This is a genomic window from Streptomyces phaeofaciens (assembly GCF_014648915.1).
GTDB classification, from domain to species: Bacteria; Actinomycetota; Actinomycetes; order Streptomycetales; family Streptomycetaceae; genus Streptomyces; species Streptomyces phaeofaciens.
In genome coordinates this window covers 115,343-172,872 of the sequence record NZ_BMSA01000020.1, presented here as the reverse complement: position 1 = coordinate 172,872, position 57,530 = coordinate 115,343, and the positions used below count along the sequence as shown (strand labels likewise).

At 71.8% G+C, this 57,530-nt stretch carries 48 protein-coding genes and 1 pseudogene (2 of these 49 running past the window's edge); 28 read left to right on the top strand and 21 right to left on the bottom strand.

The genetic code is table 11. The annotated features are described in order from the left end of the window. The 8 genes from IE275_RS29855 to IE275_RS29825 form a co-directional block, all read right to left on the bottom strand. Positions 1–281 carry the 5' portion of a rhodanese-like domain-containing protein gene (locus IE275_RS29855; protein ID WP_373299307.1) on the bottom strand. The gene continues 115 nt to the left of window position 1, outside the view, so the window shows 281 of its 396 coding nt (coding positions 1–281); its start codon is at positions 279–281; its stop codon lies off the left edge, out of view. Next, positions 278–805 carry a cupin domain-containing protein gene (locus tag IE275_RS29850; RefSeq protein WP_189714801.1) on the bottom strand — a complete coding sequence of 176 codons (528 nt, stop codon included), beginning with the start codon at positions 803–805 and terminating at the stop codon, positions 278–280. Before IE275_RS29850 ends, IE275_RS29855 begins: the two co-directional genes overlap by 4 nt. Before the next feature lie 91 nt (positions 806–896). After that, a complete protein-coding gene (locus IE275_RS47280) occupies positions 897–968 on the bottom strand; it encodes a putative leader peptide (protein ID WP_311710492.1) in 72 nt (23 codons plus the stop codon). 129 nt (positions 969–1,097) lie between these two features. Further along, positions 1,098–2,717: an FAD-dependent monooxygenase gene (locus tag IE275_RS29845; protein ID WP_189714849.1), complete on the bottom strand. Its 1,620-nt coding sequence runs from the start codon at positions 2,715–2,717 to the stop codon at positions 1,098–1,100. Positions 2,718–2,910: 193 nt separating this feature from the next. After that, entirely contained in the window at positions 2,911–3,813 is a 903-nt protein-coding gene (locus tag IE275_RS29840) for an amino acid ABC transporter permease (protein WP_189714799.1), read from the bottom strand. Further along, a complete protein-coding gene (locus tag IE275_RS29835) occupies positions 3,810–4,475 on the bottom strand; it encodes an amino acid ABC transporter permease (protein ID WP_189714797.1) in 666 nt (221 codons plus the stop codon). The genes IE275_RS29840 and IE275_RS29835 overlap by 4 nt, the downstream gene beginning before the upstream one ends. A gap of 111 nt (positions 4,476–4,586) precedes the next feature. Continuing rightward, positions 4,587–5,450 carry a glutamate ABC transporter substrate-binding protein gene (locus IE275_RS29830; protein WP_189714794.1) on the bottom strand — a complete coding sequence of 288 codons (864 nt, stop codon included), beginning with the start codon at positions 5,448–5,450 and terminating at the stop codon, positions 4,587–4,589. A 70-nt stretch (positions 5,451–5,520) separates the two neighbouring features. Further along, positions 5,521–6,297, bottom strand: coding sequence for an amino acid ABC transporter ATP-binding protein (locus IE275_RS29825; protein WP_189714793.1), 777 nt, complete (start codon positions 6,295–6,297; stop codon positions 5,521–5,523). A 289-nt stretch (positions 6,298–6,586) separates the two neighbouring features. On the opposite strand from IE275_RS29825, the gene IE275_RS29820 reads away from it, so the two are divergent. Continuing rightward, positions 6,587–7,273 (top strand): response regulator transcription factor, encoded by a 687-nt coding sequence (locus IE275_RS29820; protein WP_189714791.1) that lies wholly within the window; start codon positions 6,587–6,589, stop codon positions 7,271–7,273. Between the two features lie 9 nt (positions 7,274–7,282). Next, entirely contained in the window at positions 7,283–8,695 is a 1,413-nt protein-coding gene (locus IE275_RS29815; protein ID WP_189714789.1) for a sensor histidine kinase, read from the top strand. A 97-nt stretch (positions 8,696–8,792) separates the two neighbouring features. Here IE275_RS29815 and IE275_RS29810 read toward each other — a convergent pair whose 3' ends face one another. Continuing rightward, positions 8,793–9,791: a TAXI family TRAP transporter solute-binding subunit gene (locus IE275_RS29810; RefSeq protein ID WP_189714787.1), complete on the bottom strand. Its 999-nt coding sequence runs from the start codon at positions 9,789–9,791 to the stop codon at positions 8,793–8,795. A 201-nt stretch (positions 9,792–9,992) separates the two neighbouring features. On the opposite strand from IE275_RS29810, the gene IE275_RS29805 reads away from it, so the two are divergent. Then, entirely contained in the window at positions 9,993–10,400 is a 408-nt protein-coding gene (locus IE275_RS29805) for a pyrophosphohydrolase domain-containing protein (protein WP_189714785.1), read from the top strand. Between the two features lie 18 nt (positions 10,401–10,418). Here IE275_RS29805 and IE275_RS29800 read toward each other — a convergent pair whose 3' ends face one another. From IE275_RS29800 to IE275_RS29790, 3 genes are all read right to left on the bottom strand, one after another. Further along, entirely contained in the window at positions 10,419–11,828 is a 1,410-nt protein-coding gene (locus IE275_RS29800; RefSeq protein ID WP_189714783.1) for a hypothetical protein, read from the bottom strand. A 508-nt stretch (positions 11,829–12,336) separates the two neighbouring features. Next, complete coding sequence (locus tag IE275_RS29795; protein WP_229870694.1) at positions 12,337–13,650, bottom strand: cation:proton antiporter; 1,314 nt, start codon at positions 13,648–13,650, stop codon at positions 12,337–12,339. 7 nt (positions 13,651–13,657) lie between these two features. Continuing rightward, positions 13,658–14,143: a cation:proton antiporter regulatory subunit gene (locus IE275_RS29790; protein ID WP_189714781.1), complete on the bottom strand. Its 486-nt coding sequence runs from the start codon at positions 14,141–14,143 to the stop codon at positions 13,658–13,660. Positions 14,144–14,254: 111 nt separating this feature from the next. On the opposite strand from IE275_RS29790, the pseudogene IE275_RS29785 reads away from it, so the two are divergent. From IE275_RS29785 to IE275_RS29775, 3 genes and pseudogenes are all read left to right on the top strand, one after another. After that, positions 14,255–15,277 (top strand): annotated as a pseudogene (locus IE275_RS29785) (sensor histidine kinase); the annotation flags it as partial. A gap of 338 nt (positions 15,278–15,615) precedes the next feature. Continuing rightward, positions 15,616–16,302, top strand: coding sequence for a response regulator (locus IE275_RS29780; RefSeq protein WP_189714779.1), 687 nt, complete (start codon positions 15,616–15,618; stop codon positions 16,300–16,302). A gap of 136 nt (positions 16,303–16,438) precedes the next feature. Continuing rightward, positions 16,439–17,617, top strand: a complete 1,179-nt coding sequence (locus tag IE275_RS29775) for a pyridoxal phosphate-dependent aminotransferase (RefSeq protein WP_189714777.1) — start codon at positions 16,439–16,441, stop codon at positions 17,615–17,617. A gap of 17 nt (positions 17,618–17,634) precedes the next feature. Here IE275_RS29775 and IE275_RS29770 read toward each other — a convergent pair whose 3' ends face one another. Next, positions 17,635–18,231 (bottom strand): TetR/AcrR family transcriptional regulator, encoded by a 597-nt coding sequence (locus tag IE275_RS29770; RefSeq protein ID WP_189714775.1) that lies wholly within the window; start codon positions 18,229–18,231, stop codon positions 17,635–17,637. Between the two features lie 152 nt (positions 18,232–18,383). On the opposite strand from IE275_RS29770, the gene IE275_RS29765 reads away from it, so the two are divergent. Further along, positions 18,384–19,268: an NAD(P)-dependent oxidoreductase gene (locus IE275_RS29765; RefSeq protein WP_189714773.1), complete on the top strand. Its 885-nt coding sequence runs from the start codon at positions 18,384–18,386 to the stop codon at positions 19,266–19,268. A 95-nt stretch (positions 19,269–19,363) separates the two neighbouring features. Then, positions 19,364–20,113 carry a PP2C family protein-serine/threonine phosphatase gene (locus IE275_RS29760; RefSeq protein WP_189714771.1) on the top strand — a complete coding sequence of 250 codons (750 nt, stop codon included), beginning with the start codon at positions 19,364–19,366 and terminating at the stop codon, positions 20,111–20,113. Positions 20,114–20,240: 127 nt separating this feature from the next. Here IE275_RS29760 and IE275_RS29755 read toward each other — a convergent pair whose 3' ends face one another. Beyond that, positions 20,241–21,281: a DMT family transporter gene (locus IE275_RS29755; RefSeq protein ID WP_189714769.1), complete on the bottom strand. Its 1,041-nt coding sequence runs from the start codon at positions 21,279–21,281 to the stop codon at positions 20,241–20,243. Positions 21,282–21,425: 144 nt separating this feature from the next. On the opposite strand from IE275_RS29755, the gene miaB reads away from it, so the two are divergent. Further along, positions 21,426–22,955: a tRNA (N6-isopentenyl adenosine(37)-C2)-methylthiotransferase MiaB gene (gene miaB / locus IE275_RS29750; RefSeq protein ID WP_189714767.1), complete on the top strand. Its 1,530-nt coding sequence runs from the start codon at positions 21,426–21,428 to the stop codon at positions 22,953–22,955. A 121-nt stretch (positions 22,956–23,076) separates the two neighbouring features. Beyond that, entirely contained in the window at positions 23,077–23,817 is a 741-nt protein-coding gene (locus IE275_RS29745; RefSeq protein ID WP_189714765.1) for a class III extradiol dioxygenase subunit B-like domain-containing protein, read from the top strand. Positions 23,818–24,049: 232 nt separating this feature from the next. Here the strand turns inward: IE275_RS29745 and IE275_RS29740 are convergent, their stop codons facing one another. Further along, a complete protein-coding gene (locus tag IE275_RS29740) occupies positions 24,050–24,322 on the bottom strand; it encodes an antitoxin (RefSeq protein WP_189714763.1) in 273 nt (90 codons plus the stop codon). Positions 24,323–24,347: 25 nt separating this feature from the next. Beyond that, positions 24,348–24,647: a hypothetical protein gene (locus tag IE275_RS29735; RefSeq protein WP_189714760.1), complete on the bottom strand. Its 300-nt coding sequence runs from the start codon at positions 24,645–24,647 to the stop codon at positions 24,348–24,350. A gap of 182 nt (positions 24,648–24,829) precedes the next feature. On the opposite strand from IE275_RS29735, the gene miaA reads away from it, so the two are divergent. The 6 genes from miaA to hflX all read left to right on the top strand — a co-directional run bounded on the left by miaA (position 24,830) and on the right by hflX (position 33,252). Continuing rightward, on the top strand, positions 24,830–25,768 hold the full coding sequence (gene miaA, locus IE275_RS29730; RefSeq protein WP_189714758.1) for a tRNA (adenosine(37)-N6)-dimethylallyltransferase MiaA: 939 nt from the start codon (positions 24,830–24,832) through the stop codon (positions 25,766–25,768). Between the two features lie 108 nt (positions 25,769–25,876). Continuing rightward, a complete protein-coding gene (locus IE275_RS29725) occupies positions 25,877–26,398 on the top strand; it encodes a hypothetical protein (RefSeq protein WP_189714847.1) in 522 nt (173 codons plus the stop codon). Between the two features lie 108 nt (positions 26,399–26,506). Continuing rightward, complete coding sequence (dapF, locus tag IE275_RS29720; RefSeq protein WP_189714756.1) at positions 26,507–27,376, top strand: diaminopimelate epimerase; 870 nt, start codon at positions 26,507–26,509, stop codon at positions 27,374–27,376. Positions 27,377–27,673: 297 nt separating this feature from the next. Further along, entirely contained in the window at positions 27,674–29,887 is a 2,214-nt protein-coding gene (locus tag IE275_RS29715; RefSeq protein WP_189714754.1) for a RelA/SpoT family protein, read from the top strand. A gap of 143 nt (positions 29,888–30,030) precedes the next feature. Then, positions 30,031–31,569, top strand: a complete 1,539-nt coding sequence (locus IE275_RS29710; protein WP_189714752.1) for a M1 family metallopeptidase — start codon at positions 30,031–30,033, stop codon at positions 31,567–31,569. A 183-nt stretch (positions 31,570–31,752) separates the two neighbouring features. Further along, positions 31,753–33,252 carry a GTPase HflX gene (hflX, locus tag IE275_RS29705; protein ID WP_189714750.1) on the top strand — a complete coding sequence of 500 codons (1,500 nt, stop codon included), beginning with the start codon at positions 31,753–31,755 and terminating at the stop codon, positions 33,250–33,252. A gap of 185 nt (positions 33,253–33,437) precedes the next feature. On the opposite strand, the gene IE275_RS29700 is transcribed toward hflX, so the two are convergent. Next, positions 33,438–34,661 carry a trypsin-like serine peptidase gene (locus IE275_RS29700; RefSeq protein ID WP_189714748.1) on the bottom strand — a complete coding sequence of 408 codons (1,224 nt, stop codon included), beginning with the start codon at positions 34,659–34,661 and terminating at the stop codon, positions 33,438–33,440. Positions 34,662–35,284: 623 nt separating this feature from the next. Here IE275_RS29700 and IE275_RS29695 point away from each other — a divergent pair. The 4 genes from IE275_RS29695 to IE275_RS29680 all read left to right on the top strand — a co-directional run bounded on the left by IE275_RS29695 (position 35,285) and on the right by IE275_RS29680 (position 41,938). Further along, positions 35,285–36,898 carry a diaminobutyrate--2-oxoglutarate transaminase family protein gene (locus IE275_RS29695; RefSeq protein WP_189714746.1) on the top strand — a complete coding sequence of 538 codons (1,614 nt, stop codon included), beginning with the start codon at positions 35,285–35,287 and terminating at the stop codon, positions 36,896–36,898. Continuing rightward, positions 36,895–39,045 carry an IucA/IucC family protein gene (locus IE275_RS29690; RefSeq protein WP_189714744.1) on the top strand — a complete coding sequence of 717 codons (2,151 nt, stop codon included), beginning with the start codon at positions 36,895–36,897 and terminating at the stop codon, positions 39,043–39,045. The genes IE275_RS29695 and IE275_RS29690 overlap by 4 nt, the downstream gene beginning before the upstream one ends. A gap of 23 nt (positions 39,046–39,068) precedes the next feature. After that, positions 39,069–39,737, top strand: a complete 669-nt coding sequence (locus IE275_RS29685; RefSeq protein ID WP_189714742.1) for a GNAT family N-acetyltransferase — start codon at positions 39,069–39,071, stop codon at positions 39,735–39,737. A 224-nt stretch (positions 39,738–39,961) separates the two neighbouring features. Continuing rightward, positions 39,962–41,938, top strand: coding sequence for an ATP-dependent DNA helicase (locus tag IE275_RS29680; protein ID WP_189714740.1), 1,977 nt, complete (start codon positions 39,962–39,964; stop codon positions 41,936–41,938). A gap of 189 nt (positions 41,939–42,127) precedes the next feature. On the opposite strand, the gene lexA is transcribed toward IE275_RS29680, so the two are convergent. After that, positions 42,128–42,907, bottom strand: a complete 780-nt coding sequence (lexA, locus tag IE275_RS29675; RefSeq protein WP_189714738.1) for a transcriptional repressor LexA — start codon at positions 42,905–42,907, stop codon at positions 42,128–42,130. Positions 42,908–43,510: 603 nt separating this feature from the next. On the opposite strand from lexA, the gene nrdR reads away from it, so the two are divergent. Both nrdR and IE275_RS29665 read left to right on the top strand, forming a co-directional pair. Then, positions 43,511–44,089 (top strand): transcriptional regulator NrdR, encoded by a 579-nt coding sequence (gene nrdR / locus IE275_RS29670; RefSeq protein ID WP_189714736.1) that lies wholly within the window; start codon positions 43,511–43,513, stop codon positions 44,087–44,089. Between the two features lie 165 nt (positions 44,090–44,254). After that, positions 44,255–47,155, top strand: coding sequence for a vitamin B12-dependent ribonucleotide reductase (locus IE275_RS29665; RefSeq protein ID WP_189714734.1), 2,901 nt, complete (start codon positions 44,255–44,257; stop codon positions 47,153–47,155). A gap of 120 nt (positions 47,156–47,275) precedes the next feature. Here IE275_RS29665 and IE275_RS29660 read toward each other — a convergent pair whose 3' ends face one another. Next, entirely contained in the window at positions 47,276–47,806 is a 531-nt protein-coding gene (locus IE275_RS29660; RefSeq protein WP_189714732.1) for a TerD family protein, read from the bottom strand. 154 nt (positions 47,807–47,960) lie between these two features. Here IE275_RS29660 and IE275_RS29655 point away from each other — a divergent pair, with 154 nt between their 5' ends. The 5 genes from IE275_RS29655 (at position 47,961) to IE275_RS29635 (ending at position 52,089) form a co-directional block, all read left to right on the top strand. After that, positions 47,961–48,566 carry a YdbC family protein gene (locus IE275_RS29655; RefSeq protein ID WP_189714730.1) on the top strand — a complete coding sequence of 202 codons (606 nt, stop codon included), beginning with the start codon at positions 47,961–47,963 and terminating at the stop codon, positions 48,564–48,566. 132 nt (positions 48,567–48,698) lie between these two features. Continuing rightward, positions 48,699–49,358 carry a histidine phosphatase family protein gene (locus IE275_RS29650; RefSeq protein WP_189714728.1) on the top strand — a complete coding sequence of 220 codons (660 nt, stop codon included), beginning with the start codon at positions 48,699–48,701 and terminating at the stop codon, positions 49,356–49,358. 12 nt (positions 49,359–49,370) lie between these two features. Then, positions 49,371–50,276, top strand: a complete 906-nt coding sequence (locus tag IE275_RS29645; protein ID WP_189714726.1) for an ADP-ribosylglycohydrolase family protein — start codon at positions 49,371–49,373, stop codon at positions 50,274–50,276. 404 nt (positions 50,277–50,680) lie between these two features. Beyond that, positions 50,681–51,382 carry a ribonuclease HII gene (gene rnhB, locus IE275_RS29640; protein WP_189714724.1) on the top strand — a complete coding sequence of 234 codons (702 nt, stop codon included), beginning with the start codon at positions 50,681–50,683 and terminating at the stop codon, positions 51,380–51,382. A gap of 68 nt (positions 51,383–51,450) precedes the next feature. Further along, complete coding sequence (locus IE275_RS29635) at positions 51,451–52,089, top strand: hypothetical protein (protein WP_189714722.1); 639 nt, start codon at positions 51,451–51,453, stop codon at positions 52,087–52,089. A 382-nt stretch (positions 52,090–52,471) separates the two neighbouring features. Here the strand turns inward: IE275_RS29635 and IE275_RS29630 are convergent, their stop codons facing one another. Both IE275_RS29630 and IE275_RS29625 read right to left on the bottom strand, forming a co-directional pair. Next, positions 52,472–53,092 carry a hypothetical protein gene (locus IE275_RS29630; RefSeq protein WP_189714720.1) on the bottom strand — a complete coding sequence of 207 codons (621 nt, stop codon included), beginning with the start codon at positions 53,090–53,092 and terminating at the stop codon, positions 52,472–52,474. A gap of 312 nt (positions 53,093–53,404) precedes the next feature. Further along, complete coding sequence (locus IE275_RS29625) at positions 53,405–55,570, bottom strand: RecQ family ATP-dependent DNA helicase (RefSeq protein ID WP_189714718.1); 2,166 nt, start codon at positions 55,568–55,570, stop codon at positions 53,405–53,407. A gap of 418 nt (positions 55,571–55,988) precedes the next feature. On the opposite strand from IE275_RS29625, the gene IE275_RS29620 reads away from it, so the two are divergent. Next, on the top strand, positions 55,989–57,530 hold the 5' portion of the coding sequence (locus tag IE275_RS29620; protein WP_229870690.1) for a DUF4192 domain-containing protein. The gene runs 42 nt beyond the window's last position; the window shows 1,542 of its 1,584 coding nt (coding positions 1–1,542); it begins with the start codon at positions 55,989–55,991; the stop codon falls past the right edge of the window.

Here is a 57,530-nt window from a genome sequence, read left to right as displayed (position 1 = left end):
CCCTCGTTGCAGATGACGACGATCCGCAGGTCGTGGCCCGTGGCCTCGGGGACCCGGTGACTGCCCTGCGGGTCGAGCCGCCACTCCAGTTCGTTGCGCTCGACGACCAGCGCGCCGGGGATCAGGCCGTCCCGCTCGCGCAGGGCCGCGTACCGGATGTCGACCAGCAGCGCCTCGCCCGCGCGGGAGGCCTCGTACGCCTCGGGTGCCTCCACGCGCGTGTACCGCGCACGGACGCGTTCGAGCAACTCGTCTATGCCCACGGGCCGCTCGCCGCTCACTGCCAGTCCTCCGGCCGCTCGACCTGCTCCAGACGCAGCACCTGTCCCGACCGGCTGTAGCGGCGGATGCGCGGCAGCGGCGGGTAGTAGGCGTGGACGGAGACCGCGTGTTCTTCGGTGGACTCGTTGAGGACCTCGTGGACGTGGTGGCGTCCGAAGGAGCGGCCCCGGCCGGCGGACAGTGTGCGCTCCCGGTCCACGTCCTCGGTCAGCTCCAGGGTCTTCCAGCCGTCGGTGGGCAGCCGCGCGGCCAGCGAGTACTCCTTCAGGGTGCCGCGCGCGGTGAGGAAGGCGCCCACCGAGTCGGCGTGGTCGTGCCAGCCGGTGCCGCTGCCGGGCGGCCAGCCGATCAGCCAGGCCTCGCTGCCGCCGGGCCCCTCCAGGCGCACCCAGGTGCGGCCTTCCGGGTCGAGGGGGAGCGAGGCGATCAGCTCGGTGTCGGCGGCCGTGCGCCGGACGAAGTCGAGGAGGTCCGCCTGGGTCGGTGCGGCGACGGCGGCGGGGACAGCGGGAGAGACAGACACGGGTACCGTCCTGGGAACGTTCGCGGGGAGCGGCGGCGCACGAGAGCGACCGCGCCTCGGCGGCGCGCGCCGGTGGAAGAAGGGTGCGAGTTCAGCAGGAGGGACGACACACGCAGCCCGCGTAGCGGACGAGGTCCATATGGACCCTCCGCCACAGGTGCACATCGGTGTCGGTCACGATCCGGAGTAGACCATGCCGGTGTGGACCGGTCAACTCACTGTCACCATGCGGACGGCACGGCGACAGTGAGTGCGGTCATACGGTTGTCGTACCGGCCGGGTGGGGGTTGGGTCACTTCGCCGCCGAGCCGGCCGTGGCCTCCTCGGCCTTCTCGGCGTTCCGGGCCGCTCGGCCGCCCACCGCGGCCTCGGCCGCCGCGTACAGATCGGCGGGGCGCACGCCGTTGAGCGCGGTGACCAGATGGCCGTCGGGCCGGATCAGCAGGACGGTGTGGGCGGCCGCACCCGGGTAGCTCTCGGCCACCAGCAGCTCGGCCGGGCTCGGCAGCGCCGTCACCGCGGCGGCCAGCCGGGGCATGACCCCGGCCGACACCCAGTGCCTGCGCTCCCACACGCCCGTCCCCGGCGCGATCAGGACGACGAGCAGCGCGCCCCGGCCGAGCCGGTCCCGCAGCCGTACGGAGGAGCCGTCCTCCGCGGTCACCCGGACGTCCTCGACCGGGGCGCCCAGGGGCGTGTCCACCGGGACCTCCGCCTCCAGGTGCAGGGGCGCGAGCGGGGACCGGGCATAGGTGCCCGGTGCGCCGAGCGGGCCGCGCCCCAGATGGCCGTCCGAGAGCAGCACGTCGTGGCCCCGGGCCGCGCCGGGGACGTACGCCCTTATGCCGCCACTGCCGCGCAGCAGGGGCAGCACCTGGTCGGCCGCGCGCAGCCGGGCGGAGACGGCAGCGCGCCGCTCGGTCTGGTAGCTGTCCAGCAGCCCCTCGTGCGGGCCGTGGTGCCAGGCCAGGGCCAGCTTCCAGGCGAGGTTGTCGGCGTCCCTCAGCCCCTCGTCGAGCCCCTGGGAGCCGAACGCGCCGAGCAGGTGCGCGGCGTCCCCGGCGAGCAGGACCCGTCCGACGCGCCAGCGGCGGGCCAGCCGGTGGTGCACGGTGTGGACGCCGGTGTCCAGGAGTTCGTACGCCGGGGCCGGGCCGTCGCTCCAGCCGGCGAGGGTCTCGCGCACCCGGGCCACCAGCAGCTCGGGCGTGACGAGGTCCTTGCCGGGCGGGAGCAGCCAGTCCAGGCGCCAGACGCCGCCCGGCAGCGGACGTCCGGTGACTTCTCCGGCGGAGGGACCGGACGTCCGCCACGGCGGTGTCCGGTGGAGCAACGCCTCGCGGGCCCAGGGAAGTTCCGTCCGCAGTGCGGCCACGGCGTGACGTTCCACCGCCGTACGGCCGGGGAAGCGGATGTCGAGGAGTTTGCGGACCGTGGAGCGGGGGCCGTCGCAGCCGACCAGGTAGCTGCCGCGCCACCAGGTGCCCTTGGGGCCGCGGGTGTGGGCGGTGACACCGGAAGGTTCCTGCTCGACCGTGTCCAGCCGGCTGTCGACCGAGATCTTCACCAGCCGCTCGCCCGCCGCCGCGGCGCGCAGGGCGCCGGTCAGCACGTGCTGGGCGATGTGCAGCGGGGCGGGTTCGTCGTCGCCGAACGTGAACTCGCGTGTCACCTGCCTGCGCCGCATGGCCCGCCATCCGGACCAGCGCATGCCCGCCCCGTCCAGCGGCTCACCGGTGAGCCGCTCCAGCAGGGCGGCGGTGTCGGCGCGCAGCACGACGGTGCGCGCGAGGCGGGGTTCGTCCTTGCCGGGGCCCTCGTCGAGGACGACCGACGGCACTTCCTGACGCGCCAGCGCCAGGGCGAGCGTGAGCCCCACGGGCCCCGCTCCGACGATGATCACCGGGTCCACGGCGCGGCACTCCCTGCCTTCGACGGTGTCCTCGCGGGCGTGAGTGAACAACAGGGTGGAGCAGGGTGCACGATCACAGAACGTATGCAACCCACTGGCGTTGTTTGCGTCAAGCGACGGAGGCAGCGGCGCGCGGGCCACTGCCTCCGGCAGATCACATCACTGGGTCACATCGCTTGAGTGTGCGTCAGATCTAGTGGTCCGCGCCAGAGCCGAAGCTGCCGCCGACCTCGGCCGCGTTGAGGTCGTCCACCTTCTCCGCGCCGAGCACCGCGCCCGTGCTGCGCTTGCTGCGCCGCAGACGGCGCTCCAGCCAGCTCGCGAAGCTGGTCAGGATGAAGTTCAGCACGATGAACATGATCGCGACGACGATGAAGCTCGGGATCGGGTTGGCGTAGTTGGCCGCGAGCGTGCCGCGCGAGTTGAGCAGCTCGGTGAAGCCGATCATCACACCGCCGAGTGCGGTGTCCTTCACGATGACCACCAGCTGGCTGACGATCGCCGGCAGCATCGCGGTGACCGACTGCGGGAGCAGAATGCTGCTCATCGTCTGCCCCTTGCGCAGACCGATGGCGTACGCCGCCTCCGTCTGGCCCTTGGGCAGGGCCAGGACGCCCGCCTTGACGATCTCGGCGAGGACGGCGGCGTTGTAGAGCACCAGGCCGGTGACGACCGCGTAGAGCGGCCGGTCCTCGCTGCTGATGTCCGTGGAGCGGGCGTAGAACTCGTTGGCGAACAGCATCAGCAGCAGCACCGGGATCGCCCGGAAGAACTCCACCACCGTGCCGGACGCGCCGCGCACCCACCGGTGGTCGGACAGCCGGGAGATGCCGAAGACCGCGCCCAGCGGAAGCGCTATCACCATGGCGAGCGACGCGGCCTTCAGCGTGTCGGCGAGACCGGGCAGCAGGTACGTCGTCCAGGCCTGCGACTCGGTGAAGGGCTTCCACTGGGCGGAGGCGAACAGGTCCTTCTCGTCCATCTTCAGCCACACCCACCACAGGAGCAGCAGGATCAGGACGGCGAAGAGCACCGTGAAGATGACGTTGCGCCGCTTGGCGCGGGGGCCGGGAGTGTCGTACAGGACCGAGCTCATCGCTTCACCGCCAGTCGCTTGCTCAGCCAGCCCATGAAGAGGCCGGTGGGCAGGGTCAGTACCACGAACCCGAACGCGAAGACCGCGCCGATGAGCAGCGTCTGCGCCTCGTTCTCGATCATCGTCTTCATCAGGTAGGCGGCCTCGGCGACGCCGATGGCGGCCGCCACCGTGGTGTTCTTGGTCAGTGCGATCAGGACGTTGGCCAGCGGGCCGATGACCGAGCGGAACGCCTGCGGCAGCACGACGAGCCACAGGGTCTGGGTGAAGCTCAGGCCGATGGCCCGGGCCGCCTCCGCCTGACCGAGCGGCACCGTGTTCATACCGGACCGCAGGGCCTCGCAGACGAAGGCCGCGGTGTAGGCGACCAGGCCGAGCACGGCGAGCCGGAAGCCCTGCACCTTGAAGTCCTCGGCACCCATCGTCACGCCGAAGACGTCGGCGAGGCCGGCCGAACAGAACAGGATGATGACCGTCAGAGGGATGTTCCGGACGATGTTGACGTACGCGGTGCCGAACCCGCGCATCAGCGGGACCGGGCTGACCCGCATCGCGGCCAGCAGGGTGCCCCAGACCAGGGAGCCCACGGCGGAGAGGGCGGTGAGTTTCACCGTCATCCAGAACGCCCCTAGGACGTCGTAACCTTCAAGAAAGTCGAACACGATCTCCCGCGCTTCCGGCTGGGTGGCGTATGAGAAGGGTGCGGCGCGCCGCCGCCGTGATCGCGACGGACGGCGGCGCGCCGCAGGAAACCCCGCTGGGCTGGGCTGTGACTACGAGGCGTTCGGAACGATGACGCCGATCTTCGGGGCCGGCTCGTTCTTGTAGTCCGCCGGGCCGAAGTTGGCGGTGACCGCCTTGTCCCAGGAGCCGTCGCTGACCATCTGCTCCAGCGCCTTGTTGATCTTGTCGACGGTCGCGGTGTCGCCCTTCTTGACGCCGACGCCGTAGTTCTCGTTGCTCAGCTTCAGGCCCGCGAGCTTGAACTTGCCCTTGTACTGGTCCTGGGCGGCGAAGCCGGCGAGGATCGAGTCGTCGGTGGTCACCGCGTCCACGGTGCCGTTCTGCAGAGCGGCGATGCACTCCGAGTAGCTGCTGTACTCCTTCAGGTTCGCCTTCGGGGCGATCGACTTCTGGACGTTCTGCGCCGAGGTCGAACCGGTCACGGAGCACAGCTTCTTGCCGTTGAGGTCCGTGCCCTTGGAGATGTCCGAGTCCGACTTGATCAGCAGGTCCTGGTGGGCCAGCAGGTACGGGCCGGCGAAGTCCACCTTCTGCTTGCGCTCGTCGTTGATCGAGTAGGTGGCCGCGATGAACTTGACGTCCCCGCGCGCGAGGGCGTTCTCGCGGTCGGCGCTCTTGGTCTCGACGAACTCGATCTGGTCGGGCTCGTAGCCGAGCTGCTTGGCGACGTAGGTCGCCACGTCCACGTCGAAGCCGGCGAAGGATCCGTCGGGCTTCTTCAGGCCGAGACCGGGCTGGTCGTACTTGATGCCGACCTTGATCTTGCCGCCGCCGCCACTGCCGGTGGTGGAGCCGCTGCCCGCGTCGTCGTCGCTGTCGCCGCCGCACGCGGTGGCGGAGAGGGCGAGGGCGAGCACGGCGGCCGAGACGGCGGTGACCTTGCGAAGCTTCATGACTACTTCCTTAGGGATGAAGGACTGAGGGCGGTGCGGGTTCCGTCAGACATAACGGGCCGGGGCGCGGTCAGTGGTGAAGGATCTTCGACAGGAAGTCCTTCGCACGGTCGCTGCGCGGGTTGCTGAAGAACTGGTCGGGAGTGGCCTCCTCGACGATGCGGCCGTCGGCCATGAAGACCACCCGGTTCGCCGCGGATCGTGCGAAGCCCATCTCGTGGGTGACGACGATCATGGTCATGCCGTCCCGGGCGAGCTGCTGCATGACCTCGAGCACCTCGTTGATCATCTCGGGGTCGAGGGCCGAGGTCGGCTCGTCGAAGAGCATGACCTTCGGGTCCATCGCCAGCGCCCGTGCGATGGCGACACGCTGCTGCTGGCCGCCCGAGAGCTGTGCCGGGTACTTGTCGGCCTGCGTGGCCACGCCGACCCGGTCGAGGAGGGCTCGGGCCTTCTCCTCGGCCTGCTTCTTGTCCGTCTTGCGGACCTTGATCTGGCCCAGCATCACGTTCTCGAGCACGGTCTTGTGCGCGAACAGATTGAACGACTGGAAGACCATGCCGACGTCGGCCCGCAGCCGGGCCAGCGCCTTGCCCTCCTGGGGCAGCGGCTTCCCGTCGATGGCGATCGTGCCCGCGTCGATCGTCTCCAAACGGTTGATGGTGCGGCACAGGGTCGACTTCCCGGACCCGGAGGGCCCGATGACCACGACAACCTCACCGCGGGTGATCGTCAGATCGATGTCCTGGAGTACGTGCAGCGCACCGAAGTGCTTGTTGACACTCTTCAGGACGACGAGATCGTCGGTTGGGGCCGCATCTTCCTTGGCCACCGAAACATCGGTCATCGCTCTCAGGCTCCGTCCTCCTCGGTTTCGGAGGACAGTAATAACCGGGCGCGACCAGCGTCATTACATCTGAGGGGAATCTGAGCATCACGATCCGATAGCAATCGGACACGTGTCGTAGCACTTGCGACCTGCGAGCGTATCGGCCGGGTAACGGAAGTTCCCTGCAACCGGAACCCACTTGACGGCGTCGTCGTCCATCAGCGTGACTGCCATGATGCACACGCACCGGTGTCAGCTTTTTTGTACATAGCGAGACCAAACGGCCGATGAATCGGAGAGGGCCGGGATGAGACTGCTCCTCGTCGAGGACGACAACCATGTCGCCGCCGCACTGTCCGCGGTCCTCAGGCGGCACGGGTTCGACGTCACGCATGCCCGCAACGGCGAGGAGGCCCTTCAGGCGCTGGTCCCGGAGGGCCCCGGCTTCGGGGTCGTCCTGCTCGACCTCGGGCTGCCCGACCAGGACGGTTACGAGGTCTGCGGCAAGATCCGCAAGCGCACCGCCACCCCGGTGATCATGGTGACGGCCCGCTCCGACGTCCGCTCCCGCATCCACGGCCTCAACCTGGGCGCCGACGACTACGTGGTGAAGCCGTACGACACCGGAGAACTGCTCGCCCGGATCCATGCCGTCAGCCGGCGCACGGTGCCCGAGGACCCGGCCGCGGCGGGCGACGACGCGCTGCGCCTCGGCCCCGTGCAGATCGAGCTGCCCACCCGGCGGGTCACCGTGGACGGCTCGGTCGTCCAGCTGACCCGCAAGGAGTTCGATCTCCTCGCCCTGCTCGCCCAGCGACCCGGTGTGGTCTTCCGCCGCGAGCAGATCATCAGCGAGGTCTGGCGCACCAGCTGGGAGGGGACCGGACGGACCCTGGAGGTCCATGTCGCCTCCCTGCGCGCCAAGCTGCGCATGCCCGCTCTGATCGAGACCGTACGCGGCGTCGGGTACCGGCTCGTCGCCCCCGGCGCGTAGCGGGGACCGTTGCGCACACGTCTTCTGCCGCTGCTCATCGTGCTGATGGCGGCCGTCCTGCTCGCCCTCGGCATGCCGCTGGCCGCCAGCGTGGCGGGCGCCCAGCAGCAGAAAGTGGTCGTCGACCGGATCGACGACACCGCCCGTTTCGCGGCGCTCGCCCAGTTCGTCACCGTCCCGTCGGAGGCGGAGGCGCCGCTGGCCTCGTCCACGAACGAGCGACGCGAGACGCTCGAACGCGAGCTGGCCAGCTACTACGACGTCTACGACATTCGAGCCGGTGTCTTCTACCCCACCCGTACCGCTCTGGCCACTGCTCCAAAGGGGTGGAACCTCCCCCAGGAGGGTGAGGTGCGGGACGCGTTCCAGGAGGCGCTGCTCAGCCGGCGCAGCCACGACCCGCAGCAGGTGTGGCCGTGGCAGCGCCACCGTCTCGTCGTCGCGTCGCCGGTCATCCGGGACGGTGACGTCGTCGCGGTCGTCGTCACCGACTCACCCACCGGCCCGATGCGCTCGCGGATCCTGTACGGCTGGGTGCTGATCGGCGCCGGCGAGATCGCCGCGATGCTGCTGGCCATCGGCGCGGCGCTCCGGCTGACCGGCTGGGTGCTCAAGCCCGTCCGGGTCCTGGACTTCGTCACCCACGCGATCGCGAGCGGCCGGATGAAGTCCCGGGTCGCGGTGGCCGGCGGGCCGCCGGAGCTCAGACGGCTGGCCCGGTCGTTCAACGAGATGGCGGACACCGTCGAGGACGTGCTGGAACAGCAGCGCGCCTTCGTGGCCGACGCCTCGCACCAGCTGCGCAATCCGCTCGCGGCCCTGCTGCTGCGCATCGAACTGCTCGGCTACGAGCTCCCGGAGGGCAACGAGGAGATCGCCTCCGTCCAGAACGAGGGCCGGCGTCTGGCCCAGGTGCTGGACGACCTGCTCGACCTGGCCCTGGCCGAGCACACCGAGGCCGATCTGCGGGTCACCGACATCGGCGCGCTGGCCGCCGAGCGCGTCGCCGCCTGGGCGCCCACCGCCGAGGCCAAGGGCGTCCGGCTGGTGGGGGACTGTCCGGCCACCACGGCCTGGGCCGACCCGGTCACCCTGTCCAGCGCGCTGGACGCGGTGATCGACAACGCCGTGAAGTTCACGCCGGAGGGGGAGAGCGTGGAGGTGACGGTCGCGGCGGACGGCGAGACCTCCACCGTCGTCGTCACCGACAACGGCCCCGGCCTCACCGACGAGGAACTCGCGCGCGTGGGCGACCGCTTCTGGCGCAGCGGCCGCCATCAGAACATCAAGGGATCCGGCCTCGGCCTGTCCATCTCCCGGACCCTGCTCGCGGCGGGCGGCGGCTCCCTGTCCTACGACCGTCACGAGCCGACCGGGCTGCGGGTGACCGTGTCGGTGCCGAGGTCACGGCCCACGGTCTGACCCCGTGTCCGCGGCATGATCCGGACGGCGGGCGCCGAGGCCTGGACAGCGGGCCCTGGGGCCTGGACGGCGGGCCCTGAGGCCTGGACAGCGGACCCTAAGGCTTGACGGAGCGGTAGTAGCGACGGGCGCCGTCGTGCAGGCGGAGGGGGTCGGTGTAGATCGCCGTGCGCAGGTCGACCAGCTGCGCGGAGTGCACCTGCGAGCCGATGTCGTCCCGGCTCTTGAGCACGGTCCGGGTCAGCCACTCGGTGAGCCGGGGATCCACGTCCGTGCGGGTCATCAGCAGGTTGGCCACCGCGATCGTCGGCACGGTGTTGCCGTCCTGGATGGTCGGGTACGCCGACTCGGGCATGTTCGTCGCGCGGTAGTACCCGGTGGAGCTGTCCTGGTCGTGCATCTTCGCGACCAGGGAGGCGTCGATCGGCACGAACCGGAAGTCGAAGGTCTTCGCCAGGTCCCGCAGACCGCCCGTCGGTACCCCGCCGGACCAGAAGAACGCGTCGATCTTCCCCTGCCGCAGCTTCTCTGGGCCGGTGTCGATGCCCTCCGAAACAGCCGTGATGTCCTTCACCGGGTCCACGCCGGCCGCCTTGAGCACGCGTTCCGCTATCAGCCGCACCCCCGAGCGGGGCAGCCCGGTCGCCACCGTCCTGCCCTTCAGATCGGCGAGGGAGCGGATGTCCGAGTCGTGGTCCACGACCAGCTGCACATAGTCGTCGTAGAGCCGGGCCACGCCGCGCAGCCGGGCAGAGGCCCCCTGGTGCCGCGACTCGTAGGTCTGCACCGCGTCCGCCGCGGCGATGGTGAAGTCGGCATCGCCGTCCGCCACGCGCTGGACGTTCTCCTGCGAGCCGTTGCTGGTCGTCAGGGTCACCTTCAGGTTCGGCATGTCCTTCGCCAGCTCGTCGCGGAGCATGGTGGCGTACTCCTGGTAGACGCCGCTGGGCGTGCCCGTGCTGAAGGTGATCGAACCGCTCGGCGGGTCCTCGCCCAGCGGCAACAGCCACCACAGCAGCAGCCCGAGCGCGACGACACCGGCCGCCGCGCCTTGCAGCGTCCGGCGCCTGCCGATCCGGGGGAACATCTTGGACATGCGGCGATCCTGCCAGCCGCGACGCGCTGCTGACCAGGGCGGGGTTCACGGAGGACCTCGCGGAGGGGCCGCAGTGGATCTCGCGAAGGGGCCACGCAGGGGTCGCAACGGGGTTCGCGGAGGGGCCACAGGGGCCCGTGGTGGGGCTCGCGGCAGGGGCTGTCGGGGCGGGTTGTCAGTGGCGGTCGTTACAGTCTGTGCATGAGTTCTTCGCCCGTCGAACTGGTCCGAGAGTTCCATCGCGCCTTCGGGCTCGACGCCCGCAGTACGCCGACGGAGGTGTCGCCACGGCTCGCCGCGCACCGGGGGGAGCTGCTGGCCGAGGAGGCGGCGGAGGTCGCCGAGGTGGCGGTGGGCGGCCCGCTGGACCGGCTCGCGCACGAGCTGGCCGATGTCGTCTACGTCGCGTACGGCACGGCCCTGGTGCACGGCATCGACCTCGACGCGGTGCTCGCCGAGATCCACCGGTCCAACATGACGAAGCTCGGCCCCGACGGCCAGGTCGCCCGCCGCGAGGACGGCAAGGTCCTCAAGGGCGAGCACTACGAGGCACCGGACGTGTCGGCGGTGCTGCGCCGCCAGGGATGGATACCTGGCGGCGCGTCCTGAACCGCGGCCGGACCCGTCCTAGGAGGTCTTGCCGCCGGCCAGCTTCCACTCCCGGTGGAGCGCACCGAGCGGGATGTCCCGCTGGAGCACCGGCGTGCCGAAGACCGACAGCTGCAGGCGCAGGGTGCCGTTGAGGTCGACCCCGCCGTAGACGGCCCAGGAGCCGTCGGCCTCGAACACGTCGTCGGTACCGGTCACCGTTCCGGTTGCCTCGCCGCGGACGTACGGGGCCAGGTCCGCGATGACGCCGACGCTGCCGTACAGACCGACGGTGGCCTGGGCGCCCAGAGCCGCCTTCACGCTGCCGGCGGTGGTGACGGAGGTCCGGACGGGCGTGCTCGTCATGTCGGAGGAGTTGACCGGTGTCCAGCCCTGGGCGGCCGTGAAGGTGCCGCCCGCCGTGAAGTCGCCCTTGAGGTTCTGCTCCACGTCGACGGTGACCTTGCCGTCGCCGCTGATCTGGACGTAGCAGGTCAGGTCGAGGTTGACCACGACGGGCACCGGGCCGACCTGGAGCACCGGGTCGGCGTGCAGCGTGGCGAACGGAATCCGGACCGGGGCCGCCGAGGCGCCCGCGCGGCCCTTCAGCGCCCAGCCCGAGGTCCAGTCGCCGGACACGCCCAGGTACGCCGAGGCGGGCGCGGTGTCGGCGCCCGCACCGCCGTAGCGGAAGTCGACCTGCGGGGCGACCTGTACGAAGCCCTCGACCGACGCGGACGCCGAGGCGGCGGCGTCGCCCGCGGTCGGCAGGTCGGCGCGGACGTCGAGCCGCAGACTGCCGAGGGGAACGGTCGCGCCCTCGGGTCCGACGTGCACGTCATCCGTGCGCGACCAGGAGACGTCGACGTCGGGCAGCAGCTTGTCGACCGCGAAGTCGGCCGGGTCCACCGGCACGCTGCCCTTCGCGGTGTCGTCCCCGAGGAGGGCGTTGAGCTGGGCGGGCTCGGTCTGCACCTCCGTGCCCCGCTCGGTCTCGCCGATCACCTCGGTGACCTTCGCGAGCAGCCCCTGCGGGGCGCCGGGCGCGGGGGCGCTGGCGATGACATCGCCGACGGCGGTGCGATGGGGGGTCTCCGAGGCGCTCGGAGAGGGGGAGTCCGCGGCGGGTGAACTCGCACCGGCCGAAGGTGAGGAACCCGGCCCGTCCGGGTCGTCGTCGGAGACGATGACGGCCCGCCGGGTCTTCCGGTCGTAGGAGCTGACGCTCAGCTCCGTGCGGTGGGCCTCGCCGCCGGCGCTGCCCGGGCGGGCGGTGGCGGTCGCGGTGCCGGCGGGGGCGGCGGCCACCGCGAGCGAGCGGTCGGCGGAGGCGGGCGAGGCGTCCGCGTCGGCCGGCCGGGTGGCGGTGGAGGCGGGGGAGTCGGCCTGCGACGAGGGAGAGGAGCAGCCCGCGGCGAGGAGGAGGGCGGATGCGGCCAATGCGGGCATGAGGGCACGGCTGAAGGCACGGGAGTGCCTCGTGCGTCTGCGCAAGGTCAGTCCTGGGAGGTGGGGGGTGAGCAAGGGGGACCGGCCGGGCAGGCGTTGCTACTGGCCGGTAACAGGCCATGAGCATGCCATGGGTGTGCCTCGCGGCTTCGTAAATCAGCCATGTGGGTGGGTGTGACGTGGGACACGAGCGGGCCGGAGGGGGCGTCAGCCCCTCCCCGGCCCGTGGAGTCCCTGTCCGGCGGTTCGTGTGGTCGCGCGGTGGCGGGTCGGCGTCTTTGATCCGCCGGGGCGGTCGTCCGGTCGTCCGGTCGCCCGGGCGGCGATCCTTGCTGCCGTCGCCCGTCGCCCGTCGCCCGTCGCCCGTCGCCGGTCGCCGCTGTCGTCGCCCGTCGCCCGTCGCCGCTGTCGTCACCGGTCGCCCGTCGCCGTCCGTGGTGCGTCGGCCTCTCCGGCGGCGTGTTCGCTCGGGCGCCTGTCGGTGTCCCGAGACCCGTCGGCGCGTTTCTCAGTCGCTCACCGGCGTCTGCCGCCGCACGTCCGGCAGCTGCTCCGGCGCACCCGCGGTCGCGACCGTGCCCGTGCCCGCGACCGTGCCCGTTTCCGTGCCGGGGCCTGTGCCTGGGCCCGTACTCGTCCCCGCGCCGGTCCCCGTCCCCGGAGTGCGGCGGCGGGTCCACCAGGTCGCCACAGGTTCGGTGTAGCGGGCGGTGAGGGGGCCCAGGACGACGAGGAGGAGGACGTAGGCCGTGGCCAGGGGGCCGAGAGACGGCTCGATTCCGGCGGTGACCGCGAGCCCGGCGATGACGATCGAGAACTCGCCGCGCGCCACCAGCGCGCCGCCCGTACGCCAGCGGCCCTTGGCCGAGATACCGGCGCGCCGGGCCGCCCAGTAGCCGGTGGCGATCTTCGTCCCGGCGGTGACGACGGCCAGCGCGAGCGCGGGGAGAAGGACCGGAGGGATGCTCGCCGGGTCGGTGTGCAGTCCGAAGAAGACGAAGAAGACCGCCGCGAACAGGTCCCGCAGCGGGCTCAGCAGTGTGTGCGCGCCCTCGGCGACCTCCCCCGACAGCGCGATGCCCACCAGGAACGCGCCCACGGCCGCCGACACCTGGAGCTGCTGGGCCACACCGGCGACCAGGATGGTCAGGCCCAGGACGACGAGCAGCAGCTTCTCCGGGTCGTCGCTCGACACGAAACGCGAGATGACACGGCCGTAGCGCAACGCCGCGAACAGCACGAGTCCCGCGACGCCCAGCGCGACGGCCAGGGTGAGGCTGCCCGCAGCCAGCCCCGCCCCGGCCACCAGCGCCGTGACGATGGGCAGATAGACCGCCATCGCCAGGTCCTCCAGGACGAGCACGCTCAGGATCACCGGGGTCTCCCGGTTGCCGACCCGGCCCAGGTCGCCGAGGACCTTGGCGATCACCCCGGACGACGAGATCCAGGTGACGCCCGCCAGCACCACGGCGGCCACCGGACCCCAGCCGAGCAGCAGCGCGGCAGCCGCGCCCGGCAGCGCGTTCAGCGCGCCGTCGACGAGACCGGACGGGTAGTGGGCCTTGAGGTTGGAGACCAGATCGCTCGCCGAGTACTCCAGGCCGAGCATCAGCAGCAGCAGGATGACGCCGATCTCCGCGCCGGTCGCGACGAACTCCTCGCTCGCGCCGAGCGGCAGCAGTCCGCCCTCACCGAAGGCCAGACCGGCCAGCAGGTACAGCGGTATCGGTGAGAACTGGAAACGGGCGGCGAACCGGCCGAGCAGGCCGAGGCCCAGGATGATGGAACCGAACTCGATCAGCAGAACGGCGGAGGAGTGCACCCGTTCTTCACTCCCGCCCGAGTATCGCGGCGGCCGCGTCCACACCTTCACGGGTGCCGATGACGATCAGGGTGTCACCGCCCGCCAGCCGGAAGTCCGGCGCCGGGGACGGGATCGCCTCGGCCCGCCGCAGCACCGCCACGATCGAGGCGCCCGTCTCCGTCCGCATCCGGGTGTCGCCCAGCAGCCGGCCGTTCCAGCGCGAGGTCGCCGAGACCTCGATCCGCTCGGCGACCAGGCCCAGGTCCGTGGTGTACAGCAGGCTGGCGCTGTGGTGGGACGGCTTCAGCGCGTCGATCAGGGAGCCGGCCTCCGCGCCGGTCAGATGCAGGGAGTGGGCGCAGGAGTCCGGGTCGTCCGCCTGGTACACGCCGACCGTGCGGGTGCCGTCGCGGTGCGCCACCACCGACAGGTGGCGCTGCTCGCGGGTCACGAGGTCGTACTGGACGCCGATGCCTGGTAGCGGTGTCGTCCGGAGGCGTGGAGCAGACACGTTTCTTCCCCTTGCTGATCGTTCCTGCGATACGGCTGCCGACGGCGGGCCGCGAGGCCGACGCCGGGTGCGCGCAGCCGCCATGCTGCCATCCGGCCGTACGGTGGCGACATGGGTGTTGTGACGGATGGACAGGGCCGCGGTGCGGAAGAAAGGCTGGTCACGGCGGTGCCATGGGTACGTGGCGGGAGAAGGCGGAGCGGAGGCGGAGGAAACGTGTCGCTGTTCTGGCGGATCTTCGCCCTCAACGCGCTCGGCCTGATCGTGGCCACCGCGCTGCTGCTCGGACCGGTCACCGTCTCCACACCGGTCCTGCCGGGCGAGGCGCTCGTCGTGCTGGGCGGACTGGCCGTGCTCCTGGCCGTCAACGTCCTCGTGCTGCGGGTCGGACTCGCCCCGCTCGGACGCCTCGGCCGGGCGATGGCCGCCGCCGACCTGCTGCGGCCCGGCGCCCGCGCCGTGGTCTCCGGGCCGGTGGAGACCGCCGAGCTGATCACCACGTACAACGCCATGCTCGACCGGCTGGAGGCCGAGCGCGCCGCCAGCGCGGGGCGGGCGCTGTCCGCGCAGGAACGCGAGCGGCACCGGATCGCGCGCGAACTCCACGACGAGGTGGGCCAGACCCTGACCGCCGTCCTCCTCCAGCTCAAACGGGTCGCCGACCGGGCACCGGAGGAACTGCGCGACGAACTGGGCCAGGCCCAGGAGGCCACCCGCGCCGGGCTCGACGAGATACGTCGGATCGCCCGTCGGCTGCGCCCCGGCGTCCTGGAGGAACTCGGGCTGCTCAGCGCCCTGCGGTCGCTCGCGGCCGAGTTCACCACCCATGGGCTGACGGTCCGCCCCGACCTGCGCCCCGGCCTGCCCCCGCTGCCCCAGGAAACGGAACTCGTGCTCTACCGCGTCGCCCAGGAAGCCCTCACCAACACCGCCCGCCACTCCGGTGCCGACCATGCCGAACTCCGCCTGCGCCCCCTCGCCGGCGGCGTCGAACTCCTCGTACGCGACAACGGCCGCGGGCTCGGCGCGGCGACGGGAGAAGGGGCCGGTCTCCGGGGGATGCGGGAGCGGGCGCTGCTGATAGGGGCGAGGCTGGAGGTGACGTCGGGGCAGGGCCCGGGGCCGGGCCCGGGGCCGGCGTCGGGGGAGGGCGAGCGGAAGGCGGGCGGTGACGGGAGCGGCCGTGGTGCCGCCGACCGTATCGACCCCGGCCGCGCGGGTACGGACATCCGCCTGTGGGCATCGCCGAAGGCGATCCCGGCCGACCTGGCGACGGACACGGACCCGCCGGGTACGGACGAGCCGGGCACGGGCCAGCGGGGCACCGACGAGCCGGACTCCGACGAGCCAGGTACGGACGAGCCGGGCACGGGCCAGCGGGGCACCGACGAGCCGGACTCCGACGAGCCGGACTCCGACGAGCCAGGTACGGACGAGCCGGGCACGGACGCCGACGTAAGGGGAGCGGGCCGATGACCGCCGGTACCCCCGGCACCGGCGGTCCGCCGATCCGGGTCCTCCTCGCCGACGACCACACGCTGGTCCGCCGGGGCGTGCGGCTCATCCTGGACGGCGAACCCGATCTGGAGGTCGTGGCGGAGGCCGGGGACGGGGCCGAGGCGGTCGAGAAGGCCCGTGCCGGGGGCATCGACCTGGCCGTCCTCGATGTGGCGATGCCCCGGATGACCGGCCTCCAGGCGGCCCGCGAACTCTCCCGCCGACTGCCCGCCCTGCGGATCCTCATCCTGACCATGTACGACAACGAGCAGTACTTCTTCGAGGCCCTCAAGGCCGGGGCCGGCGGCTATGTCCTGAAGTCGGTCGCCGACCGGGACCTCGTCGAGGCGTGCCGGGCGGTGGTGCGCGACGAGCCGTTCATCTACCCGGGCGCGGAGCGGGCGCTGGTCCGCTCCTATCTGGACCGGCTGCACCGGGGCGACGGCGTCGAGGGGCTGCCCCAGCGGCCCATCACCGAGCGCGAGGAGGAGATCCTCAAGCTGGTCGCCGAGGGACACACCTCCCGGGAGATCGGCGCACTGCTCCACATCAGCGCCAAGACGGTCGAACGCCACCGCGCCAACCTCCTGCACAAACTCGGCATGCGCGACCGCCTGGAACTCACCCGCTACGCCATACGGGCCGGTCTCATCGACCCCTGAGCGCGCCCGGCGGGGACAGGGCCGGAAGGGGCGACGGGAGCGGCTTCGGGCTGAGGGCCCTGCGGGCTTACGGTGGGCCGGTCGGCCGACCGGGAGGTCCCGGCAACCGTCCGTCCTCGAAACCGGAGGCCGCAGTATGAGGATCTCGCAACGCGCCCAGGCCGTCGCGCCCTTCTACGCCATGGAGTTCGGCAAGCACGCCGCCGCGCTTCAGGCGCAGGGCCACCATGTCGTCAAGCTCAGCCTGGGCGAGCCGGACTTCGGCGCGCCCCCGGCCGTCGTGGGCGCGCTGCGCGAGGTCATGGACGCCCGTACGCCCATGTCGTACACGGCGGCGCTCGGGCTGCCCGCACTGCGGGGGGCCATCGCGGGGTTCTACCGGGAACGGCACGGCGTCGACGTGGACCCGGCCCGGGTCGTCGTCACCGCCGGGGCCTCGGCCGCGCTCGTCCTGGCCACCGCCGCGCTCGTCGATCCCGGCGACGAGGTGCTCATCGCCGACCCGTCCTACCCCTGCAACCGGCAGATCGTGGAGAGCTTCGGCGCCCGCGTCGGCCTCGTCCCCACCACCGCCGGGACCCGCTACCAGCTGGACGCGGCCACCGTACGGTCGCACTGGACGGACCGGACCCGCGGCGTCATGGTCGCCACCCCGTCGAACCCCACCGGCACCTCCGTCCCCACCGACGAACTCGCCGCGATCTGCGACCTCGCCCGCGAGCACGACGCCTGGCGCCTGGTCGACGAGATCTACCTCGACCTCGCCGACCACGACGAGCGGGGCCGGCCGCCGCGCAGCGCCCTTTCCCTCGATCCCGGCGCCGTCGTCATCAACAGCTTCTCGAAGTACTTCGGCATGACCGGCTGGCGGCTCGGCTGGTGCGTCGTGCCCGAACCTCTCGTACCGGCACTGGAGCGCCTCGCCCAGAACTACTTCCTCTGCGCCTCCGCCCCCGCCCAGCACGCCGCCCTGGCCTGCTTCACCCCCGAGTCGCTCGCGGTCTGCGAGGCCCGCCGGGTCGAGTTCGCCGAGCGGCGCGCCCTCGTCCTCGACGGCCTGGAGCGCATGGGCCTCCCGGTCCCGGTCCCGCCCGACGGGGCGTTCTACGTCTACTTCGACGTCAGCGGCACCGGGCTCACCTCGTGGCAGTTCTGCGAACGGGCGCTCCAGGAGGCGCACGTCGCCCTCACCCCGGGCCGGGACTTCGGCGTGCAGACCGCCGAGACCCATGTACGGCTGTCCTACGCGGCCTCCGCCGACACGCTCCGCGAGGGCCTGGCCCGGCTGGGGAAGTTCGTGGCCACGCTCCGGTAGCGCGCGCCGCGGCGCGGTCAGCCGTCCTGGCGCACCGCCGCGTCGAGGAGGGGGCCCAGCTCGCGTGCCACGGTCGTCAGCGCCCGGACGTCCCGTTCGGCGCGGGCCACGAGGATCGCCCCCTCCAGCGCGCTGATCATGAGCGTGGCGAGCGCGCCGGCCCGCTCCCGCGGCACCCCCATGTCCACCAGGGCCCCGGCCACCGGCCCGGTCCAGGCGGCGAACGCGGCCGCCACCGCCTCCCGGGTGGACGCGCTCGACTCCGCGCAGTCCACCGTGGCGGCCGCGACCGGGCAGCCGCCCGCGAACCCGGTGGCCCCGTACTCGTCGGTCCACTGGCGCACCATCTCCGAGAACAGCCCGCCGGGCGTGGGCTCGGGCAGCGCCGCGAGGAAACGGGCGACCCGGTTGCCCGCGTACCGGCCGGCCCAGCCCACGGCCTCGTTGACCAACTGCTCCTTGCCGCCCGGGAAGTAGTGCTGGAGCGATCCGCGCGGCGCCCGCGCCTGCGCCGCCACCTCGCGCATCCCGGTCGAGGCGACCCCGTCGCGCCGGATGAGCTGGGCCGCGCTGAAGACCATCCGCTCCCGTGGCCCCCGTTCGGACACCGCCATTGTCGACCTCCCGCTCTGTGTCGTCCTCACCCTATGACCGTTGTCATAGCGACGACTACTATGACCGCTGTCATAGTCGAGCTGTCACGGCCACGGACGGCGGGACTCACCCCCGCCCCGGGCCGGAGGGACCGGAACGAAGGGTGCGTGTCATGTACGTGGGATTCATCGGCCTCGGGGTCATGGGGCAGCCCATGGCGCTCAACCTCGCCCGCGCCGGAACGCCGCTCGTCGTCTGGAACCGCACCCCCGGCCGCGCCACACCCCTGCGCGAGGCCGGCGCCGAGATCGCGGCGAGCCCCGCCGAGGTGTTCGACCGGGCCGACACGGTGATCCTCATGCTGGCCGACGAGAGCGCCCTCGACGCGGTCCTGGCCCGCGGGACCGCGGACTTCGCCACGCGTGTCGGCGGCCGCACCGTCGTCCACATGGGCACCGTCTCGCCCGCGTACTCGACGGGCCTGCGGGACGCCGTCCGGGCGGCGGGCGGAACCTATGTCGAGGCCCCGGTCTCCGGTTCCAGGGTCCCCGCCGAGCAGGGCGAGCTGGTGGCGATGCTGGCGGGCGACGACGACGCCGTGGCAGCCGTACGGCCCCTGCTGGCCCCCCTGTGCCGCGAGACGTTCGACTGCGGCGAGGTCCCGGGCGCGCTGCTGATGAAGTTCTCCGTGAACCTGTTCCTGATCACCCTGGTCACCGGGCTGACCGAGGCGTTCCACTTCGCCGACCGGCACGGACTCGACCAACGCCTGCTCCGGGACGTCCTCGACGCCGGACCGATGGCCAGCGCGGTCTCCCGCGGGAAGGCCCCCAAGCTGCTGGCCCGTGACTTCGCCGTGCAGGCGGCGGCCGCCGACGTCCTGAAGAACAACCGGCTGATCGCCCGGGCCGCCCGCCAGGCCGGCCTGGCCTCGCCCCTTCTCGACGTCTGCCACACCCTCTACGACGAGGCGGTCGCCCAGGGGCACGGCGGCGAGGACATGGTCGCCGTACTGCACGCGCTGGAGGCCAGGACCGGCTCCCGGACGGCTGCTTGAGGGCTCCGAGGGTGACGCCCGCGCGCCTGTGACGTGGGATGCGACAAACGCATCCCGCGCTAGTGACGGCCCCCAGGGCCGCCTACCCTTGAGACATGCCGCATGTCGTCGTGACGGCGCTCAGCCATCCCGGGCTGCTTCGGGACCGGAACGAGGACAGTCTCGTCGCCGGGCCGTGGACCCTGTGCGCCACGGTGACCGAGAACCCCCAGACCCTGGTCTTCCCGCTCGGGACGCCCCTCGCCGTCGCCGTCGCCGACGGGCTCGGCGGGCATCCCCGTGGCGACGTGGCCAGCGCGCTGGTCGTCCGCCGGATCGCGTCACTGGGGCCCGTGCTGACCGACGAGGGCGCCGTCCGCGACGCCCTGGACGCGTGCAACCACGCCGTGTACCAGGCCGCCGGCGGTGACGAGGGCGAGGAGCTGGCCGGCATGGGGACGACGATCGCCGGGGTGGTCGTAGGACCCGACGAACTGCTGGTGTTCAACGTGGGCGACAGCCGGGTCTTCGCCGTCGAGGACGACGGGCTGCGCCAGGTGAGCGTCGACGACAGTCCGCCGCTCGCGCCCGGGCAGCGCACGACGTCCGTCGTCACCCAATGCCTTGGCGGGAGCCCGGACTTCCGCCCCGTCCGCCCTCATGTGACGGCCTTTCCCCTCGCACCCGGCGACCGCTACCTCGTCTGCACCGACGGGCTGACCGACCCGGTGCCGGAGGAGGCGCTCGGGGAGATACTGCGCGAGCACGATGACGCCCGCGCGGCCTTCGAACTGTGGAAGGCCGCCATCGCCGAGGGCGGCCCGGACAACATCACGCTGACGCTGGTGCGGGTCTCGGACGAATGACCCGCGGCATGACGCAGGGTCGGCAGGTGCCCGGCGCGGCATGACGCAAGGTCGGCAGGTGCCCGGCGCCCCGTGACCGCCAGACGCCAACGCCGGCCATCAGATATCGGACGTCAGACATCAGACGTCAGACGTCGGCCGCGGATCCCGGCGCCGGTGGAGATCCGAGTCGCTGTGCCCGCCGCAGACCCGCCGAAGGTCCCGGCTGCGGCCCCGCTCCCGGACCTGGGCCCGGAACAACAGCCAGGGCCGGCGGCCGGCGGCGCGCCCCCAGCCGTCCCTGGCTGACCAGGATGCCGAGGACGACCAGGACGGCGCCGGCGGGCTCGTGCCAGTGGACGGTCTCGCCGAGCACGAGGACACCGAGCACGACGCCGACGACCGGGGTGAGATAGGTGACCGTGGCCGCGGTGGTCGCGCCCCACGCGGCGATGATCCGGGTGTTCAGGATGTAGGCCAGTCCGGTGCCGGCCGTGCCCAGCACCAGGATGCCGCCCAGCACCGACGGGGTGAGACGGACCGGTTCGAGACCGCCGATGAAGGGGGCGACGAGGAGCCCGACGGCCGTGGCCACGACGACCTGGCCGGCGGCGATCGTGAGGGTGTCGTGCCCGGTGCCCCGCAGCAGTCGGCGGCTGAGGACGAAGCCGATGCCGTAGCAGACGTTGGCGCCCAGACAGGCGAGCTGGGCCGCGAGAGAGGCGCCGTCGCCGGAGGTGCCGAGGGCGCTCCAGGGCGCGGCGACGACGGTGACGCCGAGGAAGGCGAGGACCAGGCCCCACGCGCGGGCGCGGGTCAGCCGCTCGTCGGGCAGCACGATCAGCGAGACGAGCAGGGCCGCGAGCGGGGTCGTCGCGTTGTAGATGCTGGACAGCCCGGACGGGATGCGCTCACCGGCCCACGCGTAGAGCGAGAACGGGGCCACGCACAGGAACACCGAGATCGCGGCGAGCGCGCGCCAGGTACGGGCGTCGCGGGGCCAGCGGCGCCGGGTCACGGCCATGACCGCGGCCAGGAAGGCACCCCCCAGGGCGAGCCGGCCGAGCATGACCTGCGCCGGGGACAGGCCGTCCAGGGAGACCTTGATGAAGAGGTAGCTCGCTCCCCACAGCAGGGCCAGCGCGAGGAACTGCGCGCCGACGGAACCCGCTCGCGTCGAGGTCGTCATCGGTTGATCCCCCTCGTGTTCCGGTGCCGCCCGCCGGCATGGTCCGTGCACCGTGCCACTTTGGAACCGGCCGCCACCACCGGGCGTCGTACGACGATCCGCCTCCCGGCCGGAGGCATCGTGGCGAGCGCCTACCCTTGAGGCATGACCAGCAGCAGCGACCGGAGCCTCGCAGTGGACGTTCAAGCACCCAAGAGCTATGAGATCCGCACCTATGGGTGCCAGATGAACGTCCACGACTCCGAGCGGTTGTCCGGACTGCTGGAGGACGCCGGGTACGTGCGCGCCCCCGAGGGCTCGGACGGCGACGCGGACGTCGTCGTCTTCAACACCTGCGCGGTGCGCGAGAACGCCGACAACCGCCTCTACGGCAACCTCGGCCGGCTCGCGCCCAGGAAGGCCTCCCGCCCCGGTATGCAGATCGCGGTCGGCGGCTGCCTCGCGCAGAAGGACCGCGACACCATCGTGAAGAAGGCGCCCTGGGTGGACGTCGTCTTCGGCACGCACAACATCGGCAAGCTCCCGGTCCTGCTGGAACGCGCGCGCGTGCAGGAAGAGGCGCAGGTCGAGATCGCCGAGTCCCTGGAGGCCTTCCCCTCCACACTGCCGACGCGCCGCGAGAGCGCCTACGCGGCCTGGGTGTCGATCTCCGTCGGCTGCAACAACACCTGCACCTTCTGCATCGTCCCGGCCCTGCGCGGCAAGGAGAAGGACCGCCGCACCGGCGACATCCTCGCCGAGATCGAGGCCCTGGTCGACGAGGGCGTCTCCGAGATCACCCTGCTCGGCCAGAACGTCAACGCCTACGGCTCCGACATCGGCGACCGCGAGGCCTTCAGCAAGCTGCTGCGCGCCTGCGGGCAGATCGAGGGCCTGGAGCGCGTCCGCTTCACCTCGCCCCATCCCCGCGACTTCACGGACGACGTCATCGCCGCCATGGCCGAGACGCCGAACGTGATGCCGCAGCTGCACATGCCGCTCCAGTCCGGCTCGGACCCGGTCCTGAAGGCGATGCGCCGGTCCTACCGGCAGGAGCGCTACCTCGGCATCATCGAGAAGGTCCGCGCCGCCATCCCGCACGCCGCGATCACCACCGACATCATCGTCGGCTTCCCCGGCGAGACCGAGGAGGACTTCGAGCAGACCCTGCACGTCGTCCGCGAGGCCCGCTTCGCGCAGGCCTTCACCTTCCAGTACTCCAAGCGCCCCGGCACCCCGGCCGCGACCATGGAGGACCAGATCCCCAAGCAGGTCGTCCAGGCGCGCTACGAGCGTCTCGTCGCCCTCCAGGAGGAGATCTCCTGGGAGGAGAACAAGAAGCAGGTCGGCCGCACCCTGGAGCTGATGGTCGCCGAGGGCGAGGGCCGCAAGGACGGCGCCACCCACCGCCTCTCCGGCCGCGCCGCCGACAACCGCCTGGTCCACTTCACCAAGCCGGACCAGGAGGTCCGCCCCGGTGACGTGGTGACCGTCGAGATCACGTACGCCGCCCCGCACCACCTCCTCGCCGAGGGCGCCGTCCTCGACGTGCGCCGCACGCGCGCGGGCGACGCCTGGGAGAAGCGCACCGCGGAGAAGGCCGCCAAGCCGGCCGGTGTGATGCTGGGCCTGCCGAAGATCGGCGCCCCGGCCCCGCTGCCGGTCGCCACGGGCAGCGGCTGCGGCTGCGACTGACCCGGCTGCGACTGACCCGGTTGCCGTGCCCGGCCCGCGCGGCGGCGGGTGAGGCGCTGTTCGGGCGCACCGGGGCGGGTGTCGCGCCGCTCGGCCGTCCTGCGGGGCTACCCTGCCGATCATGCTTGTCGCCGCCGCAGTCTGCCCCTGCCCCCCGCTCCTCGTGCCCGAGGTCGCCACGGGCGCCGCACCCGAGCTGGACACGGCGCGCGCCGCCTGCTCCGACGCGCTGGCCGTGCTGGCGGCCGCCCGCCCGGACCGGCTCGTGGTCGTCGCGCCCACCGAGGAGGCCGGGGCCGGCGTCCACGCGGCGGGCACGTGGGGCTCGTTCCGCGGCTTCGGCGTCGACCTCGCCGTACGACTGGGCGGCGCTCATATTCACGGCGAGGACGCCCCTGACGCGGCCGCCGCCACCGGGCGCGAGCTGCCGCCCTCGCTCTCCGTCGCCGCCTGGCTGCTGGAGCGGACCCGCTGGGCGGACGCCCCGCTCGAGGGACTAGGCGTGACGGAAGCGCTCACCGCCGAGGCGTGCGCCGAGACCGGACGGGAGATCGGCGCGCGGGCGGAACGGGTCGCGCTGCTGGTGATGGGCGACGCCAGTGCCTGCCGGACGCTGAAGGCACCGGGCTACCTCGACGAGCGGGCGGCGCCCTTCGACGCGGCGGTCGCCCGCGCGCTGGGCACGGCGGACCTCGCGGCGCTGACCGCCCTGGACATCGGCCTGGCCCACGAACTGAAGGTCTCGGGCCGCGCCCCCTGGCAGATCCTCGCGGGCGCCGCCGAGAACGCCGCCCTCACCGGCACTCTGCTCTACGAGGACGCGCCGTACGGCGTGGGGTACGTGGTCGCGGCCTGGTCGTAGCCCTCCGGCCCGAGCGCCCAGGGCCGCCTCGCGGGCCGGTGCGCGACGCGGCGTGCGGCCGCAGGGCCGTCTCGCGGGCCGATGCACCACACGGCCTGCTGCCCGAGAGCCGGCTCGTCGGCCGGTGTGCCACGGGCCGTGCGGCGCGTGGCCGACCGCAGAAACGGCGGACGGCCGGGAGCGTGTCGCGCTCCGCGGCCGTCCGCCGATCGAGGTGCCGGTGGGAGGGGACTCAGGAGGCCGGCGGGGGAGTACGCGGCGGGGTGAACGTGTCGCCGCCGCCCGCCCCGGGCTCGTCCTTGTGCGCGAGCCGGTCCATGGCGCCCTTCGCCTTGTCGGTGCCCGTGTGGATCCTGTCGCTGTACTTGCCCTTGGTCTTGTCGTCGACGACCTTGGCGGCCTTGTCGAGACCATGCGTGACCTTGTCCCCGTGCTGGTGCGCGAGGCCCGAGACCTTGTCCTTGGCGGGGGCCAGCCTGGCCTTCAAGTTGTCCAAAAGACCCATGGGTCACCTTCCCTAGCGGGGGTCGTTACGAACGGGCGCCCTCGCCGGCCTCACTGTCGGCCACCTCCTCGGCGGACTGTTGCCGGGGGATCTCCACACCCTCGGTCGCGGCGACCGCGACGGCGTCCGCCGTCCCCGTCTCCGTTCCCGTCCTCGTGGTGTCCCCGGCCCCGGCGGTCTCCGGTTCCGGCGCGGCCTCGGCGGCCCGCTCCGCCCCGGCACCGTCCGGTGCCTCGGCGGTGGCCGCCGCTTCCTCGGTGGCCGTCTCCGTAGCCGCCTCCTCCGTGGCCTTCGACCTTCCGAAAAGCCGCGCCAAAACGCCCATATTCACTCCATACGGTACTCGTGCGGACGAAATCCCGCGTTGCCCGGTGCGTCTCTTTGTGCCACCGGGGTCGCCGCTCCCGTGAACGGGTGACGGGGATCTCGCAACGGGCAACGACGTCTCACGGGCACCGTCACCTAACTCGTTCGAGAGCGGGTCGCGGGGTTTGGGAGACTGGTGCGGTGAGCAGCGCACCCCCCGCCCCCCGCGTCATCGCCGTCGTCGGCCCGACCGCAGCCGGAAAGTCCGATCTGGGCGTTTTCCTGGCCCAGCGACTCGGCGGCGAGGTCGTCAACGCCGACTCCATGCAGCTCTACCGAGGGATGGACATCGGCACCGCCAAACTGACGCCCGAGGAGCGCGGCGGTGTCCCGCACCACCTCCTGGACGTCTGGGACGTCACGGTCACCGCGTCCGTCGCCGAGTACCAGCGGCTCGCCCGCGCCCGTATCGACGCGCTGCTCGCCGAGGGCCGCTGGCCGATTCTCGTCGGCGGCTCCGGGCTGTACGTCCGTGGCGCCGTCGACAACCTGGAGTTCCCCGGCACCGACCCCGAGGTCCGTGCCCGGCTCGAGGAGGAGCTGACCCTGCGCGGCTCCGGCGCGCTGCACGCCCGGCTGGCCGCCGCCGACCCCGAGGCGGCGCACGCCATCCTGCCCAGCAACGGCCGCCGGATCGTGCGCGCCCTTGAAGTGATCGAGATCACCGGCAAGCCCTTCACGGCCAATCTGCCGGGCCATGACTCGGTCTACGACACCGTGCAGATCGGCGTCGACGTCGCCCGCCCCGAGCTGGACGAGCGCATCGCCCGCCGGGTCGACCGGATGTGGGAGCAGGGGCTCGTGGACGAGGTCCGCGCGCTGGAGGCGCAGGGCCTGCGCGAGGGGCGTACGGCGGCGCGCGCGCTCGGCTACCAGCAGGTCCTCGCCGCCCTGAGCGGTGAGTGCACCGAGGACGAGGCGCGCACCGAGACGGTCCGTGCCACCAAGCGCTTCGCGCGCCGTCAGGATTCATGGTTCAGGCGCGATCCGCGGGTGCACTGGTTGAGTGGGGCTGCGGCGGATCTCACAGAACTTCCGAGGCTCGCACTGGCGTTGGTCGAACGACCGGTTACAGCCTGATCACGTCATGGCATCGGGACGCCCAGGCCGTCATCCGGGCCTCCGGTGCCGTGCCATCATCGAGCTTCGATCGACCAAGTGGAGTCCGAGTTGGGAGGGCGCGTGGCGATGGAGGCCGGCCCTCGTGACACCGCACCAGGCACCGAGCACCTCACCCCTGAACCGGGGGAGACGGTGCTGGGCGAACCGGAGCCCGTTGACGTCGGTCCGACCCCCGACGTGGCGGACGACACCCAGGGCGGCGGCGTGACCGACGACGGTCCCGAGCCCGAGGAGATGTTCGCCAGCGGGCCCGAGGTCGAGGTCGAGCTGCGCCCGCAGCGTCGGCTGCGGATCTGGCAGCTTGCGCCCATCGTGGCCCTGTCCGCGACCGGCTCCCTGATGTTTGCGTTCCCGCTCGCCTTCGACTTCGGCGACAGCGGGGCCGTGATCGCCATGCTGGGGCTGCTGATCTGCTCCTGCGCGGCCGGCTGGGGCATGATGGCCGCCCGCCGCGTCGGTTACACGTGGCCCGGACTTCCCCCGCGCGGTTCCGGCCGCCGCCCCGACTGGCGGGTCGTCCTCGCCTACGTCGTCCTGGTCGCCGTCGTGGTCGTACTCGCCGTCGGCCGGGTCGCCCGGCTGCGCTGAGCCGCACACGCGCGTGCCGGTCGGAGTGTTGAGCCGCACACGCGCGTGCCGGTCGGAGTGGCGTGAGCGCGTGACCGCGCTGTCGGTGCCACCCCGTACGATCGAGGAATGAGCACGCGGATCGCCTTCCTCAAGGGGCACGGCACCGAGAACGACTTCGTGATCGTCCCGGACCCCGAGAACGCCATCGACCTCCCCCCGGCCGCCGTCGCGGCCCTGTGCGACCGCCGCGCGGGCATCGGCGGGGACGGTCTGCTGCACGTCGTGCGGTCCGCCGCCCATCCCGAGGCGGCGGAGATGGCGGCCGAGGCGGAGTGGTTCATGGACTACCGCAACGGCGACGGCTCGATCGCGGAGATGTGCGGCAACGGCGTCCGTGTCTTCGCCCGCTACCTCCAGCACGCCGGGCTGGTCACCGAGGGAGACCTCGCGGTCGCCACACGCGGGGGCGTGAAGCGCGTGCACCTCGCCAAGAACGGGGACGTCACGGTCGGCATGGGACGGGCCCGTCTCCCCGAGGGGGACGTCACGGTGAGCGTCGGCGAGCGCAGCTGGCCCGCACGGAACGTGAACATGGGCAACCCGCACGCCGTCGCCTTCGTCGACGACCTCGCACACGCGGGCAACCTCTACGCCCCGCCGCCCTTCAGCCCCGCCACCGCCTACCCGGACGGGGTGAACGTCGAGTTCGTCGTCGACCGAGGCCCCCGGCACGTCGCCCTGCGCGTGCACGAGCGTGGCTCAGGCGAGACCCGCTCGTGCGGCACGGGCGCGTGCGCCGTCGCGGTGGCCACCGCCCGGCGGGACGGTACCGACCCGGCCGTCACCGGCACCCCGGTCACCTACACGGTGGACGTCCCCGGCGGTCGCCTGGTCATCACCGAGCGGCCCGACGGCGAGATCGAGATGACCGGTCCGGCAGTGATCGTCGCCACAGGTGAGATCGATACGGAGTGGCTGGAAAACGCCGTCGGCTGACGGCGGCACGGCTTGGCATCGGAGGCCGGGGTGACCCCGGGCGCACGGAAGCGTCCTCGGGGTCCGGCCGGGGGTTCGAAAACAGCCATCGGCCCTCGGTCGGGTGGCGCAAAACCGTAAACCCCCGATTCATCGCTCGAATGGGTGATCCGTTTCACGCTCGGCGAGAGGCGGTCGGTCGCGCGTGATGGGCTCGGTAGCATCAAGCACCGGCCCGGACGGGGGACATTGCCTGTCCCCTGAGCCGTGTCCGCCCTGGGACACCCCGTCCGCCGGTCCACGCAGCCGGAGGTGCCCATGAGTGCGGAGGCCACGAACCCTGCGACCCCAGGCCCGGTAGTGCCTGCCGCGCCCCGCTGGCGCAGCCGTCCCCGGATCGACCTGCGTCGCCTGGGCCGGGCCGCCCTGCTCGGCTCCGCCTCCCGCGGCCGGCTGCCCGACGCGATCGGCCATGTCGTCGAGGCCCACCGCGCCCACCACCCCGACGCCGACCTCGAACCCCTGCGCCGCGCCTATGTGCTCGCCGAGTCCTCGCACCGCGGCCAGATGCGCAAGAGCGGCGAGCCGTACATCACGCACCCGCTCGCCGTGACCCTCATCCTCGCCGAACTCGGCGCGGAGACCACCACCTTGACGGCCTCTCTGCTGCACGACACCGTCGAGGACACCGACGTGACGCTCGATCAGGTGGGCGAGCAGTTCGGCGCGGAGGTGCGGTACATCGTCGACGGCGTCACCAAGCTGGAGAAGGTCGACTACGGCGCCGCCGCCGAGCCCGAGACCTTCCGCAAGATGCTCGTCGCCACCGGCAACGACGTCCGCGTGATGTCGATCAAGCTCGCCGACCGGCTGCACAACATGCGCACCCTCGGCGTGATGCGCCCCGAGAAACAGGAGCGCATCGCCAAGGTCACCCGCGACGTCCTCATCCCGCTCGCCGAACGCCTCGGCGTCCAGGCCCTCAAGACCGAGCTGGAAGACCTCGTCTTCGCGATCCTGCACCCCGAGGAGTACGCGCACACCCGCGAGCTGATCGTCGAGAACGCCTCCCGCGCGGACGACCCGCTCGCCGAGTTCGCCGACGCCATGCGCACCGTCCTGCGGGACGCCGACATCCAGGCCGAAGTCCTCATCCGGCCACGGCACTTCGTCTCCGTGCACCGCGTCTCACGCAAACGCGGCCGGCTGCGCGGCTGCGACTTCGGCCGCCTGCTGGTGCTCGTCAACGAGGACGCGGACTGTTACGCGGTCCTCGGTGAACTGCACACCTGTATGACGCCGGTCGTCTCCGAGTTCAAGGACTTCATCGCCGTCCCCAAGTTCAACCTGTACCAGTCGCTGCACACCGCCGTCGCCCGCGAGGACGGCCAGGTCGCCGAAGTCCTCATCCGCACACCCCAGATGCACCAGGTCGCCGAGGCCGGTGTCGTCGCGCTCGGCAACCCCTACGTCGCCTCCCCGGAGGACCAGACCCGCGAGGCCCCGGCCGACGAGGAGCGCGCCGACCCCACCCGGCCCGGCTGGCTCTCCCGCCTCCTCGACTGGCAGGAGGCCGCGCCCGACCCCGACACCTTCTGGTCCACCCTGCGCGAGGACCTCGCCCAGGACCGCGAGATCACCGTCTACCGCCCCGACGGCGGCGCCCTCGGCCTGCCCGAGGGATCGACCTGCGTGGACGCCGCCTACGCGCAGTACGGCGAGGACGCGCACGCCTGTATCGGCGCCCGGGTGAACGGTCGGCTGGCGACCCTGAGCACCGTCCTGCGGGGCGGCGACACCGTGCAGCTCCTCATGGGGCAGGACCCGGCCTCGGAGCCCTCCAGAGAGTGGCTGGAGCACGCCCACACGCCCGGCGCCCGGATCGCCATCCAGCGGTGGCTGGCGACCCACCCGGCACCCGCCGAGGCCGAGCGGGCCGACGAGTCCGCCGGGCGGCTCCCGGACACCGCCCAGGCGCAGGCCCCGGAGACCGGGCGCGCCGGCGAGCCCGCCGCCGGGCCCGTGACCGACGCCCTCGCACCGCATCCCGCCGCCGGCACCCCTGCCCCCTGGCCGACCGCCGCGATCACCGTCGTCGACCGGCCCGACGCGACGGTCCGGCTCGCCGGGTGCTGCACCCCCGTACCGCCCGACGAGGTCACCGGATTCTCCGTGCGCGGGGGAGTGGTGACCGTGCACCGCGTCGAGTGCGCCGCCGTGGCGCGCATGGCGGACGCGGGGCGCGCGGCGGTCGACGTGCGCTGGGGCGACACCACCGAGTGCCGGGTCACCCTGGTCGCCGAATCGTTCGGCCGCCCCCATCTGCTCGCCGACCTCACCGAAGCCATGGCCATGGAAGGCGCCGAGATCGTCTCCGCGACCGTCGAACCGCCGAGCCAGCAACGCGTCCGCCACACGTACACCGTCCAACTCCCCGACGCGGCCCACCTCCCCACCCTGATGCGAGCCATGCGGAACGTACCCGGGGTGTACGACGTGGGCCGGGCCCAGCACCACACACCCGCCTCCTGAGAGCTCCTGCCGTGGCCGCGCTCCCGCCGTGACGTGGTCCCGGGCCGGCCCCCGTCACCCACGCACGCGCGAGCGCAACCCGTTCGGGTGGGCCGGGCGCGCGTCGCCGCCGTGGGGCAGGCCCGCGCTGGTAGCCGTGGTCCATGCCGCACACCCTCCGCCCGCCGCATCCCCTCCGCCCCGACGACCTGCGCCCCGACAGCCCCCGTCTCCGTCCCCGCCGGGGAACCTCCCGCCGGCTGAAGTCCGCGCTCCTGGCCTCCGCCGTCTCCGTGTGCCTCGTCGCCGCGAGCGCCCCGGCGGAACCGCTGGGCGTCGGCGACCGCCTCTACCCGTACCTGGGCAACCCGGGATACGACGTGGCGTCGTACGAACTCTCCTTCACCTATCCGGGCAGCAACAGCAAACCCCTCCAGGCCGTCACCACCATCGACGCCTGGACCACCACCGTCCTGGAACGGATCAACCTCGACTTCGCCCACGGCACGGTCGACTCGGTCGAGGTCGACGGCGAACCCGCGACCTTCACCGGCGCCGGTGACGACCTGGTCGTCACCCCGCAGAAGCCGCTGCCCGCGGGCAGCTGGACGCGCGTCACCGTGCGCCACACCAGCGACCCCGTGAGCGCCGACGGCCAGGACGGAGGCTGGGTGCGCACCGCGGACGGCCTCGCCATGGCCAACCAGGCCGACGCCGCCCACCTGGTGTTCCCGTGCAACGACCACCCCTCCGACAAGGCGATGTTCACCATCCGGATCACCGCCCCCGACGACTACACGGCCGTCGCCAACGGGCTGCCGGCCGGCGTCGACCGGGAGGGCGGGTCGACCACCTGGACGTACCGCACCCAGCACCCCATGGCCACCGAGCTCGCCCAGGTGTCCATCGGCCGCTCCACCGTCGTGCACCGCGAGGGACCGCACGCCCTGCCCGTACGGGACGTCGTCCCCACCAAGGACCGCGAGCTGCTCGAACCCTGGCTGAAGAAGACCCCCGACCAGATCGCCTGGATGGAGAGCAAGGTCGGCCCCTACCCCTTCGAGACGTACGGCGTCCTCATGGCCGAGGCCTCCACCGGCTTCGAACTGGAGACACAGACCCTCTCCCTCTTCGAGAAGGACCTGTTCACCGAGCCCGGCTACCCCGCGTGGTACATCGAGTCGATCATGGTGCACGAGCTGTCCCACCAGTGGTTCGGCGACAGCGTCAGCCCGCGCACCTGGTCCGACGTCTGGCTGAACGAAGGACACGCCACCTGGTACGAGGCCCTGTACGCGGAGGAGAAGGCCGACCACACACTGGAGGCCCGTATGAAGGCGGCGTACGGCGCCTCCGACCGCTGGCGCGCGGCGGGCGGCCCACCGGCGCTCCCCAAGCCGCCCCAGCCCGGCCAGAAGATCGGCATCTTCCGCCCGAACATCTACGACGGCGCGGCCCTCGTCCTGTACGCCCTGCGCCAGGAGATCGGCACCCGCTCCTTCGAGCAGCTGGAGCGCAGCTGGGTGCAGGACCACCGCGACGCCACGGCCACCACGGACGACTTCCGGAGTCTCGCCGAGAAGATCTCCGGCCGCGACCTCGACGCCTTCTTCAAGGCCTGGCTGTACGGCGAGAAGACCCCGCCGATGCCGGGACACGCGGACTGGAAGACCCTGGCACCGACGGCGAAGGCCCCGGAGTGAGACGGTGACGGCCCCGGTTCCCGGCCCCGGCGGGCCCCGGAATAAGACGGTGACGAGACGGGGCGTCCCGTGCGACCATCATCGGGTCGGCGTGGCACGGGCCGCGGGAATCTCCCGGGGAACTCGTACGTTGTCCCTCTTGAAGGACCGCCGTCTCGGCATCCCCAACGACGTAAGGACCCAATGACCTCCTCTTCATCCCCTTCCCAGGACCAGGACACCACGCGCTTCGCGCACGCCTACCCCGAAGGTCTTCGGGCCGATGCCCTGATGGAAGAGGACGTCGCCTGGAGCCACGAGATCGACGGAGAGCGGGACGGCGACCAGTTCGACCGCTCCGAGCGCGCGGCCCTGCGCCGTGTCGCCGGCCTCTCCACCGAGCTCGAGGACGTCACCGAGGTCGAGTACCGCCAGCTCCGCCTGGAGCGGGTCGTGCTCGTCGGCGTCTGGACCTCGGGGACCGCGCAGGACTCGGAGAACTCCCTCGCGGAGCTGGCCGCCCTCGCGGAGACCGCAGGCGCCCTCGTGCTCGACGGCGTGATCCAGCGCCGCGACAAGCCCGACGCGGCCACCTTCATCGGTTCCGGCAAGGCCCTGGAGCTGCGTGACATCGTCGTCGAGACCGGCGCGGACACCGTGATCTGCGACGGCGAGCTCAGCCCCGGCCAGCTCATCGCCCTCGAAGACGTCGTCAAGGTCAAGGTCATCGACCGTACGGCCCTGATCCTCGACATCTTCGCCCAGCACGCCAAGTCCCGAGAGGGCAAGGCGCAGGTCGCGCTCGCGCAGATGCAGTACATGCTGCCGAGGCTCCGAGGCTGGGGTCAGTCGCTGTCCCGACAGATGGGCGGCGGCAAGGGCGGCGGCCTCGCCACCCGTGGTCCCGGTGAGACCAAGATCGAGACGGACCGGCGTCGGATCCGCGAGAAGATGGCGAAGATGCGCCGGGAGATCGCGGAGATGAAGACCGGCCGCGAGATCAAGCGCCAGGAACGCAAGCGCCACAAGGTGCCCTCCGTCGCCATCGCGGGCTACACCAACGCCGGCAAGTCCTCCCTGCTCAACCGGCTGACCGGCGCGGGCGTCCTGGTCGAGAACTCCCTGTTCGCGACCCTCGACCCGACCGTGCGCCGGGCCGAGACCCCGAGCGGCCGCCTGTACACACTGGCGGACACGGTCGGATTCGTCCGGCACCTGCCGCACCACCTGGTCGAGGCGTTCCGCTCCACCATGGAGGAGGTCGGCGAGGCCGACCTGATCCTGCACGTGGTGGACGGCTCGCACCCCGACCCGGAGGAGCAGCTGGCCGCCGTACGCGAGGTGATCCGGGACGTCGGCGCGACCGGTGTGCCCGAGATCGTCGTGATCAACAAGGCGGACGCGGCCGACCCGCTGACGCTCCAGCGGCTGATGCGGATCGAGAAGCGTTCCATCCCGGTCTCCGCCCGCACCGGCCAGGGCATCGACAAGCTGCTCGCGCTCATCGACGACGAGCTGCCGCGGCCCTCGGTCGAGATCGAGGCGCTCGTGCCGTACACCCATGGCCAGCTGGTCGCCCGCGCCCACACCGAAGGCGAGGTGATCTCCGCGGAGCACACGGCGGACGGCACCCTGCTGAAGGCGCGGGTGCACGAGGAACTCGCCGCGGACCTCGCGCCGTACGTCCCGGCACCGCTCGCCTGAGCCGCCCCGGCGCGCGGCTCGCGAAAGACACGGTGAAGGCCCGCCCCCTGCCGGGGGCGGGCCTTCGTCATACCTGGTCATGCCTGGTCATGCCTGGTCATGCTTCGTCGTGTTTCGTCATGCGGACCCGCACGGCCAGGGTCGGCGCCTCGGCCGTCCCGCCCGGCCGGCGGGTCCTCAGCCGGCTACCGGCCGGCGAACTTGTCGCTCACCGAGTCGTACACACCCTTGGCCACGTCACCCAGCCGCGGCCCCGCGAGCCAGCCGGAACTCACCGGACCGATCGAGGTGTTGGACACCAGCGCGGGCTTGCCGTCCGAGCCCGCGGCCACCCAGCCGCCACCCGAGGAACCGCCGGTCATCGTGCACCCGATCCGGTACATCGTCGGGTCATCGGCGTTGATCGAGAGCCGCCCCGGCTTGTCCTGGCACTGGTACAGCTTCTGCCCGTCGAACGGCTCCGCCGCCGGATATCCGGTCGCGGTGATGCTGTCCACCTTCGGCACCGCGGGTGCCGCGAAGTCCACCGGCAGCGCCGAACCGACCATCTCCTCCAGCGACTTCCCGGAACCACCCGCCTCGGGCGTCACATGGATGACGGCGAAGTCGTACGAGGCACCGTCACCACCGGTCTGCCCGCCCTGGGCGATCCACTGGTCCGAGGTCCGCACCCAGTCACCCCACCAGACGCCGTAAGGAGCCACCTGCTCCTTGGTCGCCGTCTCCATCTCCTTGCTCGACATGCCCGAGTCGTTGTACGACGGCACGAACGCGATGTTGCGGTACCAGCCGCCGTCCTTGCCCGCGTGCACACAGTGGCCCGCCGTCCACACCAGGTTGGACTTGCCGGGGTGGGCCGGGTCCTGCACGACCGTCGCCGAGCACACCATCGTGCCCTCGGGGGAGTCGAAGAACACCTTGCCCGCCTCGGGGGCGTTGGCGTGGTACGTCGTCGGCACGGCCTTCGCGTCCACCGCCTGGGGCGTCGGGTCGGTCACGCCCTGGTCACCGGAGAGGTCGCTGTCGTCGACCCCGCGCTCCGGGTCCTCGGCCTCCCGCATCCGGTCCGGGTCCCACAGTCCCTCGATGATCGGGTTGATGTAGTCCTGGGCCTCACGCAGCCAGTCGTCCTTGTCCCAGTCCTTCCAGGCGCCGTTCTTCCACTTGTCGAGGTCGATCCCGTGCTCTTTGAGCCGGTCCTTGATGTCGTCCGGGATCGTGATCTTGCCGTCGCCACCGGCCGTGGCCGAGGCGCCGGCCTGTCCGTCGGCGTTGGTGTCACCGGAATCGCACGCGGTCGCGGTGAGCGCGAGCGCCGAGACCAGGACCACGGCACCCAGCACGGGGGAGGTTCTGCGGCGCGCGGTCCCCCCTCGACGAGCGGTGAACGACGGCCGTATGAATCGCATGGTCTGAACTCCCCCTGATGTCTACGAACTTGGAGCCGCCGACCGGTCCCGAGTGGATACTCGCCCAGATCTCATGGCGAGTTCACCCGGGTCTCACGGTCACGTGCGACGGCATCACACGATATGCGTTCGCTGTGGGGGACTCCCGACGGAACGGCAACGGTTCCGTCACGGCAAGGATCTTGAAGCAACCCGTAACCCGGTACGGGCTCCGCGGTTGGTAGCGGTGGAGGCCTGCTGCCGGTGCCCGGCCCCCCGTGCGGAATTCCACCGAAGCGACGAGGACGCCGTCCGAGGTGCGCGGATCCGGCGACCGGGAACCCGGCCACCCGCGCGATGCGCCGACTTGCCTCTGGACAGCGGGAGGACGGGGAGCAGTGGCCGTGACCGAGCCTGTGGCGGAGGGGGATGCCGCGGAGGGGGATGCGGCACGGGTGTCGGGGAGTGCCACTGCTGCCGGCGGTGTGAGTGCTGTCACCGTGGCGCATGCCGGTGCGGCGAATGCCGGTCAGGCGGATGCCGGTCAGGCGGATGCCGGTGAGGCGCATGGCGATGGGGCGGATGCCGTTGGGGCGGATGTCGATGAGACCGGCCCGGTTACGGCATCGGCGGGCGCGGCTTCGATGGCCGGAGTGCCGACGAGAACGCCGGCCGTGCATGAGGGGATCCTGCGGCGCCAGTCGGCGCGCGAGTCCGCCGCGCGCACCTACGCGCGCGCCCTTCCCATCGTGCCGGTCCGGGCGCGCGGACTGACCATCGAGGGTGCGGACGGCCGCCGCTACCTCGACTGCCTCTCCGGTGCCGGCACCCTCGCGCTCGGCCACAACCACCCCGTCGTGCTGGAGGCCATCCGCAAGGTCCTCGACTCGGGAGCACCCCTGCATGTCCTCGACCTCGCCACTCCCGTCAAGGACGCCTTCATCACCGAGCTGTTCCGCACCCTGCCGCCCGGGCTCACCGACCACGCGCGGGTGCAGTTCTGCGGCCCGGCCGGCACGGACGCGGTGGAGGCCGCGCTCAAGCTGGTCCGCGCCGCCACCGGCCGCACCGGCGTCCTGGCCTTCACCGGCGCCTACCACGGCATGACCGCCGGATCCCTCGAAGCCTCCGGAGGCGCCTTCGACGTCCGGGTGACCCGCCTGCCCTATCCGCACGACTACCGCTGCCCGTTCGGAGTCGGCGGCCGGCCCGGCGCCGAACTCTCCGCCCGCTGGACCGAATCCCTCCTCGACGACCCCAAGTCCGGTGTCCGCCCACCCGCCGGGATGATCCTCGAACCCGTCCAGGGCGAGGGCGGGGTGATTCCCGCGCCGGACAACTGGATGCGCCGCATACGGCAGATCACGGCGGACCGCGCCATCCCCCTCATCGCCGACGAGGTCCAGACGGGCGTCGGCCGCACCGGCGCCTTCTGGGCGGTGGAACATAGCGGTGTCACCCCCGACGTGATGGTCCTCTCCAAGGCCATCGGCGGCAGCCTGCCCCTGGCCGTCGTCGTCTACCGCGACGACCTCGACGTCTGGGAACCCGGCGCCCACGCTGGCACGTTCCGCGGCAACCAGCTCGCCATGGCCGCCGGCACGGCCACCCTCGCCTATGTCCGCGAGAACGACCTCGCCCACCGCGCGGCCACGCTCGGCTCCCGCATGCTGAGCCAACTCCGCTGCATGGCAGCGCACTTCCCCTGCATCGGGGACGTCCGCGGGCGCGGCCTGATGATTGGGATCGAGCTGGTCGACCCGGAGGGGGAGCGGGCGCAAGGGCTGGAGTGGGGCGGAACCCTCGGCGGCGACAGCGACCACGGACACCCGGCCGCCGCCTCGACCGCCGCCCACCCCGCCGTCGGCCTCGGCACGACGGTGGCCGGACTCGACGCCCACGCCCTCCCCGGTCACGCGCCTCGCACCGACGCGGCGTCGGCCGAACTGCTCGTGGCCGAGACGGCAGTCCCTGCCCAAGGCCCCTACCCCGCCGCCCCCGAGCTGGCCGCCACCCTCCAACGGGAGTGCCTGCGCCGTGGCCTGATCGTCGAACTCGGCGGCCGCCACGCGAGCGTCGTACGACTCCTGCCTCCTCTGACGATCACCGACGAACAGACGGCAGCCGTACTCGACCGCCTGGCCGACGCGATGGAGGCGGTGGCCCGCGCCCACGCCGACGGCACGGCCCACACGGATCACCCCCTCACCCGGCAGAGCCGGCCGATCCCGGCCCCACCTCACGAGGAACGACCTTGACCACCTCCCCCCAGCCCGCAGAGCAACCGCCCTCCACACCCTCACAAGCTCCCGCACCCGCCTCGACCTCCTTCGTCCCGGCCCCCCGCCAACAGGGAGGAACCACCCGCACCGAACCGCTCCGAACCGCTCCGGCCGACCTCCTCGACCACCCCGACCCGCACACGGCCGCACAAGCCGCGACCGTGGAGAACCTGCTGCGCTGCTGGATCCGTGAGACCGGCCTCTCCGCCCCCGGCGCCGGCATCCTCCGCGTACCGCTCCCCGCCAGCGGCACCGCCCTTCTCACCCCCGTCCTCCACTGGTCCCCGACCGGCTTCCACCGCCTCGGTCTCCCCCGCCTGGAACACGCACCCGAGCCCGCGCCTGCGCTGGACGCCGTCACCCTCGCGGCCCTCCTGACCCGCGAGAGCCCCGGCACGGATGGCCTGACGGGCCCGACCGGTCAGACCGGCCTGGATGGCGCGATTGGCGCGACCGGAGCGACCGGAGCGACGGGCCCGACTGGTCCCACCGAGCTGGATGGCGCGACCGGCGCGACCGCCCCGACCGGTCCGGCCGCCCCGACCGATCAGGTCGGCCCGCCGGATACGCCGCGCCCCGCCCCCGCCTCCCTGCCCAGCGACGGCCTCGACCTCGTGGCCCGTGTCGCCGACTCCGTCCGCCGTACGGCCGCCTTCATCCGCGAACGCCGGGAACATCCCGCCGACGGACCCGATCTGTTTCTCTCCGCCGAGCAGGCACTGGTCCTCGGGCATCCCCTGCACCCGACCCCGAAGAGCCGAGAGGGCCTCTCGGACGCCGAAGCGCGCCTGTACTCACCCGAGTCACGTGGCTCCTTCCTCCTCCACTGGTTCGCTGTCGCTCCTTCCGTCCTCGCCGGCGACTCCGCCTGGACAGCCCGGGGGCGTACCGTCGCCGCCGACCGGCTGACGGCCCGGCTCGCCGGTTCAGGGCTGCCGCTGCCCGACGGCTACGCGGCGCTGCCCCTGCACCCCTGGCAACTGCGCGAGGTTCTGCACCGCCCCGAGGTCATTGCCCTGCTCGATGCCGGGGCCCTCCGCGACCTCGGGGCACACGGAGCCCCCTGGCATCCCACCTCCTCGGTCCGAACCGTCCACCGGTCCGATGCCCCGGCGATGTTGAAGCTGTCGCTGGCCCTGCGCATCACCAACTCCCGTCGGGAGAACCTCCGCAAGGAACTCCACCGCGGCGTCGAGGTGCACCGCCTCTTGCGCGCCGGCCTGGTCAAGCAGTGGCAGGCGGCCCACCCCGGCTTCGACATCGTCCGCGATCCGGCCTGGCTCGCGGTCGACGGGACGGACGGCCTCCCCGTGACGGGTCTCGACGTGGTGATCCGCCACAATCCGTTCGGCCCGGTCGACGACGTCACCTGCGTCGCCGGCCTCGTCGCACCCCGGCCGTACCCCCGCCGCGCCACGGAGCAGCACCTCGGACCGACCGGCGATGCGGAGGATCTCCCGACAGCGGGGCCCCTTCCGCCCGGCCCGGACCGGTTCCCCGCGCACAGCTCGCGGCTCGCCACCCTGGTCACCCGCCTCGCCGAGCGGACAGGCCGTCCCCGAGCGGCGGTCGCCGCCGAGTGGTTCCTGCGCTACCTGGAGCAGGTCGTACGCCCCGTCCTGTGGCTGGACGGTGAGGCCGGCATCGCCCTGGAGGCGCACCAGCAGAACACGCTCCTCCTGCTGGACCCCGACGGCTGGCCCACCGGCGGCCGCTACCGCGACAACCAGGGCTACTACTTCCGCCACTCCCGCCGTGCGGAACTGGACGCCCGGCTGCCCGGCATCGGCGAGCGCAGCGACACCTTCGTCAGCGACGACGTCGCCGACGAGCGCTTCGCCTACTACCTCGGCATCAACAACGTGCTCGGACTCGTCGGAGCGTTCGGCTCGCAGAAGCTCGCCGACGAGCGCCTGCTGCTCGCCGCCTTCCGACGCTTCCTCACCGACACCGCCTCCGGTCCCGACCGGCTGCGCAGCTCCCTGCCCGCCCGCCTGCTGGACTCACCCACCCTGCGCTGCAAGGCCAACCTGCTGACCCGCCTGCACGGCCTGGACGAACTCGTCGGCCCGGTGGACACCCAGTCCGTCTACGTCACCATCGCCAACCCCCTTCATCTCTGAACTGAACCGACCGCCGCCGACCGTTGTCCGCCGCCGCCACCACTGCCGCCGCCACTGCAACCACTGAGAGGAGCCCCGCCGTGCCTGCCCCCGGTACCACCGCGGCCACCGGTCCGGACGACCATCTGCTCGGCAGTGTCGGTGACTGGGGTCCGACGGTCACGCCCGCGGGTGTGTTCCGCCTCGTCCCCGTACACGTGGAGCGGGATCTTCCGTGCGTGGGGCGGTGGATGAACGACCCCGAGGTCGCGGCGTTCTGGGAACTGGCAGGACCCGTGTCCGTGACCGAGCGGCATCTGCGCCGCCAACTCGTCGGCGACGGGCACAGCGTTCCGTGCCTGGGCGTGTTGGCGGGCACGCCGATGAGCTACTGGGAGATCTACCGGGCGGACCTCGACCCGCTGGCACGCCATTACCCGGCGAGGCCTCACGACACCGGGGTCCACCTTCTTCTCGGCCAGGTCGCCGACCGGGGGCGAGGGCTCGGCGGCCTGCTGCTCAGAGCCGTCGCCGATCTCGTACTGGGCCAGAGACCCTCCTGCGCACGTGTCGTCGCCGAACCAGACCTTCGCAACACCCCCTCCGTCGCCGCTTTCCTGAGCGCAGGCTTCCGGTTCTCCGCCGAGGTCGACCTCCCCGCCAAGCGGGCCGCCCTCATGGTCCGGGACCGGCACCTGCGTGATGTTCTGTGACACTCCGCATTCGGACCGTCACACAGAGAACGCCTCGGGAATCGCGACGGTTCCCGCACGTCCCTCCCTTCGCGAAAATTTCTCGGCCCCGGCCACATCCCAGGACCGAGCCCCCGCCGACCCCGAATCCGAGAACCCCAGACCTTGACTCCGTCACCGCTCCCCTCCCCGACCACCTGCGCAATCACCCGTTTGTCAGTCCCGAGCCGTAGGGTGGTCGCGCTATGACGAAGCCCTCTCTCCCTGAACTCCTGCACGCCGCTGTGTCCGCCGTCGGTGGCACGGAGCGCCCCGGCCAGGTGACCATGGCCGAAGCCGTCGCAGAGGCCATCGACGACGGATCCCACCTGCTCGTCCAGGCCGGCACCGGCACAGGTAAGTCGCTCGGCTACCTCGTGCCCGCGCTCGCGCACGGGGAGCGGGTCGTGGTGGCGACCGCCACGCTGGCCCTTCAGCGCCAGCTCGTGGAGCGCGACCTGCCGCGCACGGTCGACGCACTGCATCCGCTGCTGCGCCGCCGCCCGGAGTTCGCCATGCTCAAGGGCAGGTCGAACTACCTGTGCCTGCACCGCCTGCACGAAGGCGTCCCGCAGGACGAGGAGGAGGGCCTCTTCGACCAGTTCGAGGCGGCCGCGCCCACGAGCAAGCTGGGCCAGGACCTGCTGCGCCTGCGGGACTGGTCGGACGACACCGAGTCCGGCGACCGCGACGACCTGACGCCCGGCGTCTCCGACCGGGCCTGGGCCCAGGTGTCGGTGTCCTCCCGGGAGTGCCTGGGCGCGTCGAAATGCGCCTACGGCGCCGAGTGCTTCGCCGAGATGGCCCGTGAGCGGGCCAAGCTGGCCGAGGTCGTCGTCACCAACCACGCCCTGCTGGCCATCGACGCCATCGAGGGCGCCCCGGTCCTGCCGCAGCACGAGGTGCTGATCGTCGACGAGGCCCACGAGCTGGTTTCGCGCGTCACCGGCGTCGCCACCGGCGAGCTCACCCCGGGCCAGGTGAACCGCGCGGTGCGCCGGGCCGCGAAGCTGGTCAACGAGAAGGCCGCCGACCAGCTCCAGACCGCCGCCGAGGGCTTCGAGCGGCTGATGGAGCTGGCGCTGCCGGGTCGGCTGGAGGAGATCCCGGAGGATCTCGGCTACGCCCTGATGGCGCTGCGCGACGCCGCCCGCACCGTGATCTCCGCGATCGGGGCGACCCGCGACAAGTCCGTGCAGGACGAGGACGCGGTCCGCAAGCAGGCGCTCGCCTCCGTGGAGTCCGTGCACGCCGTGGCGGAGCGGATCGTCGACGGCTCCGAGTACGACGTCGTCTGGTACGAGCGGCACGACCGCTTCGGTGCCTCCCTGCGCGTCGCGCCGATGTCGGTGTCCGGCCTGCTGCGGGAGAAGCTGTTCGCGGACCGCTCGGTGACCCTGGCGTCGGCGACTCTCAAGCTGGGCGGCGACTTCAACGGCGTCGGCGCCTCGATGGGACTCGCGCCCGAGGGTACGGAGGGCGACGACCTGCCGCAGTGGAAGGGCATCGACGTCGGCTCGCCCTTCGACTACCCCAAGCAGGGCATCCTCTACGTGGCCAAGCACCTGGCGCGCCCCGCGCGCGACGGCGACCGCGGGGACATGCTGGACGAACTCACCGAGCTGATCCAGGCCGCCGGCGGCCGGACCCTCGGCCTCTTCTCCTCCATGCGGGCCGCCCAGCTGGCCGCCGAGGAGCTGCGCACCCGCATCCCCGAGTTCCCGATCCTCCTCCAGGGCGAGGAGACCCTCGGCGAGCTGATCAAGAACTTCGCGGCGGATCCGCAGACGTGTCTCTTCGGCACCCTGTCCCTCTGGCAGGGCGTCGACGTCCCGGGCCCCAGCTGTCAGCTGGTCGTCATGGACAAGATCCCGTTCCCGCGCCCGGACGACCCGCTGATGAGCGCCCGCCAGAAGGCGGTGGAGGAGGCCGGCGGCAACGGCTTCATGGCCGTCGCGGCCACGCACGCGGCGCTCCTCATGGCGCAGGGCGCGGGCCGGCTCGTACGAGCCTCGGGAGACCGCGGTGTGGTCGCCGTACTTGACCAGCGGCTGGCGACCGCCCGCTACGGGAGCTATCTGAAGGCGTCCCTGCCGGACTTCTGGTACACCACGGACCGCAATCAGGTGCGGAAGTCGCTCGCGGCGATCGACGCGATGGCCAAGCAGTCCGAGGCGGAGTGAGGCAGGGCCCGTACCCCCGCGGGGCGGGCCCTTCCGTGCGGACGGGCCCTGCGCGGGCGTGTGTCGCTCGAAGCAGCGGCCCTCCGGCGGTGACGGGTGTTCCGGCACAGCACAGGGCCCCGGAACCGGCGCAGGGATCCCGGGGCCCAGTCAGGGGGGGCGGAGGCCGTGAGGACCCGCCCGCCGGTCTCAGACGCGCCGCAGTACGGCCACCACCTTGCCGAGGATGGTCGCGTCGTCACCGGGGATCGGCTCGTAGGCGGCGTTGTGCGGGAGGAGCCACACATGGCCGTCCTCGCGCTTGAAGCGCTTGACGGTGGCCTCGCCGTCGAGCATGGCGGCGACGATGTCGCCGTTCTCCGCGACGGGCTGGCGGCGGACGGTGACCCAGTCGCCGTCGCAGATCGCGGCTTCGATCATCGAGTCGCCGACGACCTTCAGCACGAACAGTTCACCGTCGCCCACGAGCTGCCGGGGGAGCGGGAAGACGTCCTCGACGGACTCCTCGGCGAGGATCGGACCGCCGGCGGCGATCCGGCCGACCAGCGGGACGTACGACGCGGCGGGCTTGCCGGCGGTGTCCGTGGGCTGCACGGTGGCGGCCTGGTCGGAGCCGCGCACCTCGTACGCGCGCGGGCGGTGCGGGTCGCGGCGCAGGAAGCCCTTGCGCTCCAGGGCCATCAGCTGGTGCGCGACCGAGGAGGTGCTGGACAGGCCGACCGCCTGGCCGATCTCCCGCATCGACGGCGGGTAGCCGCGCCGCTGCACGGAGTCCCTGATGGCCTCGATCACCCGGCGCTGCCGGTCGGTGAGGCCCGAGCTGTCCGCCCGGATGCCTGGAGGTCGGCCCGGCAGGGAGCGCTTGTGCCCCTCCGGGTTCACGGCTTCGTTCATCGCATGCACCGGCTCGAGTCGGCCCTGGGAGCGGTCCTGGGCGGTGATGGTGGCACTGTCTGCGGTGGTGGTCACGTCGGCCCCTCTCGATTGTCTCCCTGCTGGACAACGGTAGTTGCTTTCGAAAGGTTGCGCCAAACACACGTTCGAGTGAAAAAGCGCGAATAGCCTGACTTGATCATGTGTCTGGGTGTATGGCTGACGCGACGCCTCATGGACAAAGGGCTCATTGTTGTACCCTTCACCGCCGAGGCCGATGGCCTTGTGGGGGTGTCGCCCCAGTCTGCCACCCGGAGTCCCGCAGAACGGGAACCGGGCCCGCTCTGCGCGGGAGTCCCACCTCTCCTCCCTGCGGCCCCCACCGTATCGCCGTAAATGCTGCGACGACACGGGTGTGCACGCGCGCGTGCAGGTGTTCCGCGGGTGCGTGCAGGTGTTCCGCGGGCGCGGCGCGATGGCCGGGGCGTACGGTGTGTGACCGCGCGAGCGCGACACGCGCGCTTCGTGTACATGCATGCGCCAATCCCCACATGTAGTGGTTGGATGTGGCCAGCGGCCCAGAAGTTGTGGTCCCTGTGTCTTCGGACGCTCGTGGATCGCCTATGCTGGAGGCTGCTTCGAGGGGCCCATGAGGCCCGACGAGGCTATTGAGTCTGCTGTGAGGAGGGTTCGGAGTTCATGCACTGCCCCTTCTGCAGGCACCCCGACAGCCGTGTCGTCGACAGCCGTACGACGGACGACGGCACGTCCATCCGTCGGCGCCGCCAGTGCCCTGACTGCTCCCGTCGTTTCACGACCGTGGAGACGTGCTCGCTGATGGTGGTGAAGCGGTCCGGGGTCACCGAGCCGTTCAGCCGTACCAAGGTCATCAACGGCGTGCGCAAGGCGTGCCAGGGGCGGCCTGTCACCGAGGACGCCCTCGCCCAGCTCGGCCAGCGGGTCGAGGAGGCGGTGCGGGCCACCGGGAGCGCCGAGCTGACCACGCACGACGTGGGGCTGGCCATACTCGGCCCGTTGCAGGAGCTGGACCTCGTCGCCTACCTGAGGTTCGCCTCCGTGTACCGGGCCTTCGACTCGCTCGAGGACTTCGAGTCCGCCATCGCGGAACTCAGGGAACAGACGGGACGCTCCGCCGCGGACAAGGACGCCCGCGAGCGCACGGAAGGCGCCGCGGGCGCTGTCGCGGGAAGCCGCGAAGACGACGGCGGGCCCGGAGGGACTGTTCAGGTCCCCGAGCCCGCCCACGCCGCCGACTGACCGACGGGCCGGTACCGGAGGAAGACTCCGGGGCCGGCCGGGTGACGGCGGAATCCAGACCTGCTGTGGGCGGTAGCGCGTGGGTGCCCACAGCACACGACAGAACAACGTGCCACGGGAACACTGTGGCATTTCAGGGCGTTTTCGCCCGTATAGGGAGGCGGCATGACAGAGACGGCGAGCGGTCCGGCACGAGGTTCCCGAGCGAAGGGCACCAAGGCCACCAAGGGACTGCGTATCGAGCGCATCCACACCACCCCCGGCGTGCACCCGTACGACGAGGTGGCGTGGGCGCGCCGTGACGTCGTCATGACCAACTGGCGCGACGGCTCGGTCAATTTCGAGCAGCGTGGCGTCGAGTTCCCCGACTTCTGGTCGGTGAACGCGGTCAACATCGTCACCAGCAAGTACTTCCGGGGTGCCGTCGGCACCCCCCAGCGCGAGGTCAGCCTCAAGCAGCTGATCGACCGCATCGTGAAGACCTATCGGAAGGCCGGCGAGGACCACAAGTACTTCTCCTCCCCCGCCGACGCCGAGATCTTCGAGCACGAGCTGGCCTACGCCCTCCTGCACCAGATCTTCAGCTTCAACAGCCCTGTCTGGTTCAACGTCGGCACCCCGCAGCCCCAGCAGGTCTCCGCCTGCTTCATCCTGGCCGTCGACGACTCCATGGAGTCGATCCTCGACTGGTACAAGGAAGAGGGCATGATCTTCAAGGGCGGCTCCGGCGCCGGCCTGAACCTCTCCCGCATCCGCTCCTCCAAGGAGCTGCTGTCCTCCGGCGGCAACGCCTCCGGCCCGGTCTCCTTCATGCGCGGCGCCGACGCCTCCGCCGGCACCATCAAGTCCGGTGGCGCCACGCGTCGCGCGGCCAAGATGGTCGTCCTCGACGTGGACCACCCGGACATCGAGGACTTCATCGCCACCAAGGTGAAGGAAGAGGAGAAGATCCGCGCCCTGCGCGACGCGGGCTTCGACATGGACCTGGGCGGCGACGACATCACGTCCGTCCAGTACCAGAACGCCAACAACAGCGTCCGCGTGAACGACGAGTTCATGACGGCCGTCGAGAGCGGCGGCGAGTTCGGCCTCCGCGCCCGCATGACCGGCGAGATCATCGAGAAGGTCGACGCCAAGGCGCTGTTCCGCAAGCTCGCCGAAGCCGCGTGGGCCTGCGCCGACCCGGGCATCCAGTACGACGGTGTCATCAACAACTGGCACACCTGCCCCGAGTCCGGCCGGATCACCGCGTCGAACCCGTGCAGCGAGTACATGCACCTGGACAACACGTCCTGCAACCTCGCCTCGCTGAACCTGATGAAGTTCCTCAGCGACGACGGCCAGGGCAACCAGTCCTTCCAGGCCGAGCGCTTCCAGCAGGTCGTCGAGCTGGTCATCACCGCGATGGACATCTCCATCTGCTTCGCCGACTTCCCCACCCAGAAGATCGGCGAGAACACGCGCGCGTTCCGCCAGCTCGGTATCGGCTACGCCAACCTCGGCGCCCTGCTGATGGCCACCGGCCACGCGTACGACTCCGAAGGCGGCCGCGCCCTGGCCGGTGCCATCACCTCCCTGATGACCGGCACCGCCTACCGCCGCTCCTCCGAGCTGGCCGCGGTCGTCGGCCCGTACGACGGCTACGCCCGCAACGCCGACGCCCACAACCGCGTCATGAAGCAGCACGCCGACGCCAACGGCGCGGCCGTCCGCATGGACGACCTGGACAGCCCGGTCTGGGCCGCCGCCACGGAGGCCTGGCAGGACGTCCTGCGCCTCGGTGAGAAGAACGGTTTCCGTAACTCCCAGGCGTCCGTGCTCGCGCCCACCGGCACCATCGGCCTCGCGATGTCCTGCGACACCACCGGTGTCGAGCCCGACCTCGCCCTGGTCAAGTTCAAGAAGCTGGTCGGCGGCGGCTCGATGCAGATCGTCAACGGCACCGTCCCGCAGGCCCTGCGCCGCCTGGGTTACCAGGAGGAGCAGATCGAGGCGATCGTCGCCCACATCGCCGACAACGGCAATGTGATCGACGCCCCCGGCCTGAAGCACGAGCACTACGAGGTGTTCGACTGCGCCATGGGCGAGCGCGCCATCTCCCCGATGGGCCACGTCCGCATGATGGCCGCGATCCAGCCCTGGATCTCCGGTGCCATCTCCAAGACGGTCAACATGCCGGAGACGGCGACCGTCGAGGAGGTCGAGGAGATCTACTTCGAGGCCTGGAAGCTCGGCGTCAAGGCGCTCGCGATCTACCGCGACAACTGCAAGGTCGGCCAGCCCCTCTCCGCGAAGACCAAGGAGAAGGAGAAGGCCGAGGTCACCGCGAAGGCCGAGGAGACGATCCGTACCGCGGTCGAGAAGGTGGTCGAGTACCGCCCGGTCCGCAAGCGTCTCCCCAAGGGCCGTCCCGGCATCACCACGTCCTTCACGGTCGGCGGCGCCGAGGGCTACATGACCGCCAACTCCTACCCGGACGACGGTCTCGGCGAGGTCTTCCTGAAGATGTCGAAGCAGGGTTCGACCCTCGCGGGCATGATGGACGCGTTCTCCATCGCCGTCTCCGTCGGCCTCCAGTACGGCGTGCCGCTGGAGACGTACGTCTCGAAGTTCACCAACATGCGCTTCGAGCCGGCCGGTATGACGGACGACCCGGACGTGCGGATGGCGCAGTCGATCGTCGACTACATCTTCCGCCGCCTGGCGCTCGACTTCCTGCCCTTCGAGACCCGCTCCGCGCTCGGCATCCACTCCGCCGAGGAGCGTCAGCGCCACCTGGAGACCGGTTCGTACGAGCCGACTCTCGAGGAGGAGGACGTGGACGTCGAGGGCCTCGCCCAGTCCGCCCCGCGGCAGACGGACCTGAAGGCCGTCGCCACGCCGAAGGCCGAGATCGAGGTGGCCAAGGCCGCCCCGAAGCAGGCCCACACCAGCGCCGAGCTGGTGGAGATGCAGCTGGGCATCCAGGCCGACGCCCCGCTCTGCTTCTCCTGCGGTACGAAGATGCAGCGGGCCGGTTCCTGCTACATCTGCGAGGGCTGCGGCTCGACCAGCGGTTGCAGCTGATCATCGTCACGCCGGCCAGGCGCGTGTGACCTGGCACAGGGCGGTGGAGCCGGTTCTCGGCTCCACCGCCCGCGGTGTGTTCACGGCGCCGTCAGGCGCGCACGGTGTGCCCTCGGCGCGTCAGGAGCGGCGTACCTGGCCCATGATCCGGGTGAACGTCGCCGGGTCGTCCTCGAAACCCTGGACACCCGGGTGGAACGACCAGCCGTCGGTCTCGCGCCCGAACTCCGCGACCGTGGCCGCCGTCGCACCGAGCACATCGCCGAAGTCGCCCTCGTCCAGGACGGTGTAGCCCTCCCGTATCCGGAAGGCCGGGTTGGCCACGCTCACGAACGTCCGGTGCGCCGGGCGCTGCTGTATGACGACACCCAGCACCACGCGCGTGTACCGCGCGTTCAGCCGGTCCAGCTCCAGGGTCATGACCTCGTCCCAGCCGAAGCCCTTGCCGTCCTTGCTGTCCCGGTTGAGATAGATGGTGCCGTCGGGGGAGCGGCTGTCGAAGTGCACCACATAGGCGGGCGCGCCGTGCGGATCGTCCGCCAGATAGGTCGCGGCCACGACGTCCAGATCGGTGGCCGGCTGCCCGGCGGGACTCGGATCCCACTTCAGCGCCATCTCGACCTTGCGGATCCCCTTGTTGAGGCCGTTCACCGGACTTCCCTCCCCGTATCCCCGACTGTCGTCGTTCGAACTGCCCGATCATCAGGGCCGGTTGTCCATCCTGCCATGCGCCTCCGGCAGTCGGCATGACTGCTCTGCGCCAGAGAGTGACCGACGCCACGCCCCTGGGCCTTACCATGGCGCGGTGCTGGTCAAGTGGATTCGCTGCACCGTGGTGGACCGCCGCGGTTTCGAACGGGGACAGCGAAAGTGGGCGGGGCTTCTGGGGGAGCCGGGATTTCGGGGACAGGGCGGGGGCTGGAGCAGGGGGCGGCCCTCGGTCGCGCATGTCTTCGCCTTCTGGGAGAGCCGTGCCTTCTACGACTCCTTCATGGCTCGATCCCATGACCGGCTGGCGGCGGCCCAGGCGGGCACCTTCAAGGACGCCCAGGTCCGGCTGTTCGACTACCGCTTCGACGTGAAGACGGGCTTCGAGCCCCGCTTCACCGACTCCGACCTGGTGCGGGTCGCCCTGTGCCGGGTCCACGCGGAGCGCGCCGAGCACTTCACGCTCATGCAGGAGAAGGTCTGGAACCCGGCCATGGCCGGCTCGCCCGGCATGATCCGCGGACTGTTCGCCGAGGCGCCGGGCCACGAGTTCCTGGTCCTGTCGATGTGGCGCTCCGAGGCCGAACACGGAAAGTACCGCACCGAACGGGTGGAGCGGCTGGCGCTGCGCGCCCAGACGGAGGCGGACATCGCCTCCCTCACCGGTGACATCGTGGAGCTGGAGCCGACCTGGACGGTATGAAATGCGGACTCGGTCGCGGGATTGTTCGAGCTCGCGCGTTTGTGTCACTTCCGGTGCGGGTTCCGTGTGACCTACGCCGTATGGGGGCCGGGTGAGTATTCGATCCGCCGTGAACCGATCTAGGGTCTTGGCATGGCACGACCACGGCGCATCGTCCTTGTCCGGCACGGGGAATCAACGGGCAATGTTGATGACACCGTCTACGAGCGGGAACCCGACCACGCACTGGCCCTGACCGACCGCGGCAGGCAGCAGGCCGAGGAGACCGGTAAAAGGCTCCGGGACGTGCTCGGCCGCGAGCGCGTCAGCGTGTACGTCTCGCCGTACCGGCGCACCCATGAGACCCTCCGGGCCTTCCACCTCGACGACGACCTCATACGGGTGCGCGAGGAGCCCCGGCTGCGCGAGCAGGACTGGGGGAACTGGCAGGACCGCGACGACGTACAGCTCCAGAAGGCCTACCGGGACGCCTACGGGCACTTCTTCTACCGCTTCGCCCAGGGCGAGAGCGGAGCCGACGTCTACGACCGGGTCGGCGGCTTCCTGGAGAGCCTGTTCCGCAGCTTCGAGGCCCCCGACCACCCGCCGAACGTCCTCATCGTGACCCACGGCCTCGCCATGCGGCTGTTCTGCATGCGCTGGTTCCACTGGACGGTCGCCGAATTCGAGTCGCTGGCGAATCCGGGGAACGCCGAGATGCGGATGCTCGTTCTCGGAGACGACGGCAAGTACACCCTTGACCGGCCCTTCGACCGCTGGCGAGATCCGGAACCGTACGGGATCACCGGATAGAGTGGCAGAGAGATGACCGCTGACTCCTCTCCCGACGGGCGCCTGGAGCGCGCCCTCGCCAGCCTGCGCGGACTCGCGGTGGGTGACGCGCTGGGCTCACAGTTCTTCGTCCCGGTGAACTACCCGCTGCTCAAGCGCCGCGAGCTGCCGCCCGGCCCCTGGCAGTGGACCGACGACACGGAGATGTCCTGCTCCGTCGTGGCCGTCCTCGCGGCCCACCACCGCATCGACCAGGACGCCCTCGCCCGCTCCTTCGCCGAGCACCACGACTTCGACCGCGGCTACGGCCCCGCGGTCAACCGCCTGCTGCGGCTGGTCAGGGAGGGTGCCGACTGGCGCGAACTCTCGGCCGCCCTCTTCAACGGCCAGGGCTCCTGGGGCAACGGCGCCGCCATGCGGATCGCCCCCCTCGGCGCCTGGTACGCGGACGACCCCGAGCAGGCCACCCACCAGGCCGAGATCTCCGCCTACCCCACGCATCAGCACCGGGAGGCCGTCGTCGGGGCCATGGCCGTCGCCGCGGCCGCCGCGCTGGCCGGCGCGCCGGGCGGCCCGCCGAGCGCCGCCGCGCTGCTGGACGGCGTGATCGCGCTCGTCCCGAAGAGCGCCGTCGGCGCCGGCCTGCGACGGGCCCGGGACATGCTCGACTACGGCGACGCGGCCACCGTCGCGGCCGTACTCGGCTGCGGCCGGCGTACGTCGGCCCATGACACCGTCCCCTTCGCCCTCTGGTCGGCCGCTCGCGCGCTCGGTGACTTCGAGGGTGCCTTCTGGACGACCGCACAGGTGGGCGGCGACGTGGACACGACCTGCGCCATCGTGGGCGGCGTGCTGGCCTCCGGGAAGGCCGGGGCACCTCCGGCGGCGTGGGCGGAGCAGGTGGAGGCGCTGCCGGAGTGGGTGACGGGGGCTGCGTGACGGGCGCGGCGTCGCGGGGGCTTCGCTGTGGAGCCGCCTGACGGGCGCGGCGTCGCCGGGGCTTCGTGTGGAGCTGCGTGACAGGTGCCGCGTGCCGCGTTCGGACAATTCGCTGGCGTGACCTTGTCGGAACGGACGCTGCCGGGTCGCCCTCGTGCTGCGAGTTGTCGCGTGCCGGTATGGGGTGATTGGCGGGCCGAGGCGAGGCCCGCAGGGGTGAATCGGTGCGCTCAGGGCGCCGATTCCCGTGTGATGGCGTGCTGATCAAAGGTGTGCGTCAGCGAATGAGGAGTGCGGTGTCCCGCAGGGATGGACGGCCCGTGCGCGCTGCCGTCGGTGCGGCCGGACGGTCAGGGGGAACCGGGTGTCGCGAGGGGATGCGGGCGGCGTACGCTAAGGGCGCCATGCCGTACGAACCACCAACTCACACCGTCGAGCGCTCCCTGCGCGCCACGACCGGAGCGAAGGTCATTGCCGGTGTCGACGAGGTGGGCCGCGGCGCGTGGGCCGGGCCCGTCACCGTCTGCGCGGCGGTTACCGGACTGCGCAGGCCTCCCGCGGGCCTCACCGACTCCAAGCTGCTCACCGTCAAGCGGCGCAACGAGCTCGACGAGATACTGCGGAAATGGGTGACCTCGTACGCCCTGGGGCATGCCTCTCCCGAGGAGATCGACGAACTGGGGATGACGGCCGCGCTGCGGCTCGCCGCCGGGCGGGCCCTGGAAGCGCTGCCGGTCCGCCCCGACGCGGTGATCCTCGACGGGAAGCACGACTACCTCGGCGCCCCGTGGCAGGTCCGTACGGTCATCAAGGGCGACCGCTCGTGCGTTGCGGTGGCGGCGGCCTCGGTGATCGCCAAGGTTCAGCGCGACAAAATGATGGCCGAACTGGGTATCGACCATGCAGACTTCGGTTTTGCGGACAATGCCGGGTATCCATCACCCGTGCACAAGGCCGCACTGGAGATGCGGGGCCCCACCCCGTACCACCGGTTGTCGTGGGCGTATCTTGATGCGCTGCCCCAGTGGCGGCATCTCAAGAAGGCCCGCAGCTGGGCGGACGGAAGAGTTCCGGAGATCGAGGGCCAGCTGGGCTTCGACTTCTGACAAATCCGCTCGCACTGATGTGCCACCCGCTGGCGCGAGCCGCACCAACGTTTGATAAAAAACAGCTCATGCCTCTCATTCCCGAGGAGCCTCAGATTCACGAGAGTGCCCAGGGTCCCCGCGCCACTCCGGCCAGCGGCCGTACAGCGCCGACCCCTCGCCCCGTCCCCGGCCCCCGTCCCGCGGCTCCGTCGCGTCCCGGTCGTCCCGGACCCGTCCGGCCCGCGCCGCCGGCGCAGCGCGCCCCGCGTGACGCCGCGCCCAAGCCAGGGCCTTCGGCCCCGGCCGCTTCCCCCGCCGCCGCGCCCGCTGCGGCGGCTCCCCAGATCCAGTTGATCCCGTCCTCGGTCGACGGCGCCCTGGACGCCGCCGAGGAGGCGGTGGACCTGCTGCTCGACTCGGGGCGCGCCCCGAGCGAGGTGCTGGTGCTCACCACGGGTGAGCAGCACCCGTGGGCCGCCCACGAGCTGACCTTCGGCGAGGCGTCCTACTGGGCGCAGCACGACGCGGGAGACGACGTCTTCTACGCCGATGCCGCCGCTGTCGGCCGAGCGTCCGCGCGCCCGGTCGTCGTGGTCGCCGTCAACGGCGGTCCCGACACGGCCGCCGCGACCGCCCTGCCCCTGGCCCTGGCTCGTGCCGGTGCCCTGCTGATCGTCTGCGGAGACCCGCAGCAGATCAACGCGGTGCTGGGCGCCGGCGTCTGAGCCGGCTCCGCCAGGCCCCGGGGGACGTCGGGGCCGGGGAGGCGTCGCTGCCGCGGCACCTCCATGGTCTGCCTTCGCGCGCGCGGACGACGGATGTCCAGGCGTGCGTCTCGGCCTGCCCGGGGCCGAAGCTCCGGTGCTGTCGAGCGTGCGCCGTTCCGCGGTCGCCAGGCCACGCGTGACCCGGTGTCCTCACTCCCGGGCAGACCCGTTCCGGGGTGGTACGCCGTACGCCCCCCGGTCGGCAGTGTCACCACTTCCGCCGCCCGGCTGTGCTTCACAGCCGGGCCGGGTCGTTCTCGGCGGGATGCGCTGTGGCGTCGACCGGCGCCCCTTCGGGGGCGGCAACGGCAACGGAAGTCCGCACCGGCCGGCGCTGGCCTCAGCGGGCCGCAGCCCTCCGGAGAACCTCCGACGCGGCACCGCCGGTCCGCGGCAACGGGGGCAGCGCCTCGGACAGACCGAACGGCTCCGGAGTGGAGTCCGAATGAGGGCGACGGCCCCCGCGACCCTCGCCGAGTACCTGCCAGCCGTCCCGGGTCAGCGTGATGTACGCCCCGCAGCGCAGCCCGTGCAGGGTGCAGGCGTCCCGCAGGCCCCACATCCACGCCCCGTCCTCCTCCGTCCAGCGCGCGTCGCCGTCACGGCAGTACAGCAGCACGGCGGTGCGCACCGGTGTACGACGCCGGAGGTCGTGCGGGATGACCCGGCGCAGTTGGGCGAGCAGCGCGTTGCGGAACATCCAGCCGTCCGCCGCCGCCTGACGCCGCGTGAACGAAGCGCTGGCACACACCCGTTCGTCCGGGTCGAGGACAGCCACGACGGCGGTGGCCGGCCTGGGCTGATGCCGTGAGTGGAGCCCGCTGACCACTTCGCGCGGGTTGCGCAGCAGCGGGATGCCTGCTGCGGACCACTCCGCGGGTTCGAGCAGGCGGTTGGCGGAGGCGGCGGACGTGGACGTCGACAACGAGGCTGCCGACGACGGAGCGAATCCGAGGGTCACGATCCTCCCTTCGGCTACGGCCCACAGCGGGCGGGGCGGTTTCGGGGGGAGCGCACGCCACAGCAGAGCCCTACCGGACTACGGGCGGGATCCGTATGGGGAGCGGAACCCAATTCTTCCTGTCGAACTGGGATGCGGCAACGAGCAATTGAGGCCACCGACCGTTATATGGCGGTCCAAGTCATATATCCCTACCCGGTGATGCGTGCATCGACGCGCGGGTCGCCGTCCGTCTCCCTTGCACGGAGGTCGGCCGGCTCGGCCGCCGTACCTCGGGACAGATCGGTGGGCGGCGTCGGCGACACGCTGTGATCAGCCCTGTACGGCCAGGACCAGCGGCAACACCCCCTGTGCGCCGGAACGTCGCAGCATCCGGGCGGCCACCGCCAGGGTCCAGCCCGTCTCGGTGTAGTCGTCCACGAGCAGGACGGGGCCCCGGGCCTCGGCGAGCGCGGCGGCCAGCTCCGGCGGCACCTCCAGCATGCCGTCGAGCGCCTTGAGACGCTGGGCGCTGTTGCTCCGGTGGACCGGCGAGGAATCACCGCTGTACTCGACCGCGCCCAGCAGCGGCAGCCGGCCGACCTCCGCGATCCGCGTGCCCAGCGAGTGGACCAGCCGAGGCCGGGTGCGGGAGGGGAGGGTGACCACACCGACCGGGCGCGGCTGCGCGTCGGGCTCACCGGAGGCCCAACCGCCCGGCCCCTTCGCCCAGTCGGCCAACACGCCCACCACGGCCCGCGCCACGTCGTCCGGAACAGGTCCGTCGGGGGCCTGCGCGGCGAGCATGGGGCGGAGCCGGTTGCCCCAGCCGATGTCCGACAGGCGCCCCAAGGCTCGTCCGCTCGCCGCCTGTTCACCCGCCGCGATCCGGCCCTTGAGGTCCATGCCGATCGCGGGGAGGCCGGTCGGCCACATTTTGCGCGGCTCCACCTCGACGCCCGCACGGCCCAGATCGACGCGCGCGGCGTCCAGCGCGGCCGTGGACGTCTCGGCTCCGTAGCGCGCTCCCGCGCAGTTGTCGCAGCGCCCGCAGGGCCGGGCTCCCTCGTCGTCGAGCTGGCGCTGGAGGAACTCCATCCGGCAGTCCGTCGTCGACGCGTACTGCCGCATCGCCTCCTGCTCGGCCCTGCGCTGGCGCGCCACCCAGTCGTACCGCGCGGTCTCGTACGTCCAGGCCTGCCCCGTGGCCGTCCAGCCTCCCTTGACCCGCTGCACCGCCCCGTCCACGTCGAGGACCTTGAGCATGGTCTCCAGGCGGGAGCGGCGCAGCTCCACCAAGGGCTCGAGGGCGGGCAGTGACATCGGCTTCTGCGCGCGACCGAGGACGTCCAGCGTGCGGCGCACCAGGTCCTCCGAGGGGAAGGCGAGCGAGGCGAAGTACTCCCAGATCGCCTCGTCCTCCTTGCCCGGCAGCAGGAGCACCTCCGCATGCTCGACGCCACGACCGGCACGGCCCACCTGCTGGTAGTAGGCGATGGGCGAGGAGGGCGAGCCGAGGTGCACGACGAAACCCAGGTCGGGTTTGTCGAAGCCCATGCCGAGCGCCGAGGTGGCGACCAGCGCCTTGACCTTGTTGGCGAGCAGGTCCTCCTCGGCCTGCTGCCGTTCCGCGTTCTCCGTCCGGCCCGTGTACGAGGCGACCAGGTGCCCGCGCTGCCGGAGGAAGGCCGTGACCTCCTCGGCGGCGGCCACCGTGAGCGTGTAGACGATTCCGGAGCCCGGCAGTTCGTCGAGGTGGTCGGCGAGCCAGGCCATGCGGTGCGCGGCGTCCGGCAGCCGCAGCACACTCAGACTGAGGCTCTCGCGGTTCAGCGGGCCGCGCAGCACCAGGGCGTCCGACGCGCCGCCCGTGCCCAGCTGTTCGGCCACGTCCGCCGTCACACGCGCGTTGGCGGTCGCCGTCGTGGCGAGCACCGGAACCCCTGGGGGGAGATCGGTGAGCATGGTCCGCAGACGGCGGTAGTCCGGGCGGAAGTCATGGCCCCAGTCGGAGATGCAGTGGGCCTCGTCGACCACGAGCAGCCCGGTCGCCGCGGCCAGCGCGGGCAGCACCTGGTCGCGGAAGTCCGGGTTGTTGAGCCGCTCGGGACTGACCAGCAGGACGTCCACCTCGCCCGCCGCGATCTCGCCCTGGACGGTCTCCCACTCCTCGGTGTTGGAGGAGTTGATCGTGCGTGCGTGGATACCGGCCCGGGCCGCGGCCTCGACCTGGTTGCGCATCAGGGCGAGCAGCGGCGAGACGATCACGGTCGGCCCGGAGCCGCGGGCCCGGAGCAGCGAGGTCGCCACGAAGTAGACCGCGGACTTGCCCCATCCGGTGCGCTGGACGACCAGGGCCCGGCGCCGGTCGGCGACCAGCGCCTCGATGGCCCGCCACTGGTCCTCGCGCAGCCGTGCCGCGCCTGTGGCGTCGCCGACGAGGCGGGCGAGGACGGTGTCGGCGTCCGCCCGGAGATCCGCGTTGCTCGTGTGCTCCATGGCTCCATACAACAGGACGGCACTGACAATCCGGTCGCGGCCGGTGCCCGTTCCGTCCGTTTGGCGTGGCCCTGATCAGAGTTATCCACAGGCCTGAGCGGAAGCTCGCGATCCGCGAGATCGTCAGCGCATGACGAATCACAGCGAAACGACTGGACCCTCCGAAAACGGCGACATCACCGGGCGGGACGGGCAGGACGGCAGTGTTGGATCCGGCAACGGGGGATCCGGTAATGGTGGATCCGCCGATGGTGGACATGGCAGTCGCGGACACGGCAGCAGCCACGGACAGGGCGGTCATGGACACGGCCGCGAGGGATACGGCCACGAGGGACACGGCGGTCGAGAAGGCCATGGGTCGCAAGGTGGCGAGCCCGCCTACGGTGATCCGCCCACGGGCGACGAACCCATGGCCTACATGAGCCGCACCCTGTACGACGCGAACACCCCCTACGACGGCGGCCCCGCCGTCCACCAGGTCACCCTGCGCACCCCTGCCGAGCTGGCCGACGCGCTGCCCTACCTGCTCGGGTACCGGCCGGAGGACAGCATCGTCCTGGTCGCCCTGGACGACCGGGGCGGACGGGGCCGGTTCGGCGGGCGGGCCAGGCTCGGGATCCCCGCGAACCCCGACGACTGGGCCGACGTCGCCCAGCAACTCGCGGAGGGCCTGGTGAAGGGCAGCGAACGACGAGGCAACCGCGCCGCACAGATGGTCGCCTACGTCTGCCAGGAGCCGGCGAACGCCGAGACGGGACGTCAGGTCATGCAGCGGCTGGAGCCACTGGCCCGGCTGCTGCGCGTCGCCTGCGGGAACCTCGACGTCCCCGTGATCGAGGCGCTGTGCATCTCCGACGGCCGCTTCTGGTCGTACTGCTGTGCCAAGAAGGGCTGTTGCCCGGCCGAGGGCGTGGCCATGGGGCTGCCCGGCACCTCCGTGCTGGCCGCGGCGGCCACCTACGCCGGCATCCAGGTCCGGGGCACCCTGCGCGAGTTGCGGGCCCGTTTGCAGCCCCTGGAGACCGGCGAGGCACTGGCGCAGGAAGTCGCACTGGACGCCGCGGGCATGGCGCTGATTCCCAGGATCCTCGACGACGTGCGTCGCGCGGCGGTGGCCGACGAGACCCTCGAACTGGCCGCCCGCCTCATGCGGCGCTTCGCAAAGGCGCCCGTCGTGTCCGGCGCACTCCTTTCGGACGGCCGGGACGATGAACTGCTCGGGGCCGACGAAGCCGCGACGCTGATCCTGGGCCTTCAGGACCGCGTGACGCGCGACCGCGCCGCCGAGTGGATGGAGGGCGACGAGGCCCCTCTCGCCCTGCGCCTCTGGCGAGCCTTGGCACGCCGCTGTGTCGGGCCGTACGGCGAACACGCGGCCGCCCCGCTCACCCTCGCCGGCTGGGTCGCCTGGTCCAGCGGCGACGAATTGGAGGCCAGGGAGGCGCTGGCCATGGCTTTGGGCGCGGACCCCGGGTATCTCTTCGCCCGCCTCCTCCACCAGGCCTGCAACGAGGGCCTGGACCCGGAGTCGGTACGACGCTGCCTGCGCTCCGAGCGGACAGGACGCGGGGCGGACTCCGGCAAGAGCGGTGAGGCGACCGGTGGCGGCGCACCGGACGGGGACACCAGTGCCGACGAGCCCTGCGAAGGGGCCGACGTCCCGGAGGAACAGGTGCCGATGCCCGGGCCCCTGCCCTCGTCGACGCCGACGCCGGCGCCGGCGCCGGCCGGCCGACGGCGTCGACGTCCGGGGCCGGCCCGTGCCACCAGCGGTCTGCCACGCCCGGCGGGTGTGGAAGGCCGGGATCGGGAGCCGGGCGCGGCGGCAGCGCGCGTGCTCCGGCCGGAACCGCACACGCCGACGACCGGCACCACGCGTCCCGGCACACCGAGCCGGGGTCGTTCGCGCCCGCGCACAGAGGCGAAGCCCTCCGTGCACCGCCGGGGCGGCCACCGCGAG

Excerpts from the sequence above, each read along its gene's own strand:
- IE275_RS29840 (WP_189714799.1), bottom strand. The coding sequence starts at position 3,813 with ATGAGCTCGGTCCTGTACGACACTCCCGGCCCCCGCGCCAAGCGGCGC.
- IE275_RS29830 (WP_189714794.1), bottom strand. The coding sequence starts at position 5,450 with ATGAAGCTTCGCAAGGTCACCGCCGTCTCGGCCGCCGTGCTCGCCCTC.
- IE275_RS29825 (WP_189714793.1), bottom strand. The coding sequence starts at position 6,297 with ATGACCGATGTTTCGGTGGCCAAGGAAGATGCGGCCCCAACCGACGAT.
- IE275_RS29820 (WP_189714791.1), top strand. The coding sequence starts at position 6,587 with ATGAGACTGCTCCTCGTCGAGGACGACAACCATGTCGCCGCCGCACTG.
- IE275_RS29810 (WP_189714787.1), bottom strand. The coding sequence starts at position 9,791 with ATGTCCAAGATGTTCCCCCGGATCGGCAGGCGCCGGACGCTGCAAGGC.
- IE275_RS29805 (WP_189714785.1), top strand. The coding sequence starts at position 9,993 with ATGAGTTCTTCGCCCGTCGAACTGGTCCGAGAGTTCCATCGCGCCTTC.
- IE275_RS29800 (WP_189714783.1), bottom strand. The coding sequence starts at position 11,828 with ATGCCCGCATTGGCCGCATCCGCCCTCCTCCTCGCCGCGGGCTGCTCC.
- IE275_RS29780 (WP_189714779.1), top strand. The coding sequence starts at position 15,616 with ATGACCGCCGGTACCCCCGGCACCGGCGGTCCGCCGATCCGGGTCCTC.
- IE275_RS29775 (WP_189714777.1), top strand. The coding sequence starts at position 16,439 with ATGAGGATCTCGCAACGCGCCCAGGCCGTCGCGCCCTTCTACGCCATG.
- IE275_RS29770 (WP_189714775.1), bottom strand. The coding sequence starts at position 18,231 with ATGGCGGTGTCCGAACGGGGGCCACGGGAGCGGATGGTCTTCAGCGCG.
- IE275_RS29765 (WP_189714773.1), top strand. The coding sequence starts at position 18,384 with ATGTACGTGGGATTCATCGGCCTCGGGGTCATGGGGCAGCCCATGGCG.
- IE275_RS29760 (WP_189714771.1), top strand. The coding sequence starts at position 19,364 with ATGCCGCATGTCGTCGTGACGGCGCTCAGCCATCCCGGGCTGCTTCGG.
- IE275_RS29755 (WP_189714769.1), bottom strand. The coding sequence starts at position 21,281 with ATGACGACCTCGACGCGAGCGGGTTCCGTCGGCGCGCAGTTCCTCGCG.
- miaB (WP_189714767.1), top strand. The coding sequence starts at position 21,426 with ATGACCAGCAGCAGCGACCGGAGCCTCGCAGTGGACGTTCAAGCACCC.
- IE275_RS29745 (WP_189714765.1), top strand. The coding sequence starts at position 23,077 with ATGCTTGTCGCCGCCGCAGTCTGCCCCTGCCCCCCGCTCCTCGTGCCC.
- IE275_RS29740 (WP_189714763.1), bottom strand. The coding sequence starts at position 24,322 with ATGGGTCTTTTGGACAACTTGAAGGCCAGGCTGGCCCCCGCCAAGGAC.
- IE275_RS29735 (WP_189714760.1), bottom strand. The coding sequence starts at position 24,647 with ATGGGCGTTTTGGCGCGGCTTTTCGGAAGGTCGAAGGCCACGGAGGAG.
- IE275_RS29725 (WP_189714847.1), top strand. The coding sequence starts at position 25,877 with ATGGAGGCCGGCCCTCGTGACACCGCACCAGGCACCGAGCACCTCACC.
- dapF (WP_189714756.1), top strand. The coding sequence starts at position 26,507 with ATGAGCACGCGGATCGCCTTCCTCAAGGGGCACGGCACCGAGAACGAC.
- IE275_RS29715 (WP_189714754.1), top strand. The coding sequence starts at position 27,674 with ATGAGTGCGGAGGCCACGAACCCTGCGACCCCAGGCCCGGTAGTGCCT.
- IE275_RS29710 (WP_189714752.1), top strand. The coding sequence starts at position 30,031 with ATGCCGCACACCCTCCGCCCGCCGCATCCCCTCCGCCCCGACGACCTG.
- hflX (WP_189714750.1), top strand. The coding sequence starts at position 31,753 with ATGACCTCCTCTTCATCCCCTTCCCAGGACCAGGACACCACGCGCTTC.
- IE275_RS29700 (WP_189714748.1), bottom strand. The coding sequence starts at position 34,661 with ATGCGATTCATACGGCCGTCGTTCACCGCTCGTCGAGGGGGGACCGCG.
- IE275_RS29695 (WP_189714746.1), top strand. The coding sequence starts at position 35,285 with ATGGCCGGAGTGCCGACGAGAACGCCGGCCGTGCATGAGGGGATCCTG.
- IE275_RS29680 (WP_189714740.1), top strand. The coding sequence starts at position 39,962 with ATGACGAAGCCCTCTCTCCCTGAACTCCTGCACGCCGCTGTGTCCGCC.
- nrdR (WP_189714736.1), top strand. The coding sequence starts at position 43,511 with ATGCACTGCCCCTTCTGCAGGCACCCCGACAGCCGTGTCGTCGACAGC.
- IE275_RS29665 (WP_189714734.1), top strand. The coding sequence starts at position 44,255 with ATGACAGAGACGGCGAGCGGTCCGGCACGAGGTTCCCGAGCGAAGGGC.
- IE275_RS29650 (WP_189714728.1), top strand. The coding sequence starts at position 48,699 with ATGGCACGACCACGGCGCATCGTCCTTGTCCGGCACGGGGAATCAACG.
- IE275_RS29645 (WP_189714726.1), top strand. The coding sequence starts at position 49,371 with ATGACCGCTGACTCCTCTCCCGACGGGCGCCTGGAGCGCGCCCTCGCC.
- rnhB (WP_189714724.1), top strand. The coding sequence starts at position 50,681 with ATGCCGTACGAACCACCAACTCACACCGTCGAGCGCTCCCTGCGCGCC.
- IE275_RS29635 (WP_189714722.1), top strand. The coding sequence starts at position 51,451 with ATGCCTCTCATTCCCGAGGAGCCTCAGATTCACGAGAGTGCCCAGGGT.
- IE275_RS29625 (WP_189714718.1), bottom strand. The coding sequence starts at position 55,570 with ATGGAGCACACGAGCAACGCGGATCTCCGGGCGGACGCCGACACCGTC.